Source organism: Deltaproteobacteria bacterium (assembly GCA_026388415.1).
Taxonomy (GTDB): domain Bacteria; phylum Desulfobacterota; class Syntrophia; order Syntrophales; family JACQWR01; genus JAPLJV01.
This window is the reverse complement of record JAPLJV010000005.1, coordinates 1-45,602: the sequence shown is the minus strand read 5'-3', so window position 1 is coordinate 45,602 and position 45,602 is coordinate 1. Positions and strand designations below refer to the sequence as shown.

Annotated in this window: 42 protein-coding genes and 1 pseudogene; 22 read left to right on the top strand and 21 right to left on the bottom strand. The window is 51.4% G+C overall.

What is annotated here, in order from left to right:
* The 11 genes from NT140_01155 to NT140_01105 form a co-directional block, all read right to left on the bottom strand.
* The coding region (locus NT140_01155; protein ID MCX5830499.1) for a type I restriction endonuclease subunit R at positions 1 to 2,118 on the bottom strand (2,118 nt) is incomplete at its 3' end.
* Positions 2,115 to 3,353: a restriction endonuclease subunit S gene (locus tag NT140_01150; protein MCX5830498.1), complete on the bottom strand. Its 1,239-nt coding sequence runs from the start codon at positions 3,351 to 3,353 to the stop codon at positions 2,115 to 2,117. The genes NT140_01150 and NT140_01155, both read right to left, overlap by 4 nt.
* Positions 3,350 to 3,610, bottom strand: coding sequence for a hypothetical protein (locus NT140_01145; protein MCX5830497.1), 261 nt, complete (start codon positions 3,608 to 3,610; stop codon positions 3,350 to 3,352). Before NT140_01145 ends, NT140_01150 begins: the two co-directional genes overlap by 4 nt.
* Complete coding sequence (locus NT140_01140) at positions 3,607 to 4,722, bottom strand: PDDEXK nuclease domain-containing protein (GenBank protein ID MCX5830496.1); 1,116 nt, start codon at positions 4,720 to 4,722, stop codon at positions 3,607 to 3,609. The genes NT140_01145 and NT140_01140 overlap by 4 nt, the downstream gene beginning before the upstream one ends.
* On the bottom strand, positions 4,712 to 6,235 hold the full coding sequence (locus NT140_01135) for a class I SAM-dependent DNA methyltransferase (protein MCX5830495.1): 1,524 nt from the start codon (positions 6,233 to 6,235) through the stop codon (positions 4,712 to 4,714). Before NT140_01135 ends, NT140_01140 begins: the two co-directional genes overlap by 11 nt.
* A 130-nt stretch (positions 6,236 to 6,365) precedes the next feature.
* A complete protein-coding gene (locus NT140_01130; protein MCX5830494.1) occupies positions 6,366 to 6,845 on the bottom strand; it encodes a hypothetical protein in 480 nt (159 codons plus the stop codon).
* Between the two features lie 84 nt (positions 6,846 to 6,929).
* Positions 6,930 to 7,496 carry a hypothetical protein gene (locus NT140_01125; protein MCX5830493.1) on the bottom strand — a complete coding sequence of 189 codons (567 nt, stop codon included), beginning with the start codon at positions 7,494 to 7,496 and terminating at the stop codon, positions 6,930 to 6,932.
* A 124-nt stretch (positions 7,497 to 7,620) separates the two neighbouring features.
* On the bottom strand, positions 7,621 to 7,803 hold the full coding sequence (locus NT140_01120; protein ID MCX5830492.1) for a hypothetical protein: 183 nt from the start codon (positions 7,801 to 7,803) through the stop codon (positions 7,621 to 7,623).
* A gap of 30 nt (positions 7,804 to 7,833) precedes the next feature.
* Entirely contained in the window at positions 7,834 to 8,745 is a 912-nt protein-coding gene (locus NT140_01115; protein ID MCX5830491.1) for a Bro-N domain-containing protein, read from the bottom strand.
* Positions 8,738 to 8,899 carry a hypothetical protein gene (locus NT140_01110; GenBank protein MCX5830490.1) on the bottom strand — a complete coding sequence of 54 codons (162 nt, stop codon included), beginning with the start codon at positions 8,897 to 8,899 and terminating at the stop codon, positions 8,738 to 8,740. Before NT140_01110 ends, NT140_01115 begins: the two co-directional genes overlap by 8 nt.
* Before the next feature lie 179 nt (positions 8,900 to 9,078).
* Positions 9,079 to 9,222 carry a hypothetical protein gene (locus NT140_01105; protein ID MCX5830489.1) on the bottom strand — a complete coding sequence of 48 codons (144 nt, stop codon included), beginning with the start codon at positions 9,220 to 9,222 and terminating at the stop codon, positions 9,079 to 9,081.
* Positions 9,223 to 9,488: 266 nt separating this feature from the next.
* On the opposite strand from NT140_01105, the gene NT140_01100 reads away from it, so the two are divergent.
* Both NT140_01100 and larA read left to right on the top strand, forming a co-directional pair.
* Entirely contained in the window at positions 9,489 to 10,241 is a 753-nt protein-coding gene (locus NT140_01100; protein MCX5830488.1) for a lysophospholipid acyltransferase family protein, read from the top strand.
* 29 nt (positions 10,242 to 10,270) lie between these two features.
* Positions 10,271 to 11,713, top strand: coding sequence for a nickel-dependent lactate racemase (gene larA, locus NT140_01095; protein MCX5830487.1), 1,443 nt, complete (start codon positions 10,271 to 10,273; stop codon positions 11,711 to 11,713).
* Between the two features lie 28 nt (positions 11,714 to 11,741).
* Here larA and NT140_01090 read toward each other — a convergent pair whose 3' ends face one another.
* Positions 11,742 to 12,569: an EamA family transporter gene (locus NT140_01090; GenBank protein MCX5830486.1), complete on the bottom strand. Its 828-nt coding sequence runs from the start codon at positions 12,567 to 12,569 to the stop codon at positions 11,742 to 11,744.
* A gap of 307 nt (positions 12,570 to 12,876) precedes the next feature.
* On the opposite strand from NT140_01090, the gene NT140_01085 reads away from it, so the two are divergent.
* Both NT140_01085 and NT140_01080 read left to right on the top strand, forming a co-directional pair.
* Positions 12,877 to 13,677 carry a DnaJ domain-containing protein gene (locus tag NT140_01085; protein ID MCX5830485.1) on the top strand — a complete coding sequence of 267 codons (801 nt, stop codon included), beginning with the start codon at positions 12,877 to 12,879 and terminating at the stop codon, positions 13,675 to 13,677.
* 293 nt (positions 13,678 to 13,970) lie between these two features.
* Positions 13,971 to 14,813 carry an OmpA family protein gene (locus NT140_01080; GenBank protein ID MCX5830484.1) on the top strand — a complete coding sequence of 281 codons (843 nt, stop codon included), beginning with the start codon at positions 13,971 to 13,973 and terminating at the stop codon, positions 14,811 to 14,813.
* Positions 14,814 to 14,855: 42 nt separating this feature from the next.
* Here NT140_01080 and NT140_01075 read toward each other — a convergent pair whose 3' ends face one another.
* The 7 genes from NT140_01075 to NT140_01045 form a co-directional block, all read right to left on the bottom strand.
* On the bottom strand, positions 14,856 to 16,526 hold the full coding sequence (locus NT140_01075; GenBank protein ID MCX5830483.1) for a YgiQ family radical SAM protein: 1,671 nt from the start codon (positions 16,524 to 16,526) through the stop codon (positions 14,856 to 14,858).
* Between the two features lie 18 nt (positions 16,527 to 16,544).
* A complete protein-coding gene (gene rnhA / locus NT140_01070; protein ID MCX5830482.1) occupies positions 16,545 to 17,021 on the bottom strand; it encodes a ribonuclease HI in 477 nt (158 codons plus the stop codon).
* Between the two features lie 158 nt (positions 17,022 to 17,179).
* The gene (gene mtnA, locus NT140_01065) at positions 17,180 to 18,208 is read right to left on the bottom strand and encodes an S-methyl-5-thioribose-1-phosphate isomerase (GenBank protein MCX5830481.1); all 1,029 of its coding nucleotides are present in this window, start codon (positions 18,206 to 18,208) and stop codon (positions 17,180 to 17,182) included.
* Positions 18,205 to 19,635 carry an Asp-tRNA(Asn)/Glu-tRNA(Gln) amidotransferase subunit GatB gene (gene gatB, locus NT140_01060; protein ID MCX5830480.1) on the bottom strand — a complete coding sequence of 477 codons (1,431 nt, stop codon included), beginning with the start codon at positions 19,633 to 19,635 and terminating at the stop codon, positions 18,205 to 18,207. The genes mtnA and gatB overlap by 4 nt, the downstream gene beginning before the upstream one ends.
* Positions 19,635 to 21,092 carry an Asp-tRNA(Asn)/Glu-tRNA(Gln) amidotransferase subunit GatA gene (gatA, locus tag NT140_01055; protein ID MCX5830479.1) on the bottom strand — a complete coding sequence of 486 codons (1,458 nt, stop codon included), beginning with the start codon at positions 21,090 to 21,092 and terminating at the stop codon, positions 19,635 to 19,637. Before gatA ends, gatB begins: the two co-directional genes overlap by 1 nt.
* 8 nt (positions 21,093 to 21,100) lie before the next feature.
* The gene (gene gatC, locus NT140_01050; GenBank protein ID MCX5830478.1) at positions 21,101 to 21,388 is read right to left on the bottom strand and encodes an Asp-tRNA(Asn)/Glu-tRNA(Gln) amidotransferase subunit GatC; all 288 of its coding nucleotides are present in this window, start codon (positions 21,386 to 21,388) and stop codon (positions 21,101 to 21,103) included.
* 79 nt (positions 21,389 to 21,467) lie between these two features.
* Positions 21,468 to 22,520, bottom strand: a complete 1,053-nt coding sequence (locus tag NT140_01045; protein ID MCX5830477.1) for a histone deacetylase — start codon at positions 22,518 to 22,520, stop codon at positions 21,468 to 21,470.
* A gap of 931 nt (positions 22,521 to 23,451) precedes the next feature.
* Between NT140_01045 and tatB the strand changes: the two genes are divergently transcribed.
* The 3 genes from tatB (at position 23,452) to NT140_01030 (ending at position 26,748) form a co-directional block, all read left to right on the top strand.
* Complete coding sequence (gene tatB / locus NT140_01040; GenBank protein MCX5830476.1) at positions 23,452 to 23,790, top strand: Sec-independent protein translocase protein TatB; 339 nt, start codon at positions 23,452 to 23,454, stop codon at positions 23,788 to 23,790.
* 148 nt (positions 23,791 to 23,938) lie between these two features.
* Complete coding sequence (tatC, locus tag NT140_01035) at positions 23,939 to 24,712, top strand: twin-arginine translocase subunit TatC (protein ID MCX5830475.1); 774 nt, start codon at positions 23,939 to 23,941, stop codon at positions 24,710 to 24,712.
* Positions 24,709 to 26,748: a PBP1A family penicillin-binding protein gene (locus NT140_01030; GenBank protein ID MCX5830474.1), complete on the top strand. Its 2,040-nt coding sequence runs from the start codon at positions 24,709 to 24,711 to the stop codon at positions 26,746 to 26,748. The genes tatC and NT140_01030 overlap by 4 nt, the downstream gene beginning before the upstream one ends.
* A 43-nt stretch (positions 26,749 to 26,791) precedes the next feature.
* Here NT140_01030 and NT140_01025 read toward each other — a convergent pair whose 3' ends face one another.
* Positions 26,792 to 27,445: a nitroreductase gene (locus NT140_01025; protein MCX5830473.1), complete on the bottom strand. Its 654-nt coding sequence runs from the start codon at positions 27,443 to 27,445 to the stop codon at positions 26,792 to 26,794.
* 89 nt (positions 27,446 to 27,534) lie between these two features.
* Between NT140_01025 and NT140_01020 the strand changes: the two genes are divergently transcribed.
* The gene (locus NT140_01020) at positions 27,535 to 27,891 is read left to right on the top strand and encodes a hypothetical protein (protein MCX5830472.1); all 357 of its coding nucleotides are present in this window, start codon (positions 27,535 to 27,537) and stop codon (positions 27,889 to 27,891) included.
* 108 nt (positions 27,892 to 27,999) lie between these two features.
* Here NT140_01020 and NT140_01015 read toward each other — a convergent pair whose 3' ends face one another.
* On the bottom strand, positions 28,000 to 29,862 hold the full coding sequence (locus NT140_01015; protein MCX5830471.1) for a glycosyltransferase family 39 protein: 1,863 nt from the start codon (positions 29,860 to 29,862) through the stop codon (positions 28,000 to 28,002).
* Positions 29,863 to 30,467: 605 nt separating this feature from the next.
* Between NT140_01015 and NT140_01010 the strand changes: the two are divergent.
* From NT140_01010 to NT140_00945, 14 genes and pseudogenes are all read left to right on the top strand, one after another.
* A pseudogene (locus tag NT140_01010) lies at positions 30,468 to 30,584 on the top strand (prepilin-type N-terminal cleavage/methylation domain-containing protein).
* A 425-nt stretch (positions 30,585 to 31,009) separates the two neighbouring features.
* Entirely contained in the window at positions 31,010 to 33,241 is a 2,232-nt protein-coding gene (locus NT140_01005) for a fused MFS/spermidine synthase (GenBank protein MCX5830470.1), read from the top strand.
* A 50-nt stretch (positions 33,242 to 33,291) separates the two neighbouring features.
* A complete protein-coding gene (locus NT140_01000; protein MCX5830469.1) occupies positions 33,292 to 35,436 on the top strand; it encodes a hypothetical protein in 2,145 nt (714 codons plus the stop codon).
* Positions 35,437 to 35,446: 10 nt separating this feature from the next.
* Positions 35,447 to 37,153, top strand: coding sequence for a hypothetical protein (locus NT140_00995; protein ID MCX5830468.1), 1,707 nt, complete (start codon positions 35,447 to 35,449; stop codon positions 37,151 to 37,153).
* The gene (locus NT140_00990) at positions 37,150 to 38,271 is read left to right on the top strand and encodes a DegT/DnrJ/EryC1/StrS family aminotransferase (GenBank protein MCX5830467.1); all 1,122 of its coding nucleotides are present in this window, start codon (positions 37,150 to 37,152) and stop codon (positions 38,269 to 38,271) included. Before NT140_00995 ends, NT140_00990 begins: the two co-directional genes overlap by 4 nt.
* Entirely contained in the window at positions 38,268 to 38,963 is a 696-nt protein-coding gene (locus NT140_00985) for a WbqC family protein (GenBank protein ID MCX5830466.1), read from the top strand. Before NT140_00990 ends, NT140_00985 begins: the two co-directional genes overlap by 4 nt.
* A 3-nt stretch (positions 38,964 to 38,966) precedes the next feature.
* A complete protein-coding gene (locus NT140_00980; protein ID MCX5830465.1) occupies positions 38,967 to 39,689 on the top strand; it encodes a class I SAM-dependent methyltransferase in 723 nt (240 codons plus the stop codon).
* A gap of 8 nt (positions 39,690 to 39,697) precedes the next feature.
* Positions 39,698 to 40,660, top strand: coding sequence for a glycosylase (locus NT140_00975; GenBank protein ID MCX5830464.1), 963 nt, complete (start codon positions 39,698 to 39,700; stop codon positions 40,658 to 40,660).
* A 15-nt stretch (positions 40,661 to 40,675) separates the two neighbouring features.
* On the top strand, positions 40,676 to 41,629 hold the full coding sequence (locus NT140_00970) for a hypothetical protein (protein MCX5830463.1): 954 nt from the start codon (positions 40,676 to 40,678) through the stop codon (positions 41,627 to 41,629).
* A gap of 30 nt (positions 41,630 to 41,659) precedes the next feature.
* Positions 41,660 to 42,220 (top strand): GNAT family protein, encoded by a 561-nt coding sequence (locus NT140_00965; protein MCX5830462.1) that lies wholly within the window; start codon positions 41,660 to 41,662, stop codon positions 42,218 to 42,220.
* A 6-nt stretch (positions 42,221 to 42,226) separates the two neighbouring features.
* Positions 42,227 to 42,976, top strand: coding sequence for a class I SAM-dependent methyltransferase (locus NT140_00960; protein ID MCX5830461.1), 750 nt, complete (start codon positions 42,227 to 42,229; stop codon positions 42,974 to 42,976).
* Positions 42,973 to 43,893: a glycosyltransferase family 2 protein gene (locus NT140_00955; protein ID MCX5830460.1), complete on the top strand. Its 921-nt coding sequence runs from the start codon at positions 42,973 to 42,975 to the stop codon at positions 43,891 to 43,893. Before NT140_00960 ends, NT140_00955 begins: the two co-directional genes overlap by 4 nt.
* Complete coding sequence (locus NT140_00950; protein ID MCX5830459.1) at positions 43,890 to 44,720, top strand: class I SAM-dependent methyltransferase; 831 nt, start codon at positions 43,890 to 43,892, stop codon at positions 44,718 to 44,720. The genes NT140_00955 and NT140_00950 overlap by 4 nt, the downstream gene beginning before the upstream one ends.
* Positions 44,721 to 44,780: 60 nt before the next feature.
* Positions 44,781 to 45,212 (top strand): GtrA family protein, encoded by a 432-nt coding sequence (locus tag NT140_00945; GenBank protein ID MCX5830458.1) that lies wholly within the window; start codon positions 44,781 to 44,783, stop codon positions 45,210 to 45,212.
* Positions 45,213 to 45,602 lie beyond the last annotated feature (390 nt).

The window sequence follows — 45,602 nt, the reverse complement described above, 5'->3', positions numbered from 1 at the left end:
CTTCAAATCCTGGGCGATGCCGATGTAATCCACCACCAGCCCGCCTTCCTTGTCGCCAAAGACGCGGTTGACGCGGGCGATGGCCTGCATCAGGGTGTGCCCGTTCATCGGCTTGTCCACGTACATGGTGTGCAGGCAGGGCGCATCGAAGCCGGTCAGGAACATGTCGCGCACGATGAGCAACCGCAGGGGGTCTTTGGGATCTTTCAGGCGGTTGCCGATCGCTTTGCGGCGCTCTTTGTTGCGGATGTGCTCCTGCCAGTCGAGCGAGTCGCTGGCGGAGCCGGTCATGACGATTTTGATGACACCCTTGTCGTCTTCGGAGTTGTACCAGTCCGGGCGCAGTTCGATGATTTCCTTGTGCATTTCGACACAGATGCGGCGGCTCATGGAGACGATCATGCCTTTGCCGTCCGCCGCGCTCAGGCGCTGCTCGAAGTGCCGGACGAGGTCGGCGGCGACCTGCTTCAGGCGGCTGGCGCTGCCCACCACTGCTTCTTTGCTCGCCCATTTGGCAAAGCGTCGCTGGCGGTCGGTCAGCTCGTCGTCTTCGGTGACTTCTTCCACGCGTTCATCGAGCAGTTTCTGGTCGGATTCGGAGAGTTCGATTTTGGCCAAGCGGCTTTCGTAGTAGATGCGCACCGTCGCCCCATCGGCCACCGCCTGCTGGATGTCGTACACGTCAATGTAATCGCCAAAGACCGCCTGGGTGTTTTTGTCTTCCTTTTCAATCGGTGTGCCCGTAAAGCCGATGAAGGAGGCATGCGGCAGGGCGTCGCGCATGTGTTTGGCAAAACCGTCAATAAAATCGTATTGACTGCGATGAGCTTCATCGGCAATCACCACCACGTTGCGGCGCTCGGTAAGAACGGGATATTTTGCGCCGTTTTCTGCGGGCAGGAATTTCTGGATGGTGGTAAAGACGATGCCGCCGGAGGCTACGGAAAGCAACTTTTTCAGGTCATCGCGGTTGGCGGCCTGGGCGGGCGTCTGGCGTAGTAACTGCTGGCAATTACTGAACGTTTCAAAGAGTTGCTGGTCCAGATCGTTGCGGTCCGTCAACACTACCAAGGTGGGATTGTACATTTCCTCCTGCAAAACCAGCTTCCCGGCGTAAAAGACCATCGAAAGGCTCTTGCCGCTGCCCTGGGTGTGCCAGACCACACCGGCGCGCTTATCACCCTTGGGCTGGCGTTCGACGCTCGGCAAGCCATAGACGGAAGGGTGTTCGGTGACAAAACACCCGCTTTCACTGGCAGAAGCGCGGATGGTGGAGACAATGGCTTTGTTGACGGCGAAATACTGGTGATAGGCGGCCACCTTTTTGACGGTTTTCTCTTTGGTCTTTTCAAAGACGATAAAATGACGGATGACATCGAGCAGTGTCTTTTTGTTGAGCAGCCCCTTGATGAGCGGCTCCATCTCCGGCTCGCATCGGGAATCAACGGCGCGCTCACCATTCACGCTTTTCCATTCCATAAAGCGGGAATAATCGCTGGAGATGGTGCCGGCTTTGGCAAACCAGCCATCGCTGATGACGAGAAAGGCGTTGGTAGTGAACAGGGAGGGGATGACTTGCTGGTAAGTTTGCAATTGGTGGAAGGCCGCCTGCACGTCTGCGTTTTCATCGGCGGCGTTTTTGAGTTCGATCACCACCAGCGGCAAGCCGTTGATAAACAGGACGATATCGGGGCGTTTGTTGGCCTGCCCCTCGATGACGGTAAACTGGTTGACGGCTAAAAATTCGTTGTTTTCAGGGTGGGCAAAATCCACCAGCCAGACTTTATCGGTGCGGGATTTGCCCTCGCCCACACTGAATTTGACATCCACGCCTTCAGTGAGCAGGCTGTGAAAGGCTTCGTTATTGTCAATCACGGTCAGCGCCAAGGCGCGCTGGGCTTTTTTAAAGGCATCTGCGCGCGCTTCGGCGGGGATATGCGGGTTGAGCCGGTCGATGGCGGCGCGCAGGCGGATTGGCAGAATGACTTCACTATAAACACGCTCCGGGTTAGCGCCTTCTAACAGATCGGGACCAAACAATACGATATAGCCGTTTTCGTCGCGCAGCAATTCGAGGGCGAGTTGTTCGATCTCAGATTCGTAAAGAGTACCGCTCATACTTCGATCTCTCCTCTCATCAATTTGGGCAAGAGTGCGTCCCTCATCTCCGCCAGTGTGCTTGATTCGCGGTTATTCTCTCTATATTTACGATGTAGTGGTATAATAATTTGTTCAAACGCTTCCAAAATTGCCCGCGGTGGGATTGGCAATTTGATTGATTTCAAATATGTCACAGGTTGTGCAATGGAAGGCACGCCTACTGATGATGTGTTTGCAAGTAATTTATACAAACCCTCCGGTGACTGGAAGTAATAAGTAATGAAACTGGGTGTTATTTTTGCGGGATTACAGCGCATAAAAAACTGGCGTTGTGAAACTACATATCGTGGGTATGTCGAATCTTCGGGGATAAAAGCCAAATTCCCGATATTACCCGCGTGCGTAAAGATAACATCGCCAGGGTAAACATTTGCTTTATTAAGTTTTTCCGCATGTTCCAAAGTAATGAAGTTATACGTTGAATCTTCAAGCATGAACCCGCGCAAGTGTTGCCCACTAATAATAGGGATGCCCTCATCGGCAAAAGTTTCTACTTTGATTGACGAACCAAAAGGGCCCATCGCAACACGTTCTGCAATTTCCCCAATGCTCTTGATTTCCCAGCTAACGGGAATTTCGCCAAGTTCTGTTTTGATAAATTTATTGGGGAAAAGCTCCGCAGCATCAGCATCCATGCCGACGGGAGTGTACCCATCAGCTTTCGCGCGGACGGGGTCAAAATCCACGAACCAGGATTTGAACAGAGCCCGCGCCAGAGCTTCAAGCGTGGCGTTTGTCTGGCGGTTGAGTTCTATTCTTTCGTCCAGCGCGGAGAGAATGGAAGCGATGCGGCGTTGGGTCTCTATAGTCTCCGGGACGTAGACTTCTAAAGGATGTATGTAATTGCGATTCAAGCTTGGAACTGCACTTCCAGAATTAAACTGTGTGAAATCAAGTGTTTTCAATAAATAGTAGATAAATTTAGGGTCTGTGTTATGAAACTCCTTCACATATAAAGTTGTGTTATGTGCCCAAAAATCATCTTTGTAGAAATAAGGCGTTCCCAAATTGCCACTTCTTCCAATTGTAATTGATGGACCTTTCGTGGTTAGTGCATGATGATAGCCAATAATCCCATTTGACCCAGCAATAGGGTATTTACCATGAACAAATTCAGACTTGGACAAATCATGACCTCGCTGAAAAGTCACCAAGTCTCCTAATTGTTTCTGGTCCCATCCCTCGCGACTCACCCCCGCTCTCCTCCCAGCGCCGCCTCAATTTGCTCTATGATCGGCAGGCTTCCCTGGAAATAATCGGGGATTCTTACGGTTTTACGTCTCAGCAGCCCTTCCCAACCAAATTGTGCAACAGGCCATTGCACAATTGCCGACAGAGCAAAAAGTCCAACAACCTGTTGGAAAAATTCAAGAAACTGAAGGAAGACGGCAAGCACCGATGCCCTCAACTGGAACCGCAGCATTTCGATGCCTATCAGACCGGAATTCATATCCGTTTCTCCTCTTGTTCTGCCGTCCAATCCAGGAGCTTTTGTCGCAGTTCTTCCTTGGTGGGCAGATACAACTGATAGGGGGAGGCAAAAATATTGGCATCCTGCGGGAGTGTTATTTCTACCAGGGCATCATGCTTTTTCTTGCAGAGAATAATCCCGACCGTGGACTTTTCATCGGGACTCTTTACATAACGGTCAAAATAATTGACATACATCTGCATCTGCCCTAGGTCCTGATGGGTCAGTTTGCCGATTTTAAGATCAATCAGAACATAGCAGCGTAATAACCGGTTGTAAAAAACCAGATCGACAAAAAAATGATCTTCAGCAAAGGTAAAGCGCTTTTGGCGGGCCTCAAAAAGGAAACCCTTGCCCAGCTCCAGAAGAAAATGCTCCAGCTTATCAATGATTGCCGACTCCAGATCGGTTTCGGAGTATTGCGATTTTTCATCCAGACCAAGAAACTCCAATACATAGGGTTCTTTGAGAAGGTCTTGAGGCTTGGCGATAATTTGGCCTTTTCGAGCCAGCTTGCGGATGCCCTCCTTGTCGCGGCTCAAAGCCAACCGCTCATACAGTCCTGAATTGAACTGGCGTTTAAGTTCCCGAACAGACCAGCCTTGAGCTGCGGCTTCTATTTCGTAAAAGCTCCGTTCGTCCTTATTTTTGATCCCCATGAGAAAGACGTACTGCGACCAGGACAGAGTAAAGCCCATCGGTGGCAACGGCTTTTTTGGAGGAACGGGAAATTTCCGAGACAGCGTCTCGGATTTTGAACCCTGGACTAATTGCCCAGACACCGTCTGGGCAATTGCCGGATAACTGTCCTGATACATCAGGTAAAAACGACGCATATACTCCAGATTGCTTTTTGAGAACCCCGGCCCAAACTCACTTGTCAAGCGTGCTGCCAAATCCCGCAGTAAATTCTTTCCATATTTGGCGCGGTCAGCCCCCTGCTGTTCATGCTCGACAATGCGGCGGCCGATTTCAAAACAAGTTACAACCTGGATGCTGTCCACAGTCCGGGCAGTGGCCTTCCGGGCGGCAAGAATCAGCTCCCTGACCTGTTTCAATAATGCTTTGACGGTTTCAATCTCAGAACTCATAGCCGATCCCCTTCAGGTTCTCGCGTATGGTCTTTTCCAGTTCATTGCCTTTCGCAAACTGCCCGGCAAGTTTGGTGGTAAGGACTTGCATTTTTTCAGAAAAGGGGATGCCGTCACCGGCTTCTTCTTCCGTGCCCACATAGCGTCCGGGCATGAGCACATAGTTGTTGTTCCTTACTTCCTCAATCGTTGCGGATTTGCAAAAGCCCGCTTTGTCTTCGTACTCACCATTTTTACTGCGCCAGTTGTGGTAGGTTCCGGAAATGAGGGCGATATCTTCATCGCTTAATTCCTTGTTGCGGCGGTTTACCATAACGCCCAGTTTGCGGGCGTCAATAAACAGGATTTCCTGCGAGCGGTCGCGGAATTTATGGTTGGTCTTGTTGCGCGCCAAAAACCATAAACAGGCGGGAATCATGGTGTTGTAAAACAGTTGCGCGGGCAGGGCCACCATGCAGTCCACCAGCCCGGCCTCGATCATGTTCTTGCGAATCTCACCTTCGCCGCTGGTGTTGCTGTTCATGCTGCCGTTGGCCAGCACAATCCCGGCGGTACCGTTCGGGCTCAGTTTATGGATGAAGTGTTGCAGCCAGGCATAGTTGGCATTGCCGACCGGCGGCAGGCCATATTCCCAGCGGGCGTCATCGCGCAACTGCTCGCCGCTCCAATCACTCACGTTGAACGGCGGATTGACAAGAATAAAATCCATTTTCTGGTCGGGGTGGCGGTCATTCAGGAAGGTGTCGCCCAGTTCCAGTTTGGCGTCGATGCCGCGAATCGCCAGGTTCATGCGTGCCAGGCGCAGGGTGGTGGGGTTGGACTCTTGCCCAAAAATGGATAAGTCTTTGATGTTCCCCTGATGGTTCAGCACGAACTTTTCGCTCTGCACGAACATCCCGCCGCTGCCGCAGCAGCCGTCATAGACGCGCCCGTTGTAAGGTTCGAGCATTTCCACGAGCAGTTTGACAATGCTGACGGGTGTGTAGAACTGTCCGCCCTTCTTGCCTTCGGCATCGGCAAACTGGCCGAGGAAGTATTCATAGACGCGCCCGAGCAGATCCTGGGCCTGGCGCCCATCCTGCCGGAAGCCAATCGTGCCGATCAGGTCAATCAACTCGCCCAGGCGCAGCTTGTTTAAGTCCGGGTCGGCGAAAATCTTGGGGAGTACGCCCTTGAGCGGCGGGTTGGTGCGCTCGATGGCATCCATCGCATCGTCAACCAATCTGCCGATTTCCGGCTGTTTGGCGCGGTCTTGCAGGTACTGCCAGCGGGCTTTTTCGGACACAAAGAAAATGTTGTGTGCCAGGTACTCATCCGCGTCTTCGGGATCTGCCCCCTCGGACTCGCCCTGGCCCTCTTTAAGTTTCTGATACAGGTCATTAAAGGCATCAGAGATGTATTTGAGAAAAATCAACCCGAGGACGACATGCTTATATTCCGCCGCGTCCATGTTGGAGCGCATCTTGTCCGCCGCCGCCCAAAGGGTCCGTTCGAGTTCATTGTTGCCTGCCATTTCTGTCTCCTGCGGGTATTATACTTTTATTCGTACTCAGGAAGCTGCGAGTTCGGTCGTGAAGACATAAGGCCAAAGGTCAGCGGCAGCGTAGCTGTCTGCTGCAGTGATTGGTGAACTTGAGTTTTTATTATGTTTTATCACCCTCTTTCTTTGTTACGACAAGTGATGAAGTATTCTCAAGAACCCTAAGAAATTCCTTCTGTATTTTCCCCTGTAATTCGTATTGATCTACATGACCTTGCGGAACATAGAATTTATCGAGATCAGTTTGCTGCAGCGAGGGATAATGCAAATCTTCCGCAATTGAGCTTAGGAGTTCCAGCCACGTATGATCCCTCTCTTGAGAATAAGGCTGAGCAAGCAAGGTATAATATTTGTGCCATAAATCTATAACCTTTCTATTTTTCGCAAATATCACATCCAGTGTATTCAACACTTCAACCATTGCATAGTTTGGTGGTATGGATTTTCTATGAGCCATTAGGAGGAGAAAGGCCCTATGCTTAGTGTCCTGTTTTTCTTTATGCCTTTGATACAGCAATGTAATGATGACAGCGATAATCGGACCAACAATGACCGCAATAATATTCATGGTTTGTGTCTCCATTATTTGCCTCCATTTTCTTTATTTTGCTGTTAACATTAGCGTCACTCGGAGCCGACTTTTTCGGCGATCGGGTGGACGCATTGGTCAGGCCTTCGTCCAATGCTTGTAGAACGGTGCAGCGAGCCCTATCCTTTTATAGACATACTCCTCAGTTAGCCACATAACAGTTTTTGCACAGCAAAGGGCATCTTGCGCTTGAGACCTCGGAGTTATCGAGTCTGTAAAATGTGCTACACCTTTGTTTGTGGCCAATAGAGTAAGCCGGCAAGATTCTTCAACTTCTCCCGGTATACCGGTTGGAGCCAAACGGAGATCGTCAAGTGTCAGGATGGGCAGCCCAAGCTTGACGATACTATAATCATCGCCAGAACCAGGATTCGTTATAATTGTAAGTTTATGCAAATTTCTTTCTAAACGTATGCCCAAGAAGTTGAAGAGGACACGACAGTAAAGAAGACCAGCCTCCACCAAGGAATTAGTCAAGAACAATACAGCGGTTTGCTTAAGTTTCGTGACGCCATCAAAGGTAATGCTCACATCCGATGGTTTCTCTCCTGAGATGAGTACCTCACATGCCCAGCAGAGCCCATCAAGGTGCGTCAGGCGATAAGGGAGGTGTTCCTCAAGCATTTCAGTCTGCATTCTGTTCATAGCCTTGATCCTAACCATTTATTAACTTGCACTTCTGCCCGATGTCCGTTATCAGCCATATCTGAAAAAACCAGGAACACTTCCCATATAATTATCAAATACTAAGGGAGTGTTGCGTCGGTCTTTAGGGGTGATCCGGTCGTTCTTCCATGATCTTGCCATCCTGGAGCACGATGACACCGATGCCTGCCTGCTGGGCCCGCTGTCTGGCCTTTCTGGCCGCGCGTTTTAATGCAATTCCCGCATTGATGAAATCAGGATCGCGTTTTTTCCCACCTGCGGTGGGATCCAGTTTTTTCGAACTCATTGTATGACCTCCTCTTCGGCTAAAATGATACTAAGCTCTGGACGGTTTTTGCACAACCATTTTTTTGCCTTTCCGCGTATCATATGGCCTCGATGCATCGGGCGGAGGTGCGTTCAGCTTTTTCGGTTTCCTGGCGGACAGTTTCTTGAAGTTCCCGCTTGAGATGACCGGCTTGCCGGTCTGGGCCTCAATGTCCTTGCGCGTCCTGCCGGCCACGGCTCCGCCCGCCTGAGCATCCCTTTTCAGCGGCGCCATGCCCTGCGAATCCCGGTCCCGGTGCAGCTCCGTGGTGGTCGCCTCGCCCAGCATGGTCAGGATCAACTCAATATCGGTCATGTGATCGCGGAGGTTCTCCCGCTCCAGGTCTTTGATCTGTTTGTACTCATCCACCTTGAGGCCGAACGTGCCCTGCATGATCTCATTGGTCAGGATGGCGAATTCCAGACGGGTCGCAGCGCCTCGGTCTTTCCATTCATCGGTCAGATCCTGCCGGACGGCGATCCCCCGCAGCCGCTTGTCAATCCACTCCTTGGGGTAGCCTTTCTTCTCGTAGAGTTCCTGCATCCGACCCATGGCCAGTTCGGGGTTCTCGATCTCGTCAATCCGCTCCTTGCCTACCCGCGCCAGCCAGCGCTTGAACGGTTCGGCCTTGGGGCTGGGGATGGATTGGATCAGACGGAAGATCCCCTCGGTATTGGCGCAATTCTGCCTTTGCGGACCGCCTTCGGTAGGGATGGAAAGGGTACGTACAATTTGTACCCACCCTTTACCCAACTCAGGGTCGCGCTGCTTCATGCGCTGGATATATTGCTTCGGGTCACGCGATTCGATGAGAGCGAGCACAACATCCTCCACGACAAACCACCATTCGTCCTCGTGAAGCGTTTTTCGGATCCGTTTTCCTTCGAACAAGGCGAGTTTATTATCTTTTTCTTTATTCATGATGACCTCCTCTCCAAGGCTCGTTGTACACCTTTTGGGTGTGCTGCTGTTCCTTCATCAATCGCTGGAGGGTCTCCGCCTCTTCGAGGGTACGGGCTTCAAGCACGGGAATTTCTGCGGCATTGCCTGCCGGTGTCTCGTTCAGCATGACCATGTTTCGTCCTCCTTGCAACCATGTACCCTTTGGTAATGACCTTACGCGTGATTCCGGTGCAATCGGCCACCTTTCATATCACAATTATTGAGGAAACAACATCAGCGATTCCGGTTCGGAATCCGCCATTATCGTTGTGGATGACGTTTTACTTATTAGAGTTAACCCGCGCGAATTTTTTACTCCGTTCCCCTCCCGCTGACGGCAGTGGTTTTCGGCGGAGCTTGTCGCGACGGGTATCCCGTATGGTAGAAACCCCTAAAGGAGAAGGCTGCGCCGAGTCCCCAGGCGAGCGCAGCGGGCGGATGGTTTTTATGATCCATGAGTTTCTTCTTTGACGACCTCGAAAAAAGTCAAAAATAAGCTTTCAGTTCATGGTTCGACAAGCTCACCATGAGCGGAGCTACTGTAGTTACGGTAAGTTATAAAACATACTACCGCTCATCCCGAGCTTGTCGAAGGATGACAACGACTTTTTACGGAGTCGTCTTCTTTCGTCAAATGTTATTTTTGTTGATTTCTTAAGAAAGCTTGCATAGTCTGGTCCGGTAAAGTAAATCATCGCCGCAATTTGGACAGGAAAGTTCAGATGAAAATAGCAATTACGAAATTTCTTGGATATCTCTTAACACCCGTATATCTCATAGTTTTTGGACTCCTGCTGGTCGTATTCCATCCCATTCAAGTGATTTGCAGGAATATCTGGGGATATAATGCCCATAAAAAATCAGTGGAAATCATGAATATCCTGCTCATCAAAAGCCTGCTCATCTTAGGGACAAAAATTTCGTTCCGGCGTTTTGATAAATTACCAAAGGGACGGCCCATCATCCTGATTTCCAACCATCAGAGCATGTTGGATATTCCACCCATCGTATGGGGATTCCGCCATTATCACCCCAAATTTATTTCCAAGATCGAGTTGGGCAAGGGCATACCAAGCGTATCTTATAATTTAAGGTATGGGGGGTCGGTATTGATTGACCGGAATAAACGGCGGCAAGCTGTCCTGGAGATCGAAAAGCTGGGCAGATATATTGAAAATAATAATTACACCGCCAGTATCTTCCCCGAAGGCACCCGGACAAAAGATGGGAAAATGAAACCGTTTAAGCCGGCAGGAATAAAGGCCCTGTTGAAAGTTGCGCCGAGAGCGGTGATCGTGCCGCTGGTGATTGACGGTAATTACGAACTTATGAAAAAGGGATTATATCCGATGTCCTTTGGGGTAAATGTCACGTACAGCGTTCTTGATCCGCTTGAGCCGGGCGACATTACCGCGGAGGAATTGGTAATGAAGGCAGAAAACCTGATCAGGACTGCCCTGGAAAAACAGGGGTAATATTATATCGTCATTATCCGGAGACCGATATGCAATCCGACATCCATAAAACCGCGCAGACGGTTGACACAACGGACTGGAGAGAGATCCCGGTTGATTATGGCCGCTACCGGCTTGACGTCCGCGTTCCGCCGCACTGTGTCATCCTCGGCATGAAAGGGATTCCGCTCATTTCCGACCCCAAGGCCGCTTATGAAGAGGCCCTGTCGCATCCGATCGGTTGCCCGCCGCTGGCGGAGATCATCCGGAGCAAGGGAAAACCAGCGGCAGAACTTACCACCGCGGTGACCGTCTCCGACATCACTCGCCCCGTCCCCTACCGCGGGGAGACCGGCCTCCTCCGGCCTCTGCTGAACCGGCTGGAGGCGGAGGGAATCTCCCGGAAAAACACCACCATCGTCATCGGAAACGGGATGCACCGGCCGAGTACCCAGGCCGAACGGGTCGAAATTCTGGGTGAGGATATCCTCCGGGACTACCCCGTGCACGACCACGACTGCGAGGCGCTCCCCTCGCTCACCTTCATCGGCAAGATCCCGACCGGCGGGGATGTCTTCGTGAACAGCGCCTTTTTCCGGGCCGACCTCCGGATCGCGACGGGCCTCGTGGAGAGCCACTACATGGCGGGGCTCTCCGGCGGACGGAAGGCGATCTGCCCGGGCCTCGTGGACAAGCGAACCATCGAGAAGTTCCACAGCCCCGGCTTTCTTGAATCTCCCTGCGCACAGAACCTGATCCTCCGGCACAACCCCTGCCACGAGGAATCCCTCGCGATCGCCCGGACGGTGGGCGTTGATTTTATCGTAAACACGACGCTTGATCGCGACCTGCGCCTGACCGGCGTCTTCGCCGGGGATCTCGAAGCGGCGCACGAAGCGGCGGGCGACCTCATCCGGGAAACCGTCTCCGTCCCGGTGGAGCGGGAGTACGACATTATCCTCACCCACGGCGGCTATGTCGGCCGGAACCACTACCAGGCGGTAAAGGCTGCCCACAACGCCCTCCCGGCGATCGGGAAGGGAGGTATCATGATCCTCGCCACCGACAACCGCGATGCGGAGCCGATCGGCGGGCCGGAATACAAGAGTCTCCTCCACCTGCTCAAGATCCAGGGAGCGGACCATTATCTGAAAATGATCGAGGCCCCCGGCTGGCGCTTTACGAAGGACCAGTGGGAGCCCGAGATGTGGGCCAAGGTTTTCCGGAAGATCGCCGTGGGGCGGTTTTTCTACTGCACGCACACGATCCCGCGCGAGATGTATGACCTGCTGCCCGGCCGGTGCGGCCTCGACTTCATGGCAGGAGAGGATTGCTCCAGCCCCGTTCCGGCGGTCCGGGAGATGGTTGAAACCGCCCTCCGTTTTGCCGTGGCCGATTACCGGAAAAAGGGTGTCGAACCTTCAGTAGCCTTCATCCGGGAGGGACCCTACGCCATCCCCCACCTCGTAACAGCAAAGGCGACAGCCCGTTGAACGCAGTCAGCGACGCAGAATGATGCACTTAGAACACCTTCATTACGATGGCGCCCGCAGTCACTGTGAATATTGATGCGTACCTGAGCAAGGTAATCGGCTCTTTCAGGCAATAGGCCGCAATGATCGCGGCAAAAACCACCGACGTTTCGCGGAGCGCCGCGACCAGGGCGATAGGCGCGTGCGTCATTGCCCAAAGTGCCAGCCCGTACGAGGCCAGGGTGCAGGCGCCCCCGAGCAAGCCCCTGCCCCAACCGGACTGGATACGCTGAAATACCTCCCGGCCCCGGCCTGCTGCTGAAATGGTTAACAACAGTGGGGCGGTCAACAGGAACATCCAGCCCGTGTAACTGAATGCATGCCCGGAAAGTCGCGCCCCTTGACCATCTACGAGAGTGTAAACAACAATGACGCCGGCGTTGGTCAGTGCGAACAGGGCGGGCGCGGCCCTAAATGTCCCGGAACGTAACGAGTCGCCAGCCAGAACAAGTACGCCGCAAGAAATGAGGAGAATGCCTGCCCATCCGCCCGGCGAAGGCGATTCATTGATCAAAAGCGCGGCGGCAACTGCGGACAGCGCCGGCGCGGAGCCTCTCATCAGCGGATACACGAAACTCAGTTCGCCGCTTCGGTACGAAAACGCGACGAGGGAAAAATAGGCGATATGTATCAATACCGACGCCGCCAAATACGGCCAGCTTGCGACGGCGGGAAGGGGAGCTAACGGCAATAAGAACGCTGTCCAGACGCCCGCACCGAGAACAATCAAGACGGTATCCTGAAATTTCTCAGCAGACGCGCGAACAAGCGCATTCCAACCGGCATGAAGTGCGGCGGCAAATAACACGATTGCCATGACGTCGAGTGACAAGGGTTACCTCTTTGGTCAGTTTATGCCGGGTCATGTAATCGGCGGCAAACCCGAAATTGGAACAGGTTTCGAGAGGGGTTGCACATTCCTGAGGGCCGAGGTGCAGCTTTTCATGACGGCACGAGCAGAGCCCGATGTCCTATAATATCAATTCTCTTGGATTTACAAGCCCTTGTTTACGGCCAGTATAGGTTAAGACCTCCTGATGGTCAACAATATTTAAAAAAGGGGCGGGGAGGCTTTGACCAAATAGATAGAAAATGTTATGTCCCTGGCCTATTAAAGAGGCACAGTGGTTTGCCATGACCAGATAGGTAAAGGGAGACCGGACACGAATACAGACGGCAGAAATACCCGGATCGTCCTTCCGGAAAAGCAGCTCCTCCAGTCGTGCCGGATTCTTTTTGGCCCGGAAGCGAAAATTACGCCGCAATTTCTCGACTACCTGCGACCGGCCGGGGTGAAGACGGCGTATCGCAAGCTGGTCATGGTCACGCACCCGGATCGGGCGTATCATACCGGCGTGCCGGAAGCGATTCTGGCGGAGCGCTTCAAAGAGGTCAATCGCGCCTACGAACAGGTCTTTTCGTACATCCAGGAACCGGATCGCTACATTCTGACAATGCCGCCGGGGTCTTTATATCGTTTTGATCGCCCCATAACCAAACCTCCGCCTCCCCAACGCCAGCATTTCTACCAGGGGGAGATACCCTCCCGCAGAATCTTCATCGGCCAGTTTCTTTATTATTCCAGAGTTATTTCCCTGCGGCAGATGTGGGACGCCATCGTCTGGCAGAGGATTCAGCGGCCGCGCCTCGGCGATATTGCCTGCCAACTGAGCTGGCTAAGCCCGCTTGATATTCAAAACATCCTGCGGCAGCGGAAGCGCGGGGAGCTCTTTGGCGAGTTCGCGCTGCGCACGGGATGTTTGAGCCCTTATCAAGTTCTGGTACTACTGGGCCGCCAGAAAATCCGCCAGCCCCGCATTGGCAACTACTTCATCGAACGAGGCATTCTGCTGCCCAAGAAGCTGGACACCCTGGAGGCGGCGTTCAAAGAACACAATCGCCGGCACTGGTTCAAGAGAGGGTAGTAAACTTCCTGAAAGAGAGCTTCCAGCAATATTACCAGATATTCATCCCTGCTAATGGTTATCAATGAAATCTGTTTCTTGACTTTTCAAAGAATTACTATGCATGTAGAAATCCCATTAGGGATCGTCAAAGGGTTAACAAATGGAATGGCTCCTTTTTTAAAGCGGAGGTGCCATTTCCTGTAAGAATGAAGATCGCTCGATGCAAAGAACATATACGGCTAAAAACCCGAACTTGCTATTTCAAGCATCGGACAATATTCATATAAAAGACTAATTAAGGAGGCCTCAAAATGAGCAAGATTCTTACTGCAACTCTTTGCATGTGGTTTGTGTTAGCCGGCGCGCAAATTTCCGTGGCGGCACAAGACGTAAAAGGGAGCACAGATCACCCGCTGCTGACGCGGATGCCGGATTTCCGCATCGGATCCTACAGTGACAAGGATTTCGACAGGCACGAATTCCTCGTCCAAGACGGCAAGAAGATCTCCAGGATCGCCGTGGAAGGCCACAAGTACTACTTCCAATATGACCTCAATCAGGGCGCGAAGGAACCCGGAGATCTCAAGGTAGTCAGGAACATTGAAAACGCTCTCACCAAGATTGGGGGGAAGGTCCTGTTTGAAGGCGAACGCCCCTGGAGTGCAACTATCAAGTTGGAGAATGAGGGAAAAGAAACATGGGTGGCGGTATCAGCTTGGCCAACCTTGTACAGACTTACCATTGTTGAAAGAGCAGTTATGGAACAGGTGGTCGAGGCAAATGCCGAGGCGATGGGCAACGATATCAAGAGGACGGGTCATGTCTCTGTATACGGCATACACTTCGACACAGGCAAAGCAGAGATAAAGCCAGAATCAGACGCTGCGATTGCCGAAATTGCCAAACTTCTAAGAAACAACAACGCGCTTACGCTTCATGTCGTCGGTCATACTGATAACACAGGATCATTCGCCGCCAACATGAAGCTCTCAAGTGATCGCGCAGTCGCCGTAGCCAATTCGCTCGGATCGAAATATGGAATAGCCTCATCAAGGCTTAAGGCATACGGTGTTAGTTCGCTGTGCCCCATAACCTCAAATAAAACAGAAGAAGGAAAGGCTAAGAACCGACGTGTGGAACTTGTGGAGCAGTAGGATACGACAACAAAAAAGGTGGCCCATACGACATTGACCGTATCAAAGATGGCGCCACCGAATCAGGTCTTTTTGTTTCTGCATGGCCGGCAGGTTTTTCTCGCAGAATAGTTTCTTCCCGGCCATGTCTGTCTCGCAGTAATACATGGCGGTGGAAATGGTGGCGGGGGTGGGGGTGAATATCTGCACCTGTTCGGGGGTGGTTTTTAATCCCGCCGACAGGAACGATTTGAGGCGCTGCATGTGATCCATTGTGCAGCCCGGATGAGCCGCCATCAGGTAATAGGTCATGTAATAATCCTGGCCCGCGGTGGCGCAGATGCTGTCGAAGGCGTCTTTGAAGCGCAGCAGGGATTCCGGGGGTGGTTTGTTCATCAGCTTCAGGACAGCCGGTTCGGAATGCTCCGGCGCCAGTTTTATCTGTCCGGAGACGTGATGCCTGGCTATCTGCGCGATATAACGTCTCCCGTTTTCCTCATCGGCCGTGACCAGATCGGGCCGGATGCCGGAGGCCACAAAGACCTTTTTGATGCCCGGCAGACCCAGCAGCAGCCGGAGAATTGCTATCTGCGCCTGATGCCCGAACCTCAACTGGGGGCAAATTCTCGGCATGAGGCAATGCTTGTCTGGGCAGGCCCACCCTTTCCGGCAGGAGAGGCCGTACATGTTGGCCGTCGGGCCGCCCACATCATAGATAATGCCATTGAATCCCGGTCTCTGGCTGATCCGCGCCGCCTCCGCCATAATGGACTGCGGGCTGCGGGAAACAATCTGACGCCCCTGATGCACGGCGATCGCGCAAAAGTTGCACTGCCCTATACAGCCGCGATGCGTCGTGATGGATTGTTTGATCGTGGCGAGCGCCCTGATCTCGCCGGTTTTATAATAAGGGTGCGCATCCCCGGCGAATTCCAGATCCGAGATCTCGTCCAGTTCCGCTGTCGTCAAGGGAGACGGGGGTGGATTGTGGACGAGAAAGCGATCGCCATGCTGCTGAGTGAATCCCGGGGAGGGATAGTCGGCGTGCTGATCGAATAACACGGACATGCGGCGGAAGGAAGATTTGTCGGCGGCGACTTCGGCAAAGGGGGGCAGCAGGATGTTTCCCCCGGCAGAAGTTGGGGCAATATAGCAAATCCCTGGAATTTGTCTCCAGTCGGCGCCGGCCCGGAAGGCTTGGGCCAGTTCGAGCACGGTTTTTTCCGCCATGCCGTAGGCCAGGATGTCGGCCTTGGCATCAAAAAGGAGAGAGCGGCGGATGGCATCGTCCCAGTAATCATAATGGGCGATGCGGCGCAAGCTCGCCTCTATCCCGCCCAGTATGATGGGTTTGGCAGGCTTAAAATGCTGCCGGATCAGGTTCGTGTAAACGATAGTAGCCCGGTTCGGCCGGACGTTGACGCCGCCCGGAGTATAATCGTCCTGATGACGGAATTTATTCAGGCGGGTGTAATTGGCCACCAGGGAATCTATCGCCCCGGCCGTGACGCCCCAGAACAGGGCTGGTTCCCCGAGTCGCTTGATGTCCCGGCCGTCCTCCGTTGCGGGCTGGGCAATGATAGCCGTTTTAAAACCGTGCTTTGCCAGATACTTACCGATGACGGCGGCGCCGATCTGGGGGCTGTCAATGTAGGTATCTCCGGTAACCAAAATGACATCCGGCTGTTTCCAGCCCAGGGATTTCATTTCTGCCGCGATAGTCGGTAAAAACATATTATTACAGTACGTTCCTTAAGGCCGATAGCCCGTATCGGGGCGCAGGTGCTGGCCGCAGGCCGCTTCCCGGGCCAGCAGGTCGCAACGTTCATTTTCCATGTTGGCCGCATGACCCCGCACCCAGATGAATTCCACCTGATGGCGACGGCACTGGCCGAGGAGCTGTTCCCAGAGGTCCGGGTTGAGGGCCTTATCCTGTTTGTTACGCATCCACCCTTTGGCCCGCCATTTTTCCACCCAGCCCTTCGTCATGGCATTCGTCAGGTATTGGGAGTCCGTATAAATAGTCACCAGGCACCTGTCCTTCAGGGCGTCCAAGCCAACAATGGCGGCCATGATCTCCATGCGGTTGTTGGTCGTCAATTGAAAGCCACCCGCGAGCTCCTTGCGGTGCTTGTTGTAAAGCAGCACCACACCGTAACCGCCCGGGCCAGGATTGCCTTGACAGGCGCCGTCCGTATAGATAATTACTTTTTTGATTGCTTCAGACATCTTGAGCCGCCCCCCGATAAACGAGGCAATTGCAAAAGCCGTCACACCGGTGAAAACCGGTGTCCAGCGTTTTTGTAAAGCGTTGAAAATTCTGGATTCCGGCTTCCGCCGGAATGACATGCGGTGTTTTTTTATAAGACTTCTGCAATTACCCCTCACTAAAAGAGTTTTTGAATGTTTTCCGCGTAGGGAGCCCGGACAATCCCCGCCTCGGTCACGATGGCCGTCACATAGCGATGCGGTGTGATGTCGAAGGCCGGATTATAGACCGCCATGCCCGCCGGAGCTGTCCTTGCCCCGCGAAACGACAGCACTTCTTCGTCATTGCGCTCCTCTATGGGGATGACATCGCCATTGGGCAAGGATATGTCCAGGGTGGACAGGGGGGCCGCCACATAAAATGGCACGCCGTTTTCTTTGGCCAGCACGGCCACGCTGTAGGTGCCGATTTTATTGGCCACATCGCCGTTTGCGGCTATCCGGTCCGCCCCCACGATGACCAAATCTACCTTGCGCTGCTGCATGAGAAAACCGGCCATATTATCGGTGATGAGGGTGGCCGGGATGTTTTCCTGCTGCATTTCCCAGGCTGTCAGCCGGGCGCCCTGCAGAACCGGCCTTGTCTCGTCCACGAAGACATGCAGGTTTTTCCCCTCCTCACGCGCGGCCCGGATCACTCCCAGCGCCGTCCCGTAACCGGCCGTGGCCAGAGCGCCAGCGTTGCAGTGGGTCAGCACCCGATCGCCATCCCGGAGGAGTCCCTGGCCATTCCTGCCGATCCGGCGATTGATGGCGATGTCCTCCCGGGTAATAAGGCAAGCCTCGGCTACCAGGGCCGCCTTGATGTCCGCTACCGAGCCGGTGCTTTCCGCCTGGCGCTTCTTCATCCTTTCTATTGCCCAGAAGAGATTGCGCGCCGTAGGACGGGTTTGAGAGAATTGTGTGCAAATTTGCGTAAAGGACTCCTGGAAATCTTCTCGCCCGCGGCAGTTCAGGTTCAGGGCGCCCAGGGCAATGCCGAGCGCCGCCGCCACCCCGATGGCCGGCGCGCCCCGCACCGTCAGATCGTTGATCGCGGCGATGACCTCGTTGTAATCACGGCAGGTTATATACTTCTCCTCCTGAGGCAAGAGCTTCTGATCAATCATGACGACGGCGTCATTCTCCCAATAAATAGTTCTGATCATGGCGCTAACATTTTTTTGAGTAATTCATTGATCATCTGCGGGTTTGCCTTACCCTGGGTGGCCTTCATCGCCTGACCGACGAAAAAGCCGAAGAGCTTGTCTTTGCCGCCGCGATACTCGGCCAGTTGGCCGGGATTGGCGGCCATGATATCGGCGATGAGGCCCGTGATCATGGCTTCATCGGTAATCTGAACCAGGCCCTTTTCGGCAATGATGGCCTCGGGAGGCCGGCCGCTTTTGTACATTTCGGCGATGATTTCTTTGGCCATTTTACCGCTGATGGTCCCGGCCTCGATAAGTTTGATCATATCCGCCAGGGCGACAGGAGTTACGGGGGAGTCTTTGATATCCCGTTTGTCTTCGTTCAGGAAGCGGAGCAGGTCGCCCATAACCCAGTTGGCAGCCGGCTTGGTTTGACCGGACAGCCGGGCCGTTTCTTCAAAATAGTCGGCCAGTTCCCGGCTCGCGGTAAGGACACCCGCATCGTAAGGAGACAATTGATAGTCACTGATGAAACGTTCCCTTTTTTCCAGCGGCAGCTCGGGCAGACCACTGGCGATAGCGGCGATCCATCCCGTGTCAACCACGAGCGGCACCAGATCGGGGTCCGGAAAATACCGGTAATCATGGGCGTCTTCCTTGCCCCGCATGGAGTGCGTTACCCCTTGGGCATCATCCCAGAGCCTGGTTTCCTGCACCACCGGGCTGCCGCTTTCCAGCAGGTAGCCCTGGCGCTTGATTTCATACTCCAAGGCGCGCTGCACGTTCCGGAAGGAATTCATATTTTTTAATTCCGCCCTGATACCGAAGGCCTCCTGCCCCACGGGCCGCAGAGAAACATTGGCATCGCAGCGGAAACTGCCTTCTTCCATATTGCCGTCGCAGACTTCGAGGTAAACCAGAATTTCATGGAGCCGCTTCAGATAGGCGGCGGCCTCCTCCGGGTTCCTCAAATCGGGCTCGCTGACGATCTCCATGAGCGGTACGCCCGTGCGATTCAAGTCCACCAGACTTACGGGGCTGTATTCGTCATGCATGAGCTTGCCCGCGTCCTCTTCCATGTGGATCCGCGTGATGCCGATCTTTTTCCGGCCCGTCGCGAGCTCGATGTCCACCCAGCCGTGCTCCGCCAGCGGATGGTTGTATTGCGATATCTGGTAGCCCTTGGGCAGATCGGGGTAAAAATAATTTTTCCGTGCAAAATTGCACTCTGCGTTGATCCGGCAGTGCGTGGCCAGGGACATCTTCAAGGCATACTCAACGACTTTTCTGTTTAAGACGGGCAGCACCCCGGGCATCCCCAGACATACGGGACAGGTATGGTGATTCGGGGTCGCACCGAATTTAGCGGAGCAACTGCAAAATATCTTTGTTTCCGTCCGCAGTTGGGCATGCACTTCCAGCCCGATAACCGGTTCAAATTCCATTACAGACTGGGTCTCCTTTTTTCAATATTGGCGTTCTTTTCATAAGCGGCGGCAATTTGGAGCAGTTTCCCCTCGGCAAAGTGGCCGGCCAGGAACTGGACGCCGACCGGCAGACCGCCCGTCGTGAAACCGCAGGGGACGGACAGGCCCGGTATGCCGGCTAAATTGGCAGAAATTGTGAAAATATCAGAGAGGTACATCTGCATCGGGTCGTCGGTTTTTTCACCCAGCCGGAAGGCCGGGGTGGGTGACGTGGGGGTCAGGATGACATCGCAGGTCTGAAAGGCCTGCTCAAAATCACGCGTGATAAGTCCGCGCACCTGGGATGCTTTTTTATAATAGGCGTCATAATATCCCGAAGAGAGGACATAAGTGCCCAGCATGATCCGGCGTTTCACCTCCGCGCCGAAACCAGCGGAACGGGTCTTTTTATACATTTCCAGGAGGTCGCGGCCGTCCCGGGAGCGGAAACCGTATTTTACCCCATCATAGCGGGCCAGATTGGAACTGGCCTCTGCCGGGGCCACAATATAATAAACGGCCAGGCAATATTCCGTGTGGGGCAGGGAAATGGGGACGCAGCGCGCGCCGAGACCCTCGACGACGGCAATGGTCTTTTTGACCGCCGCTTCCACCTCCGGGTCTATTCCGGCCAGAAAATACTCCCGGGGAATGCCTACCGTCCAGCCCTCCACGCCCCGGGGAAGGAACTGCCGATAGTCCGGCACATCCAGTGGTGCAGAGGTTGATTCGCGGGGATCATGGCCGGCGATAATATTCAGCATAATGGCGCAGTCCTCCACGTCCTTCGTAAAAGGGCCGATCTGATCCAGCGAGGAGGCAAACGCAATCAGGCCGAAACGGGACACCCGGCCATAAGTCGGCTTCATGCCTACTACACCGCAGAGCGCCGCCGGCTGCCTGATGGAGCCCCCCGTATCGGAGCCCAGCGCCGCCAGGCATTCGTCGGCCGCCACGGCGGCAGCGGACCCACCGCTTGAACCACCCGGAATACGGGTTAAATCCCAAGGATTGGCCGTAACGCCGAAATAGGATGTTTCATTGGACGATCCCATGGCGAACTCGTCCATATTGGTCTTGCCCGTGAAAATGGCGCCGGCCTGCCGCAGTCGGGCGACTACCGTGGCGTCGTAGGGAGGGACAAAATCGGACAGCATCCGTGATCCGCAGGTCGTTTTGATGCCGCGCGTGCATAAAATATCCTTCAGGGCAATGGGGATGCCCGTTAGTTCTTTGATCTCGCCCCTTTTGATGGCGGCATCGGCTTGGGCCGCCTGCTCGCCGGCCAGTTCCCTGGTGAGCGTAATATAGGCGTGCACCCTGCCCTCCACCGCATCAATCCGCCGATAGACGGCAGAGACGATGTCGGCAGCTGTCGCAGTTCCTGCTCTTATCCGGCCCTGCAATTCATGGATGGTTAACTCATAAAGTTCCATAGCTTATCCTATTCCACCACCTTGGGCACCAGGAAACAGCCGGCCCTTGTTTCCGGGGCATTGGCCAGGGCCAGGTCGTGGCTGAGAGAAATACCGACGACATCTTCCCGAAAGGCGTTGGTAAGCGAGATGTTGCTGCTCACCGGCGCGATGCCGCTCGTATCCACCTCATTCAATTTTTCCATATATAACAGGATATCGTTCAACTGGGAGGTGAACTTTTCTGTTTCCGCGGCGTCGAATTCCAGCCTGGCTAAATGAGCCACGTACTCCACCTCTGGTTTTTCTATCTTCACGCTGCTACCTCCGAAACTTCAATTCAATCCCCTGAAGGGGATAGTTCGTTCACGTATTTGCTTTGCAAATACTAACTCACTAAAATACAGGCCAGTAAGGTCTGATCTGATCCATCACCCGTTGAATGATCGGATCTTCCCGCAGGGCATTCCCGGCGGCCGGAAACAGCAGCTCGACATCCGTCTGCCTGTCGTCCCGCATCTCCTGCAATACTTTTTTTACCGCTGCAGCCTGCCCCTGGATGTGGTAGCCTCCTTCCAGAGTCATGACCAGACGCCCCCGGCAGCAGGCATCGGCAATGTTCATGAGCACCCTTGTCAGGCCGGCGAAGCCTTCCGTGGTCACCTCCATCCCGCCCAGCGGATCCTCTGCGTAAATATCGAAGCCGGCCGATACCAGAATCAGCTCCGGCTGGAATTGCAGGGCTACCGGCTGTAACAGCTTCCGGAGGATATCTACATAGAGCCCGTTGTCGGCCCCCGTGCGCAGCGGGACATTGATCGTGTAGCCCAGACCGGCGCCACGGCCGTTTTCTTTCAGGTCGCCCGTACCGGGATAATAGGGATAATGGTGGGTGGAAAAATAAAGCACCCGCGGGTCTTCATAAAAGGAATGCTGGGTACCGTTGCCGTGGTGCAGATCCCAGTCAACAATCAGCACTCTTTGCAGGTGATGCTTGTTGATGGCATGCAGAGCGCCGATGGCCACATTGTTGAACAGGCAAAAACCCATGGCACCCCGGTCCTCGGCATGGTGCCCGGGCGGCCGGACCAGGGCAAAGGCATTGTCCACCCCGCCGGAGATGACGCTGTCAATGGCGTTTAATAGCCCCCCCACGGCCAGCAGCGCTGCAGTAAAAGATTCTGCCGAAGTGGCAGTGTCAGGATCAAGAGGGGTAAAGGATTTCCCGGCTGTGTCGGCCACCAAATCAATATAGGAGCGGCGGTGAACCATCGCCAGTTCATCAATAGTCGCCGGTCGCGCGGGAATCTGGATAAATTTATCTGCCATGTCGGGCAGCGCCAGCATTTCATAAATGGCCGCCAGCCTTTCCGGAGATTCCGGATGGTCGAACCCGACAACATGCGAAAGGTAGCGTGTATCTTGAACAATTCCTGTTTTACGGGACATAATCGCCTCCAAATTGGGAAGATTTATCTTGTCCATCGGGAACTGGCACGTACCACAAAACAACGGGAAAGGCAAAAAGTTTCACCCGGAGAACGGCTTTAGTGAGTTAGAAATTATTTCTTGTTTTTCTTGACTTAAGCGATGTTTAGCATTAGATTGTAACCGTAGAGCGGCTGCAATGCCCGGATTAGATTACATCACGGAGTGTAAAGTTATTTGTCATTTCACTGGGAGGTAAGCAAAAAAGCTTTACGATATCTTGGTGGTTATGATGAGCTGCTTCAAAGGCAGTTATTTAATAAGCCGACCACAGCTTATGGATAAGAAAGCATTGCAGCCCTCTTCTTTATTTCCTCATAGCCACAACCAGTTTTATTACCTTTCAAGTTTTATCGGGAAGTGCCATAAGAGATTAAACGGACGAGATACTGCAATGCGCGTATTGAGTCAATCCTACTGGATGTTAACGAGAAAAGTATCACGAGGTCTTCGTGGTGATTATCACCCTCAATAGACCAGATATTAAATGATGGACTCCAGTAAAAAGACAAGACGGCATAGGCGGTTTCTCGTCTTTTTTAATTTCTGGGGATGGCAAAATTCGGGTGCGGTTCGCTTGGGAACTGATGCCCGGTAACACGGAAGGGCAAGGAGGGCAAAATGAGCTGGGTTTGGTTATTGCTGATCGTGGTGGTCATCTGGTACCTTATCCTGGGGTGGCGCATCCCGCGACGGGGAGGACCGGGCTGAACGAGTCAGTCCTGCTCGGTCCAGAGCAGCACGGAGAAAACCAAAGGGTAATCCGCCCCCTGTCAAAAAAGGACTGGATACCGGCCGACGCCGTTATGACGATCCATTTTCATATAAACCGTTGACAAAGCCCGGATACCGTATATATACTGGCGCCAACATATACTGGAAGGTGGAAACAATGTTTGGAATCGGGATGCCGGAATTGATGGTAATATTGGTAATTGCCCTGCTGGTCGTGGGACCGAAGCGGTTGCCGGATCTGGCCAAGACCTTTGGCAAGGGTCTGTCCGAATTTCGCAAGGCCACCGAAGGCGCCACGGAGACGCTGAAGGAAAGCCTGCGGGTGGATGAAATAAAACAGGATGTCGAAGATATCAAAGAGTCATTTCTGTCCAACAAGAGTCATGATGCTGCCGGTTCGCCGCCGCCCCCATCTTCGCCAAAGGTTGACGAGGGGAAAAAGGCTGACTCCCACCCCTATGATGCTGCTGCCAACCCCGATAAACGGGATAAGTAAGTTTACGAAATTATTTCTTGCCACTCTTTTCAGTACCCCCTTGAGGGGTAAAAAAACGCAAGAAATAATTTCTAACTTACTAAAGGTTCCCCGATACCTCAGTAAGTTACCGACCATGCAGATGATTTCCCCCAGGATCTGATTACTTATGGATAATCCTACTGATGAAAGAATGTCTTTTACCTCCCATCTGGAGGAATTGAGAACCAGGCTGATCCGCGTCCTGGCCGCCGTCGGGATAGGTTTTCTGGCCTGTTATGGCTTTAAGGACTGGCTGTTCAAGATTATTACCAAACCACTGGCCGATGTGCTGCCCGCCAAAAGCTTTATGATCTATACGGGCATGCCGGAGGCTTTTTTCATCTACATGCAGATTGCCTTTTTCGCGTCCCTCTTGCTGACCGGCCCTTACTGCCTTTATCAGGTCTGGAAATTCATCTCGCCGGGGCTTTTACCGGGAGAAAAAAAATATGTCCTGCCCTTTGTCCTGGTCTCCTCCACGTTGTTTATCAGCGGCGTGCTTTTCGGGTATTTCCTCGTCTTGCCGCCGGCCTTCAAGTTTTTTGTGTCTTTTTCTTCCGATTTTCTCAAACCAATGTTTTCTTTGAAGGAGTACCTGTCACTGTCTTTAAAATTTCTTCTCGGTTTCGGCGTCTCCTTCCAGTTGCCCGTCTTTCTCTTTTTCATGACGAAAATCGGGATCGTCAATGCCCGGATGTTATCTAAACAGAGGCGGTACGCCATTCTTATCATTTTTATCGTAGCGGCGGTCCTCACCCCTTCACCGGACGCCCTGACCCAGACCTTGATGGCCCTGCCCTTGATGGTGCTCTACGAAGTCGGGATCGTGGTGTCAAGATTTGCTGAAAAAAAACCTGTTCCCGCCGATGAGGACGCAGCGAAACAAGAAAAGGAAGTATGAACGCCGGTAAATTTATTCCCCGCAAACTTAAGACAAGGAAATATTCCCTCTTGGTCAAGGCGCTTTTTGTGGTTTTTATACTTTCCGGTGTGGCGGTCCTGGCGGGCAGCAGCTTCCTCTATTACGTATTACTGAATGAAATACCCAGTATTGCGGCCCTCAAGGACTACCGCCCGAGCATTGCCAGCCGCGTCTATGCCGACAACAATGAACTGATTGATGAGTTTTTTGCCGAAGACAGGAAACTAATCAAGGTTTCCGAGTTGCCGAAAAGGGCCGTGCAGGCCTTTGTCGCCGCCGAAGATGCCCGTTTTTACGAGCATAGCGGCGTAGATTGGCAAAGCGTCACCCGCGCCTTCTATAAAAACATCGAGGCGGGCCACATCGTCCAGGGGGGCAGTACGATCACCCAGCAGGTGGCCAAGTCCCTTTATCTGTCCTCGGAAAAAAGTTATCTGCGGAAGGTCAAAGAGGCAATCCTGGCCTATAAGATTGATAAATATCTGACCAAGGAAGAGATTCTGAATCTCTATCTGAATTACATTTACCTGGGTCACGGCACTTACGGCATCGAAGCGGCAGCCCAGGGCTATTTCGGAAAAAGCGCCAGGTATTTGACCCTCTCCGAGGCGGCTATCCTGGCCAGTCTGCCGAAAGCGCCCACCAATTATTCCCCCTATCTGCATTTCGACCGCGCGAAGCAGAGGCAGGCCTATGTCCTGGAGAGGATGGCGGAAGACGGCTACATAACCCCCCGGGAAAAGGAAGAGGCCGTCCAAGCTCCTTTGGCGCTGCGTTCCATCAAGCCGAAGGATAAAATCGCCCCCTATTTCGTGGAAAATGTCCGCCGCTATATCCTGGAGAAGTATGGCAGCGATGTCCTTTATAAAGAGGGGCTTGAGATATATACGACGTTGAATATCAAGATGCAGAAGGCAGCGCGGGAAGCGGTGGAGAGAGGCTTGTCGGAACTGGAGACCAGGCAGGGATACCCGCAGGGGCTGGCGCAGGGCGCTCTCCTGAGCATGGAGGCCGCTACGGGTGCCATCAAGGCCATGGTGGGCGGCAGGAATTTTATCAAGAGTGAATTCAATCGCGCCACCCAATCCAAAAGACAGCCCGGTTCGGCTTTTAAACCCTTAATTTATACGGCGGCCTTTGACAAGGGCATGACGCCGGCCACAGTGGTCGTTGATGCGCCCCTCGTTTATCAGGATGCCGCCAAAAATGTCTGGAAGCCGCAGAACTTTGACCGGGAATTCCAGGGGCCGACCACCCTGCGGAATGCCCTCGTTCATTCGCGGAACATTGTCACGATCAAATTACTGCAAAACATCGGGATTGATTATGCCACCGCCTATGCCACCAACATGGGCATTTCTTCACCGCTGGAGAGAAATCTTTCCCTGGCCTTGGGGACGTCCGGCGTCACCTTGCAGGAAATGGTGCGCGCCTACGGTGTGCTGGCCAATCAGGGGAAAAAAGTTGATCCCTTTTTCATCAGAAAGATCATTGATCGCACGGGCCATGTCTTTGAAGAGAGCCAACCTGTCAGCACCCAGGTTATTGATCCGCGGATTGCCTTCATGACGGCCTATATCATGCAGGACGTGGTAGAAAGCGGGACGGGCCAGTTGGTGAAAAGCATCGGTCGTCCCGTGGCGGGCAAGACCGGCACCACCGATGAAATGCGGGATGCCTGGTTTATGGGTTTTTCCCCTTCCCTGGTAGCCGGTGTCTGGGTTGGTTTTGACAAGGAGCGGACGCTCGGCAGACACGAAGTGGGCGGCCGGGCGGCAGCGCCGATCTGGCTCTACTTTATGGAACAGTCCCTGCGGGGAACGCCGGTAGAGGTGTTTCCCGTGCCCGAAGGAATAGTCTTTACGAAAGTGGAACGGGCCACCGGCCAGCCCGTCAAGGGGGCTTCCAAAACGGCTATTTATGAATGCTTCCTTGATGATACTTTACCCGGTGAAAACGGCGAGGCCGGCCGGCCGACCGGGGCCGCGAAGTCTGGTACCGAGACGCCTTTCTGAAACAATGTCGGGGCGTACTATACGACCGGAAGCGCGCCGGCAATCATTCGTACCAGGTTGCAATCTCCGCCAGGTCGGCCCGGCTGGTCCGGAAGGAGTTGGCCGGGGCAGATGTGTCGGCGTAACCCAGGGCGATTCCGAGGAGGAGCTCCTTTTGTTCCGGGATATTAAGCGCCTGGGCAATGTCTTCGCGATAGGCCAGAATCAGCCCGATCGGGCAGGTCGCCAGGCCCTTGGCGTGCGCCGCCAGCAGCAACTGGGAAACCGCCAGGCCCACATCCAGGTAGCGAATAGCCGGGAATAGCTTGTCCATGGTGACCATGATGGCCACCGGCGCGCCGTAAAAAGCGCAACTGCCCGCCTCGACAAACTGGTTAAACGTCTGACCCGGAGCGGATATGTGCGGCTCCATAACGGCCAGCGCCTCCGTCGCACGCCGGCTGATTGCTGCCGGCAGGGGTTTTTCGGTGCCTGGTCCGCAGGCCACTACCCGTTCCGAGCGCGCCTTGAGCAGGCGGCGCACTAGGCGTTCCTTCTCCTCGCCATAGGTGACAATGAACTCCCAGGGCTGGAGGTTGATGGCCGAGGGCGCCAGGGCGGCGGCGGCCAGGATTTCTTCAATGTCGCGCCGGGAAACCTGCTTATCCAGATAGGCCCGGGCGCTTTTTCTTTCCTTCATGGCGGTCAAGATGTCCATACGTTTTTATCTCCTGTGAGATTGATTTTTATGACGCTGTTATTTTATACCTTATTTTATGAACTTGGAAAGGATATTTAGGAGGAACAATGGAAAGAGCTTTACTGTGGTTCAAATGCGCCGCCGTGCATGATCCCGTGCGGCCCGTCTTAAAGAGACCCGCCGCCATCGGCTGGGAGGCGAAGTTCCGCCAGGTGGACCTCGTCATCGAACGCCCCCCGCTGGGGGAAGAACTGCTGGCCCGCATGCAGGGCTGGTTCACCGTTGATGTGAAGCAAGCCAATGATATCATCAAGCAATATGGCAAGCTGAAGTTGCTGGACGAATATCACCTGGTGGTAGAAACGGAGGGTGAAGCGGCCCTGACCGCCCTGGCGGAAAAACTGGCCGCAACCTTCGGCGAAGAGATGGGCCTGGAGCGCCTGGCGAAGAAAAAGCTGGCGTAAAATGTTGACGATTCCATTGTGATGGCAATTATCTTAATATCAAGGATTATTCCCTCGGTGATGTTCCCCTCTTTGGCAAAGAGGGGTTAGGGGAGATTTTAATTTTTCCTAAATCAGGCGGTAGAGACGATAGTATCCCTGCTGCCGGATGTTCACCAGGTGGCTGTTCTGAAATGCCAGGAAGAGCTGTTTCTCCTCCGCCGATAGCGGGCTCGGCTCGCCGAGGAGATAGAATTCGTTATAGAGGAGGTGGGTGAATCCCGCTGCCTTCAGGCGGTTACGGACCCGGTCCGGGGATGCCTCCTCCCGGAGGATCTTCTGGAGGGTGTGGGCCTCAAACATCTCGTCGGCATAGCAATCCCGCTCGCACAGAAATGTATAATTCTTCATGTAGATGAGAAAGACCCGGGCATCCGGCGGGAGGGTCTGGTTGACGAAGTGGTACATCGTGTAGGTGGGGAGTGTCCGGGAGAGAAAATGATCGCGGGATTCAAGACCGACCGCAACAGGCAGAGGGTTGATCTTTATGAAGTCGCGGGCAATATGATAGCCGTTGAAGACGAGGCTGCCGGCGACAATGCAGAGCAGCAGGGCGAAGATATTTTTCCGGCTGCGATAGCGGGTCAGGATTGCCCCGACGATGAGCGCCAGTAAGGGAAAGATGGGGATCAGATGGCGCATCTGCTGGACGGAGGAGGCCCAGAAGAAAAAGGTCAGCAGGGCGTAGATGAGAAGCATCTGCAGCGGTGTTTCCCAGCGGCGCAGAGCGGCAAGAAAGGGAAGGGTCAAGAGAAATATCGGTCCCAGCATGCCGTCGAATCCCACGTCCATCTTCGCCCGGAGGCTCAGGTTCCAGGGGAGGAGGAGATAGTCCAGGAAGCTTCTCCCCATGCCGAGGCTCTGGGTAAGCAGATCAAAGAGGCGCGCCTGGTCGGGATCCCAGCCCTTGCCGCCGAATATCCCGTAGAAGAATGGATAGAAGGGATTTCCCATCACGATCCAGTTTTTCAGATAAAAAGGACTTCCGGCGATCAGGGCCGCGGCGACATAAAGCGCGAGACGGCGAAGAGTTTCCCGGGAGCCGTCCCCGCTGCGGTTTGCCAGATAGAGGATGCCGAGGCAGCCGAGCGGCGTTGCGAGGAGGGCCGTGTATTTGCACGCGGCGGCGGCGCCGGAGAAGAGGCCGCAAAGGATCAGCCAGGCGGTGAGCCGGTCCTCGGACCAGCGGAAAAATGAATAGATCGCCGCCAGGGTGAAAAAGGTGACGAACAGATCATTATAGGCCGTATGGGAAACAGCAAAGACGGAGGGGATCGAGGCGAAGATCAGTATGCTGAGGGTGGGAAATTGTTGCTTCTGCAGAACATGGCGGGCAAAGAGGCAGATTCCGCGTAATGTTCCGCAGAGGAGGGCATAACTCATCGCCTTGGCGAGGATGTCGTTCCGGAGGAAAAGGGCCAGCAGATAATTCATCTCGCCCAGCAGGGGGAAGCCGGTGAAGGCGTTCCCCGGGATGAAGTAGAAGCCGTGATGAAGGAGATAGAGCTTGGGAACCGCGAGGTGGTAGATCAGCGCGTCCTTGCTGATTTCCGGCGTCAGGGTCAACACAAAGCTTGCGAGAAGGAGGATAGCGAGAAGCAGCAAGGCCGGGAGCTCCCAAATGGGACGTCCGGAAGGCGCGGCCGGAGCAATCTGGAGGGGGCGCAACCACCCCGCACCGGCAAACAACGCCATGGATATCAGCAGCAGACCGATGCCGGGGGCGGACAGAGAACCTGTCGCGCCGAGGAGAAAAACCGCGTAACCGGTAATGACGAGACCTATTCCGGCCGAGAGAAAAAGGCCTTCACTCCGGGAGATCAGGCGGATAGCAGTGCTGCTCAGGCAGAGTCGCCCAACACCCATCGTGAGCAGGCACCAACCAGTCAGAAACAGGATCGTTATTCCTTGCTGAACAAGCGTCGTTTGCATGGTATCCATCCAATCTAATGAAACGCTCATGACGGTACGCCGTCACAAAAGATAATGAAAATCCCCCCTAATCCCTATTTGCCAAAGAGGGAAATCGTAAAGTCCCCCTTTAGAAAAGGGGGAGTAAGGGGGATTTGATATGTATTTTCAGGTGAAATAGCTCGGTACTATTATCATGTAAGTGGCGCAGCGTAAATAGGAATCAATGCTGACGGCATTATTGTTTCGCCTCCCGGTATATCCCGTGTAAAAAACGGGTAGCTGGGGGAAATGCCCCCTTATCCCGTATAAGGTTCATAATAAGGGCAATAAAATTTGCCATCGGCTGGCTGGCAACATCGTAGAATTATTCAATACCGTGTCTTGCCAGGTGCAAATAAACAACTGGCATACGAATATTTGGCACACCCGTTGCTTATTCAGGGTCGTAATCTCCTGACGGTAATAAGTTTTCGCTGTTCTTAAGGGACGCAATATGGTAGGCGGGAAGCACGTAGATTATATCAATAAAAGGGGGTGGTAAGGGCGAATAATCGGTTGACAAGGGTAGTTAAGATAAAATAAACGTAAATATCACAACTTAGGAGGAAATTATTATGATGAGCATGTTTCACAAGAAAAGCGAAAAGGGTTTTACATTAATTGAACTTATGATCGTTATCGCGATCATCGGCATCCTGGCGGCCATCGCCATCCCGCAGTTCAGCGCCTACAAGGCGAGAGGCTATATCGCCACTGCTAAATCGGATGCTAAGAATGCCTATACGGCTGTCCAGGCCTATCTGGGCGATAATCCGGGGGCATCTGCACCGGCTGATACCATTGCTACTACCGGAGGGGCTATCTATACTTCCGCCAAGGCGAGCCAGGGGAATACGGTTGTGGTCGCGGCCGGCGGGGCTATTACTGTCACCGCCCCTGCCAACCTGAGCGGCAGCTTCGTTATGGATGCCAATGGTGTTGCAACCGATACCTTAAAACCACTGTAGATGCAGGTATCGCTTAAACGCAGAGACTTATGGCAAATACCTCACTGCGCTTAACAAAAACGAAAGAAGGGGGGATTTTTCCCCCCTTCTTTTTTATCGAGTCGTTCAGACCCTGAGCCTTGGCCAATTTCAGATATCCGGACCCGATGAGGAGTATCATGAAAAAAGTCCACTATCTCTATGCTCTAAGTTTTGTATCCGCTTTTTTACTCTTCCAGATCGAGTTGATAATTGCCAAAATATTCCTGCCCCGGTTTGGCGGCAGTTATCTTGTCTGGGGCGCCTGCATCGTCTTCTTTCAGTTTGCCTTGCTGCTGGGATATTTATATTCCCATGTTATTATTAAGAAATTAGGGATGTACAGATACAGATACCTGCATCTTATTCCAGTTTTATTGCCGCTTTTTTTCTTCCCCGGCCGGTCGCTGCCGGAAATTGTCGCCCATGCCGGCATTCCGCTGGTGATTGATATTTTTTTGCAACTGTCATTAACGATCGGGCTGGCCTTTTTTGTTCTCTCCACCATCAGCATTGTCACACAAAGCTGGCTGGCGCACAGCGATTTACCGGAGAGCCGCAATCCCTTCCTGCTCTACGCCATATCGAATGTGGGATCGTTCCTGGGGCTCCTGAGCTATCCTTTCCTGTTTGAGGCGTATTGCGATCTGGACACCCAGGTTGCGATCTGGAGAATCCTCTACTTCCTGTTTATCGCACTCTATCTTGTCTCGCTTCTGGCAATTGACTTTACGAACAGGGAAGTCCCCAATTTTAAAATATTTGATAAATCTGTTTTCTCCCGTAAATACAGGTTATCCGATGAAGCGGTAAGGCAAAAACTCTACTGGTTTTTGTTGTCGGCGGCGGGTTGCATCCTTTTTCTCTCCGTTACAAATGTCATTACTTATGAAATTGCGCCCTCTCCGCTTCTGTGGATCATCCCGTTATGCATCTACCTGCTCTCTTTTATGCTAACCTTTCGGGATAAGCCGCTTTATCCGGAATGGATAACAGAGAAATTTCATCTGGTGATAGGATTCAGCGTCCTGATTTTCTTTTTTGCCCAGCAGAGGATGCTTCCCGTTTCGCCTCAGATTATCGCCTTTGTCTTGTCCCTTTTTGCCCTCTGCATGTTTTGTCAGCATGAACTCTACCAGAGCAGGCCGCAGGACAAGAATGATCTGACGGGTTTTTATCTGATCGTTTCCGTAGGCGGCTTCGCGGGCAGCTTTCTCGTGACCTGGCTCGTGCCGGTATTGTTTACTTCGCCTCTTGAATTTCTCCTGGGTCTTTTCATCGTTGGATTGTCGTTGAGCTTGAAGCAGGGGGCTTCCAGGGTTACTTTTTACAATTTTCGCCTGATTGCGTATGCTGTCATATTCGTAATCGCCTGGCCGCTGGTGTTCAAGAAATACAACGTCCTCGGCGTGACGATGATTTTATTGACGTTTGGCTTTATTTTTAAGGAATTGAACAAAAAAACGACGGCGCTCTGCTTATGCCTGCTGATCATCCTGGTTCTGGCGCCGTTTGTTGAAGATTTCTGGTCCACGGACGGTAAGGTTATCCGTGCCTACAGGAATTACTATGGCATTTACAAAATAAGCGCCGACCAGGCAGTTCTCAAGCTGATGAACGGGACCACGCTGCATGGCGTCCAATACCTCACGGAAGATAATGTGAAAAGAGAGGAACCTCTTTCCTACTATCATCGCCAGACGCCGGTGGGGAAGGTGCTGAGCAGCAATCTTTTTGCGACCAAGCGAATCGGGGTTATCGGTTTGGGCGTGGGCACACTGAGCGCCTACGGGAAAAAGGGCGAAGAGATGGACTTCTTTGAACTGGACCCGGACATTGCTGTTTTCGTGAACATCTTTGATTATCTGCAGAATTCCCGCGCAAAACTGAACTTCTTTTATGACGATGCGCGGATCGCCTTACGGAAGACTCCCCGGCAGTATTACGATATATTGGTCATTGATGCCTTCAGTGGAGATTCTGTCCCCGTGCATCTTCTGACGACGGATGCGATCCGGGAATACAAGGCGCACTTGAAAGACAAGGGACTTATTCTGTTTCATACCAGCAACAGGTATCTTGATCTTGCGCCGGTTCTTTTCAGCAACGCCAGGGTTATCAATGCCTTCGCCCTGGCTGATCGGAACGAGGCGCGGGGGTCTGCGCTTTTTGCGTCCAATTGGATGGTTTTGACATGGGATCGGCAGCTCAATGATATGCTTGTTTCCAAACTGCAATGGAAAGAAAACGCCCCGGATCCGAAAAAAGAGATGTTGAGGCCATGGACCGACAAGTATTCCAATATACCTTCAGTCGTCAATCCGAAAGCGTTTATTGATTCAATAAAGAACTTCAAACCATTTTTATGGTAGATCACAAGCGCTTGCAAAGCTTAAAAACGTTCCAGGGAAGTCATGCCATTATGGGAAATATTAATTGGAGAGGCAACGGTCTGGGAAACAATACTGAGCGATATTTAATCGTTATATCGGGTCTGTTTTGTCTGATCCTGGGCTATTTTTTCGTTACCTGGCCCATTGTCGCGTATGATACCGACCTGTGGTACCATCTCTCCGGCGGGAGATATCTCTTCCAGCACGGCGTTATACCCCATGACGCCTATTTTTCGTATGTTGAGCCCCCCAAATTCTGGTACAATTACTACTGGCTTTTTCAAGCGATAGTTTACCTTATCCATCAATTCACGGGTTATCAAGGACTCATTGTGCTCCGATGCCTCCTTTACCTGGCCACCGTTCTTGTGATCCATCGTCTCGTGTTCCGCAGGAATGACAATGCCATCGCCATCGTGACCGGAGCAGTTATTTTCGTCTTTATCAGCCTCGCGATACTAAACCGCGAGCTTCTCGTTCGTCCCCATCTCTTCTCCTATTTATTTATTGTGTGTTTCCTCTATGTTCTGGAAGTCAAACCGGACAAAGTATGGATCCTCCCGATTATAGGGGTAATCTGGTGCAACATCCACGGCATCGAATTTCCGGTGATGTTCGTCATTGTCATCGCCTACCTCGCCGAGAACTTTTACCTCCGGTATAAAAATAGTGATGACAGCTCCCTGCCAACCCTCAGATCCAAGATTATTCTCATGTCTGTTTTATACAGCGTTTTTTTTACCCCACAAATCATCAAATTGATCCAGACCCCTTTTGACGTATCCTTTGAGACGGCTGCGTATCAACACCTTTACGTATCAGAATTGGTTCGAATCCCGTTTAAGAAATTTTTTATTTTTGCTCCCGTTACGGTGCAGGGAGTTATTACGACTTTTCAAAATGTAATCGTGATTCTCGCGGCGGCCTGTTTTTTCACGGGCCTTTTAAAAAGGAAGCTCCGCATCAGTCATGCAATCCTTTTTTTAGCCGGTCTCTTCCTGTTGACCCGACACAGGAGATTCCTGTGGGAATTCATGCTTCTTTGCATCCCTCTTCTCTACCGGGGCTTGCCGATGATTTGTGAAGGGTTTAAACCATCGCCTCGATTCATCCGTATATATTTGCCCATCGTGATGTTTTTTTTACCCCTGATGATTTTTATAAATATTTTCAGCAACAGGCCGACTTACCCGCTGGCGAATTCCGGGCTTCCAACCGGAGTGGTTAATTTTTTGAATCGTCATGCCTCCGGCGGGAAAATCCTGAATGAACCAACTAAAGGGGGTTATCTGGAGTGGGCCCTTGATGCGAAATTCAAGATTTATATGGATATGCAGATGACTATCTTTCATGATACGGATTATGCGCTGGCATATCATTCATTCGTTGATGAACATGCTTTCAAGGGTTTTCTGCGGAAATATGACCCGTCTTACATATCTGTTTCTCTGCAAAAATCTTTGTTCAGCAAAATCGTCGCCGGTCACAGGGAGTTTGTGCCGATTTTTTTCGATCATGCCGAACTTTTATACGTAAACATCAATCATTACAGTGAGTTGGCGGGGAAGTATGCCCTGAAAACCATAGATCCGTTTCAGCTCCGGAACATTGCATACGACAAAGAGAACCCGCAAAGGCTGTCGGCACTGTTCGCTGAGGCGGCGCGGATAATCGCTCTTGATCCATTAAACTACGGGGCAAACAAGATCCTGTGCAACGTTCTGATCGTCCGCGGGCAGCAGGCGCAGGCCCTGCCTTACGCAGACAAATTAATCGAACAATTCCCGAATAATTACACTGGATACTTGTTGAAAGCCGATGCGTTGTTCGGCATGGGACGCCATGCAGACGCCGAAAGACTTTATGAACAGGTAATAGATTTGGGGCAGACCGACGGGGACGAAGTGGTGCCGCGCAATTTGCACGCAACCTATATAAAACTCAAGGAATACGAGAAGGCATACAGATTATTGTCCCGGTTTGTGAATCCATTTGACTCGGCTGCCGATTACAAGGATATCTATGAGTTGGGAATGACAGCCGCGTGTGTAGATAAAATCAGTGAGGCCGTCACATTTTTCAAAATAGCAAAGATGAAGGTACCATCCACCGATGCCGAATATATGAAAAAAATTGACGCCGGCCTTGCGATCTACGACGCCGGTAGGAAGTAGGATTTTCAATATGCCTGAGAAACACACAAATTCTTCGCTTCCCGGCAATGACATTGACGAAATACTGACACATGTTCCTGAATTGAAGGACGGCGCCGCAGACGACAGTGCTTTGCCCACGAGCAAGAAGCTTGCATGGCTGTACAATATACCGCGCAGTTGTGTGCTTATCTTTTTCCTGATTTATCTTGCCACCGGCGTTTCCATCTACCAGGACTATGGTATTTCCTGGGACGAACGATCACACCGTGAGATTGCCGGTATTACGGCAAAATACCTGTCCTCCCTGATCATGCCTGACTTTCATCCCCCGGAGTTTGCCGCGGTGCCTTCGCTGGTGGAATACTCCGGGCCTCAATACGGTATCATTTTTGATTTGCCCATGTATGTTGCCGATCGCCTGCTGGGTTATAACGGCACAATGCCGGAAGCTTACTATATGCGGCATTTATGCATTTTTCTCCTGTTTTATGTCAGCGTGTTCTTCTTCTATTTGATCGTCAGAAACCGGTTTGAAAGCCGGACGCTGGGCTTGATTGCGTGCTTTTTTATGATCCTGAGCCCCCGCATTTTTGCCGAATCATTCTACGGCAAAGACATCGTCTTTCTTTCGCTCTTTGTTATCTGCATCTATTACTTTATCCGTTATCTCAACAAAAAAACAATCGTTAATGCGCTGCTGTTTGCCTTGGCCACTGCCCTTGTGGTGGATCAACGCATCGCGGGTGTATTTATTCCCTTCCTGGCCATTTTTTTAGCGGGTACCGATGAAATAAAGGCAGGCAGGATATCCAGTAAATTGCCCCAAAGGCTGTTACCTTTGTTTATTTACCTGATTTCGGGTTCTTTTTTTATAGTGCTATTTTGGCCTTACCTCTGGGCAAACCCGGTGCGGAATTTCATTAATACATTTACTGTAATGGGCAGGTTTCCATTTTCTTACGATCTTCTCTACTTGGGCACATTCATCAAATCAACTGCCGTTCCCTGGCATTACATTCCCGTATGGATTCTGATAACGACACCATTAATATACACTTTTTTCTTCCTCATCGGTTCCTTCCTGACGATCCGGGGGATGATGAAGAACGGGATCATACTTTACTCCAATGACAAGGAACGACAGGACTTTCTGTTTCTCCTGCTCTTCATCGTGCCCCTGGCGGCGGTGATTTTTCTGAATTCCTCCCTCTATGATGGCTGGAGACACATGTATTTTATCTATGCGCCTTTTTTGCTCATTGCCATGACGGGAGCAGTCGGCTTTATTGAGGAAGTCCATTCAGGCCGTGAGCGGCGTGCATCCCTATTCATAGCGGCCGTCATCGTGCTTTACATTATCTCCACGTCCTATCAGATGATACGATATCACCCCTTTCAGAATGTTTATTTCAACAACTTGGCCGGAAATAATGTCGGAGAGATATTTGAGCTCGACTATTGGGGGTTGTCTTTTCGCCAAGGGTTGGCATATATAGTCAAAAACGACAAAAGGCCAGTTATCGGATTAAAGGCGAATGTAACTGCACCCATGGTCAACAACACTATTTTTCTTGAAAAACAAGATATTAGAAGATTGAGGCATGCTGATATTAGTCAGGCAAACTATTTTCTGACGAATTACCGTTGGCATCCCCAACCATATCCATTAGCCAATGAAGTTTATACGGTTTCAGTAGATAACTTAAAAATAATGTCGGTGTTTAAATTACGATGAAGCCATCAGAAAAACCAATTTATGTCACCCAACCCTTCCTACCCCCACTGGAAGAATTTCAGCCGTATCTCGAGCAAATCTGGGAGAGCAAGTGGCTCACAAATAGTGGCCCCTTTCATCAGGAGCTGGAAAAAAAGCTGGCCGATTATCTTGGAGTGGAGCATCTCGCCTTATTTACCAATGGCACACTTGCACTTGTTACAGCATTGCAAGCGCTTCGGATTACCGGAGAGGTCATAACCACACCGTTTTCATTTGTAGCCACTGCCCATTCCCTCCTGTGGAACGGTATCAAGCCTGCCTTTGTAGATATACAGCCGGAAACTTTCAATCTTGATCCGGAAAAAATCGAGGCGGCCATTACACCCCGTACTACCGCAATTATGCCGGTGCATGTATATGGCAGGCCGTGTGATGTGGAAAAGATACAGAAGATTGCAGATATATACGGTCTTAAGGTCATTTATGATGCGGCGCACGCTTTTGGGGTCAAGTATAAAGGAGAGAGTCTTTTAAGGCACGGAGACCTGTCAACGTTGAGCTTCCATGCAACAAAAGTTTTCAATACCTTTGAGGGCGGCGCCATCGTTTGCCCTGACGTGAAAGCAAAGAAGCGCATTGATGACCTGAAGAATTTCGGTTACAACGGTGAGGTGACAGTTGTTGCACCGGGAATCAATGCCAAGATGAATGAATTGCAGGCGGCATTCGGACTTTTGCAGCTAAAGCATGTTGATAAGGCAATTGATAGACGGCGGGAAATAGATGCGCAATACCGGGAAGAGCTCTCGTCTGTGCCAGGTATTTCATGCCCGCCATTACCTGCCGACACGACTTACAACCATGCGTATTTCCCGATATTGATTGAAAAGGAGTATCCACTATCGCGAGATGAACTAAACGACAAGTTACGCCAGCACGGGATTTTTGCTCGCCGCTATTTTTACCCATTGATAAGCGAGTTTCCAATGTATCGGGGCTTGCCGTCTGCAGTGGAATCCAACTTACCGGTAGCAAGGAAGGCTGCTTATCAGGTGCTTTGTCTGCCGATTTACCCGGCTTTGGAAGATGAATCCGTTACGAGAATCGTATCCATCATCGCAGGCAAGAAACAATGAAAATCGGCATCATGCAGCCATACTTCTTCCCCTACATCGGCTACTTCCAGCTCATTAAGGCGGTTGATGTATTTGTCGTTTATGACAACATTAAATACACCAAAAAGGGCTGGATAAACAGGAACCGAATGTTACAGAACGGCAAGGATGTGATGTTCTCGCTGCCGTTGAAAAGCGGGTCGGACTTTCTGGATGTGCGCGAACGGGAGCTGGCTACGGAGTTCAATCGCGACAAATTGCTGAACCAATTCAAGGACGCATACCACCGTGCGCCGTATTTCGAGCAAACGTTCCCGTTGGTCGAGCAGATCGTGAGGAATGAAGAACTGAACCTGTTTCGCTTCCTGCATTACTCTCTCGCCAAAACCTGCGAGCATTTGGGCATTACGACCGAGATCAGGGCTTCTTCCGACATCGGCATTGACCATGACTTGAAAAGCCAGGACAAGGTACTCGCCTTGTGTGCAGCAGTCGGTGCGAATACCTATCTGAACCCCATCGGCGGTGTTGAGCTTTATGACAAGGGCCGTTTCATGGGTGAAGGAATAGATTTGCATTTTCTGAAGACAGATGAATTCAGTTATTCACAATTTGGCAATGGTTTTATTCCCTGGTTATCAATACTGGACGTAATGATGTTCAACTCGAAAGAGGCAATCACCAAAATGCTTACACAATGTAGTTTGAGGTGAGTTATGGATAATATTCTGAACAGCCACGTGGCAGCGTACAGCGGTCATAATCTCTACGATTTCGACAACAACATTCAGCTCAACTGGTATCCTCAAAGAGTCCTTCGACTTAAAGAGAACGCAAAGTCCATTCTGGAGCTCGGGCTGGGCCACGGATTTACTACCACGATCTTTTCTAAACATTTTGACAGGCACCTTGTCCTCGATGCATCTCCGGCGGTAATTGAAAACTTCAGGACGAGATTCCCCGATTGCCACGCCGAGATTGTTGAGACCTATTTTGAAAATTTCTTAAGCGGTGAAACCTTTGATCTGATAGTTTTGGGGTTCATTCTAGAGCACGTCGACAATCCTGTAGATATTATGAGCTATTACAAGCGCTTTCTTGCCCCCCGGGGGAAGATGTTCGTAACGGTCCCGAATGCAGAGGTCCTGAACAGGAGGCTGGGGCATTTGGCTGGGATGCTGGAGGATATGCAGCAATTGTCCGACCATGATCGCATGTGTGGCCATAAGCGTTATTACACAGTCAAGTCTCTGACTGAAGAGGTAAGAAGGGCTGGCTATGAGATAGACCGAATAGAAGGTATATACCTGAAGCCCTTTACTACCGTGCAGATGATCTCTCTCAATTTTGACCAGAAAGTAATCGATGCTTTATGCACAGTAGGGATAGATTATCCAGAACTCTGCTGCGGTATCCTGGCGCAGATCAGGGAGGCTTAGCGGCAAGAATGTTTAGATGGAATAAACTCGGCAAAATCTTTGACCCAACTCAAATAAAGGACAGGGACTGGATGAAGGAATTTGCCCAGGCTCCCTGCATTTTGATCTTTGACAAATTCGTGAGGGTCTATTTCTCCTGCAGGCCCATGCCTGACGAAAACAGACAATATGTAAGCTACTCCGCCTATGTTGACCTGAACCGTTACGATTTATCTGAGATAATAGATGTTGCCCAAACCCCGATCCTCGAGCTTGGAGAGCTGGGGACCTTTGATGAGTTCGGCACATACCCTGTATCAGTCATAAGGAAAGGTAAAGAAGTATTGGCATACTATGGCGGCTGGACGAGATGCGAATCAGTTCCTTTTACGGTAGCAATCGGGGTGGCCGTAAGTCACAATGGGGGAAAGAGTTTCACGAAGCTCGGCAAAGGCCCAATTTTATCGCGCAGCGTACATGATCCCTTTGTCTTGAGCGGGCCCAAGATAAGGAGGTTCGGCGACTGTTGGTACCTCTGGTATGTCGCCGGAACGAAATGGTTAGCGAATAACGGTAAGCCGGAAGCGGTCTACAAGATACGCATGGCATCTTCAGATGACGGACTGAACTGGATAAGGGATGGCAGAGACATTATTGAAAGCAGAATTGAAGAAAACGAATGCCAGGCAAGTCCTGATGTTTTTTTCTACAAGAACAGATACCATATGTTTTTTTGCTACAAATACGCCTTGGATTTCAGAAATAACGAGAGGGGCTACCGTATAGGATATGCAGTCTCTGAAGATATGCTGCATTGGCATAGAGATGATGCGCGGGCAGGCATAGATATCTCGACAGAGGGATGGGATGATCAATCGATTGCCTACCCGCATGTGTTCGAGCTTGATGATATTATCTACATGCTTTATCTCGGTAATCAGGTGGGAAGGTTTGGGTTTGGGTTAGCTAAACTGGAAAAATATAAGCCCTGATAGGGATTCGTCGCTATGAAGTGGAAAAAACTGGGGAAAATATTTGATCCTACCGATTATAACCTGGCAAATAATTGCGTTGAATACGCGCAATCACCACAGGCCCTCGTCTTTGATGACTTTGTGAGGATCTACTTCTCCACGAGAGAAAGAGAGAAGACTGGGAAATATCTGAGCCACGTTTCCTTTATCGACATAACCAAGGATTTCGGGAGAATACTCAATATTTCTACAGGTACGGTCATCGCACTGGGTGGCCTTGGTTGCTTCGATGAACATGGCATATTCCCGTTCAACGTCCTGAGAGAGAAAGACAGGGTGCTTGCCTACACTACCGGATGGAACAGGAAGGTATCTGTATCGGTTGACGCATCTATTGGACTGGCAATCAGCAAGGATAACGGGCTGACCTTTCAGAAAATATCGGAAGGGCCGGTACTATCATCGTCGTTGCATGAGCCTTTTCTGGTTGGCGACGCCTTTGTTGCCCTCTATGGCGACACGTATCATATGTGGTACATCCACGGTACGAAATGGGTAAGGTTCACCAAAGATGAAGCGCCCGATCGGGTCTACAAGATAGCCCACGCGACTTCGGATGACGGTATTTCTTGGCAGAGGGAAGGCAGGCTGATAATGACCGATAAGCTTGGTCCGGATGAGTGCCAGGCACTCCCAACCGTCATCTTCTTGAACGATCAATACCACATGTTCTTTTGCTACAGGCGGCCGGATGGTTTCAGAAAGAACAGAGACAGAGGGTACAGGATAGGATATGCCTTTTCGGATGATTTGAAGAACTGGATCAGAAACGATGATGAAGCAGGCATCGACGTGTCAGAAGAAGGCTGGGATTCAGATATGCAGTGCTATCCACATGTATTTGAAATGGATAACGAAATTTATATGATGTACAACGGCGACGAGTTCGGACGTTTCGGTTTTGGGCTGGCGAAATTAGAACGATGAACAGTCCATTTGATAAGTTGGAGGAACTAAATGAATATTAAAGGTAAAATCCTAATGCTGCGGGCTATCGAAGAGAGCGATCTGGAACTGTTGCATAAATGGGCGAATGATCCGGTTACGCAAGATGCTATAGGAGAATTACACTTTCCGAGTTCAATGGATTTCCACAAGACATGGTTCCAGAACTTGAAAAATGACCGACTAAATCAACGATTTGTTGTTGATGTTCCAGACATTGGAATCATTGGGATTTCCAGCATAGTAAATATTGATTGGCGCAATAGTCATGCATGGCATGGGTTGGTGATAGGAGAATCCAATCATCGTGGCAAGGGTTATGGCGTTGACGCAATTATGGCCACGATGCGATATGCTTTTGAAGAGTTAAACCTCGAAAGACTGGATGGCTCTATGATTGAGTACAACAAGATATCAATCTCTACTTATTGCGGTAAGCGATTAGGATGGAAGGAGGAAGGGCGGAGAATAAATTACTTTTTTAGGAAGGGACGTTATTGGGATCAAATAGTGGTTGGTATTACCAGACAGGACTACATAGAACTCATAGAAAAGACGAATTATTGGGGTTAATGCACTATGAATTCGAAGAGAGACTACAATAAAGAATTGATTGATTCAGTTTCGGCAAAATACGCTTACGGATTCGATTTCGATGTGATGCACCCCTACATGATCAGATCGTTCGAGCCCTTCTTTAACAAGGGGAGCCTGCTTGAGCTTGGGAGCTTCAAGGGCGATTTCACCAGAAGGTTCCTGCCCTATTTCGATGACATTACCTGTGTCGAAGCCTCCGACGTTGCTATCGAGGATGCCAGAATGAAGCTGGGTGACAAGGTAATTTTCGTCAACTCGCTATTCGAGAAAGCGACCTTGCCCAGGCGCTATGACAACATTGTGTTGACCCATGCGCTGGAACATCTGGACGATCCTGTGCTGGTGTTGAGGCGCATCAACGGCGAGTGGCTGGCCGAAGGTGGCAGGTTCTTCTTGGCATGTCCCAATGCCAATGCACCTTCAAGACAGATCGCCGTCAAGATGGGCTTAATTACACATAACGCAGCAGTCACCCCGGCCGAGGCCGAGCATGGCCACCGATGCACCTATACATTGGATACCCTGGAGCGGGATGCTGAAGCGGCAGGGCTGAAGGTGGTGCACCGGTCGGGGATATTCTTCAAGGCATTGGCGAACTTCCAGTGGGATCGCCTGCTGCAAACGGATATCATTTCCCCGGAGTACCTGGAGGGCTGCTATAAACTGGGCCAACAATACCCGGATTTGTGTTCCAGCATTTTCCTGATGTGTGAACGAGGTGAGAAAAAATGAAGATTTCGTTTGTTGTCGCCGTTTATCACAACGAGGGCGCCCTTTCTAAAACGCACGCAAAGATCCAGTCGGTATTCTCAAGCGAACTCGCGCACCACGAATACGAAATCGTGTTTGTGGATGATGGGTCGAAAGACGCATCTTTGCAGGAGGTACTGAGCCTGCGGGAGCGAGACCCCAGAGTCAAGGTGATCACCTTTACCAGAAACTTCGGCCAGATGGCTGCCATGTTGGCCGGCTTCAAGGAGGCTACCGGCGACGCGGTTGTCAATATCTCGGCCGATCTGCAAGATCCGGTTGAGTTGATCCCGCAGATGGTGGAAAAATGGCAAGGTGGTTCCGAGATCGTCATTTGCCACCGCACGGATCGCTCAGACACTTTGTTTTCAAAACTTTTTTCGCGTCTTGCATACGCCGTCTTGCGCATGTCACTGCCGCAAATACCTCCGGGTGGTTTCGATTTTGTATTGATGGACAGAAAGGTTATGGACGCATTCAATGCAATAGACGTTCGACACAGGTTTTTTCAGGGCGATTTGTTATGGACGGGATACCGTACCAGTTTTATACCGTATGTTCGTTTGAAGAGAACGATAGGAAAGTCTCAATACAACTTTGGGAAAAAACTTAAAAATTTTTTGGATGCGGTATTGGATGCCTCCTATCTGCCGATTAGATTCATCTCCTTGTTCGGTGTAATAACCTCTGTGCTTGGGGTCCTGTATAGCGCAAGCATTGTTTTTAGCTGGTTGCGTGGAGAAACTCCATTTACAGGTTGGGCTCCGATCATGATCGTGATCCTCCTGGTGGGTGGCTTGATCATGCTTATGCTGGGAGTGATCGGGGAGTACGTTTGGCGTATCAATGAGGAAGTGCGAAAGAGGCCGAACTATGTAGTGCGAGATAAGTTTCTATGAGCGATAACCTTCCCTACACTGTAGTAGAAGGAATCAGGTGCTATAGCCCGGAAGTCGCAAGCTCGTATGCGAATTATCCGGACGGCGGTTTTGATCTTACGGATAAGAACGGGGAGAGTAGTTTTTGGGTTCGTTCGCGAAATAGGCTGTTCAAAAATATTGTCCAAGATAACCTGGTTGCAACAGGTAAAACCAAATTGCTGGAAATAGGCTGTGCAACCGGGGGATTCATCCAGCAAATTGTCGAGAATGAAAAACTGGAAATCACCGGGTCGGAAATTTATCTGAAAGGACTCCTGTATGCCAAAAAGAATCTCCCTCATGTCGCTTTCATCCAATTCGATGTTACACAGGGGCTGATCGGCGAGGAGTTCGACTTAATTGTCGCGTTTGACGTCCTTGAACACATCGAGAACGATGTCGGCGCCATAAGAAATATCAATAAGATGCTCCACAAGGGTGGCGGCTTGATAATTACCGTTCCTCAACATAAGTTCCTATGGAGCAAGCTGGATGAAATTCTCAAACACAAGCGCAGATACTCAAGACGGGAGTTAGTGACTAAACTCCAAGAAAACGGGTTTGATATCAGTTACTCTACGTCTTTTCTTTTTGTCCTATTTCCTCTGATGCTAATTTCCAGGATGTTTGACAGGGGTCGTAATCAATCACAATCTGACGAAGTGGCCCTTGAGAAGAGAGTCAAATTTCCCAATACACTGAATTGGATTTTCGATCTTATCATGCGGATTGATGAAGTTCTTATTCGATTGGGCATCTCGCTTCCTTTCGGAGGTACGTTGGTAATTGTAGCCAGAAAGCCTTGAACGCGCTGGACATTATGTATAAAGGATGGACCAATTTGGGTTAAAAGCCGGGAGTCCCTTTTGAAACAGATACTTGACCAGTTATGGCTGAATCATCAGAAGAAAATCCGCTTTGTCCTGGTCGGCGTCTGGAATACGATCTTCGGGTATGTCGTTTTTGTTGTTTGCGACTATCTCTTTGAGCGTCTCTTCTCACCCCGGTACGTCGCCTATATGTCGGCGGCGGTCCTGTCGAATATCCTGGCGATCATCAATGCCTATATCTTTCATAAACATATAACCTTTCAATCCACGGTGCGCGGGAAAGGCATCTTGATTGAGTTTGCCCGTTTCTTTTCGACGTATCTCTTCAGTATGATCCTGGGATTTATTATGCTGCCTGTTTCTGTGGAGGTACTTGGAATAGAGCCAAAAATATCGGCCGCGCTGCTCATTCCGGTCACGACCATTATCAGTTATATCGGGCACTCACGCTTCTCATTCAGAACATGAGGTATAATTGTAAGCGCTGAATATATTCAAATTGTTTACCTGTATGGACTGTTTTCTTTCATGGCCTTAAAACATTCAACCCTTCAATCTTCCTGAAATCCTTTTCGTCATAGGCTAATAGCTAATAGCTCATGGTTCATGGCTCATGGCTGAAGGGGGGAAGAACCGAACCGGCGAGACGGCGTCTTGGCGGACAGGCGCAATCCGATATCCGAAATCAGCACAGGAACGGTAATGGATCAAAAACTCGAAGCCGAAATTGTTGCTAAGATTCTGAAGGGAGACAGGCAGGCTTATGCCTTGCTGGTGGAAGAGTATAAATCGCCCGTTTACAATTTAGCTTACCGGATGACCGGAAATGCAGAGGATGCCGAGGATTTAACGCAGGAG

Coding starts and splice junctions, on each gene's coding strand:
- NT140_01145 (MCX5830497.1), bottom strand. CDS start 3,610: ATGAATTCCGGTCTGATAGGCATCGAAATGCTGCGGTTCCAGTTGAGG.
- NT140_01140 (MCX5830496.1), bottom strand. CDS start 4,722: ATGAGTTCTGAGATTGAAACCGTCAAAGCATTATTGAAACAGGTCAGG.
- NT140_01135 (MCX5830495.1), bottom strand. CDS start 6,235: ATGGCAGGCAACAATGAACTCGAACGGACCCTTTGGGCGGCGGCGGAC.
- NT140_01130 (MCX5830494.1), bottom strand. CDS start 6,845: ATGGAGACACAAACCATGAATATTATTGCGGTCATTGTTGGTCCGATT.
- NT140_01125 (MCX5830493.1), bottom strand. CDS start 7,496: ATGAACAGAATGCAGACTGAAATGCTTGAGGAACACCTCCCTTATCGC.
- NT140_01120 (MCX5830492.1), bottom strand. CDS start 7,803: ATGAGTTCGAAAAAACTGGATCCCACCGCAGGTGGGAAAAAACGCGAT.
- NT140_01115 (MCX5830491.1), bottom strand. CDS start 8,745: ATGAATAAAGAAAAAGATAATAAACTCGCCTTGTTCGAAGGAAAACGG.
- NT140_01110 (MCX5830490.1), bottom strand. CDS start 8,899: ATGGTCATGCTGAACGAGACACCGGCAGGCAATGCCGCAGAAATTCCC.
- NT140_01105 (MCX5830489.1), bottom strand. CDS start 9,222: ATGGATCATAAAAACCATCCGCCCGCTGCGCTCGCCTGGGGACTCGGC.
- NT140_01100 (MCX5830488.1), top strand. CDS start 9,489: ATGAAAATAGCAATTACGAAATTTCTTGGATATCTCTTAACACCCGTA.
- larA (MCX5830487.1), top strand. CDS start 10,271: ATGCAATCCGACATCCATAAAACCGCGCAGACGGTTGACACAACGGAC.
- NT140_01090 (MCX5830486.1), bottom strand. CDS start 12,569: ATGGCAATCGTGTTATTTGCCGCCGCACTTCATGCCGGTTGGAATGCG.
- NT140_01080 (MCX5830484.1), top strand. CDS start 13,971: ATGAGCAAGATTCTTACTGCAACTCTTTGCATGTGGTTTGTGTTAGCC.
- NT140_01075 (MCX5830483.1), bottom strand. CDS start 16,526: ATGTTTTTACCGACTATCGCGGCAGAAATGAAATCCCTGGGCTGGAAA.
- rnhA (MCX5830482.1), bottom strand. CDS start 17,021: ATGTCTGAAGCAATCAAAAAAGTAATTATCTATACGGACGGCGCCTGT.
- mtnA (MCX5830481.1), bottom strand. CDS start 18,208: ATGATCAGAACTATTTATTGGGAGAATGACGCCGTCGTCATGATTGAT.
- gatB (MCX5830480.1), bottom strand. CDS start 19,635: ATGGAATTTGAACCGGTTATCGGGCTGGAAGTGCATGCCCAACTGCGG.
- gatA (MCX5830479.1), bottom strand. CDS start 21,092: ATGGAACTTTATGAGTTAACCATCCATGAATTGCAGGGCCGGATAAGA.
- NT140_01045 (MCX5830477.1), bottom strand. CDS start 22,520: ATGTCCCGTAAAACAGGAATTGTTCAAGATACACGCTACCTTTCGCAT.
- tatB (MCX5830476.1), top strand. CDS start 23,452: ATGTTTGGAATCGGGATGCCGGAATTGATGGTAATATTGGTAATTGCC.
- tatC (MCX5830475.1), top strand. CDS start 23,939: ATGGATAATCCTACTGATGAAAGAATGTCTTTTACCTCCCATCTGGAG.
- NT140_01030 (MCX5830474.1), top strand. CDS start 24,709: ATGAACGCCGGTAAATTTATTCCCCGCAAACTTAAGACAAGGAAATAT.
- NT140_01025 (MCX5830473.1), bottom strand. CDS start 27,445: ATGGACATCTTGACCGCCATGAAGGAAAGAAAAAGCGCCCGGGCCTAT.
- NT140_01020 (MCX5830472.1), top strand. CDS start 27,535: ATGGAAAGAGCTTTACTGTGGTTCAAATGCGCCGCCGTGCATGATCCC.
- NT140_01015 (MCX5830471.1), bottom strand. CDS start 29,862: ATGCAAACGACGCTTGTTCAGCAAGGAATAACGATCCTGTTTCTGACT.
- NT140_01005 (MCX5830470.1), top strand. CDS start 31,010: ATGAAAAAAGTCCACTATCTCTATGCTCTAAGTTTTGTATCCGCTTTT.
- NT140_01000 (MCX5830469.1), top strand. CDS start 33,292: ATGGGAAATATTAATTGGAGAGGCAACGGTCTGGGAAACAATACTGAG.
- NT140_00995 (MCX5830468.1), top strand. CDS start 35,447: ATGCCTGAGAAACACACAAATTCTTCGCTTCCCGGCAATGACATTGAC.
- NT140_00990 (MCX5830467.1), top strand. CDS start 37,150: ATGAAGCCATCAGAAAAACCAATTTATGTCACCCAACCCTTCCTACCC.
- NT140_00985 (MCX5830466.1), top strand. CDS start 38,268: ATGAAAATCGGCATCATGCAGCCATACTTCTTCCCCTACATCGGCTAC.
- NT140_00980 (MCX5830465.1), top strand. CDS start 38,967: ATGGATAATATTCTGAACAGCCACGTGGCAGCGTACAGCGGTCATAAT.
- NT140_00975 (MCX5830464.1), top strand. CDS start 39,698: ATGTTTAGATGGAATAAACTCGGCAAAATCTTTGACCCAACTCAAATA.
- NT140_00970 (MCX5830463.1), top strand. CDS start 40,676: ATGAAGTGGAAAAAACTGGGGAAAATATTTGATCCTACCGATTATAAC.
- NT140_00965 (MCX5830462.1), top strand. CDS start 41,660: ATGAATATTAAAGGTAAAATCCTAATGCTGCGGGCTATCGAAGAGAGC.
- NT140_00960 (MCX5830461.1), top strand. CDS start 42,227: ATGAATTCGAAGAGAGACTACAATAAAGAATTGATTGATTCAGTTTCG.
- NT140_00955 (MCX5830460.1), top strand. CDS start 42,973: ATGAAGATTTCGTTTGTTGTCGCCGTTTATCACAACGAGGGCGCCCTT.
- NT140_00950 (MCX5830459.1), top strand. CDS start 43,890: ATGAGCGATAACCTTCCCTACACTGTAGTAGAAGGAATCAGGTGCTAT.